A 57146-nucleotide genomic window follows, 5' to 3' on the forward strand; every position below is an offset into this window, starting at 1 on the left:
CGCGCTTCGGCACATGTTCTGGAGCTTTTCCAATGCCATGGCCTACAACCCCATCCCGTGGGCGGATGGCGCCGTTCTGCCCAATCTCGAAGCCGCACTCTCTTACCGAACGTTCATGTCGGAAGCCTATCCGCGAGTGGTCGACACCATTCGCCGGGTTATCGCGTCCGGCCTCATCTACCTGCCGTCCTCGGTCAGGGATTTCGGCAATGGCGAGATCGATCGCTACCTCGCGCAATATGTCCGCGGCTCCAACGACATGGGGCATATCGAGCGCATCAAGATCATGAAGCTGCTGTGGGACGCGACCGGCACCGAGTTCGGCGGGCGCCATGCGCTCTATGAACTCAACTATGCCGGCGCGCCTGAAGAAGTCCGCCTGCAGGTGCTGAAGGGCGCCGAGCGCGGCGGGCGTCTGAAAGAGATGGAAGCCCTCGTCGACACCTGTATGAGCGACTACGACCAGCATGGCTGGACCGGCGACACCTGGCTGCCGCCAATTGGCGCCGAGGCGCCGATCCGCAATGCGGCCGAGTGAGGCGATTGCCATGGAAACGGCTATCTCCAAGACCGAATTCCGCAACGCGATGGCGCGGGTCTGTGCGCCCGTCAATGTCGTCACCACCAATGGACCCGCCGGGCGCGGCGGGTTCACTGCAACGGCGATGTGCTCGGTGACCGACGACCCGCCGAGCCTGCTCGTCTGCATGAACCGGAACTCGACGCAATGCGGCCTGTTCATCGACAACCGGCGCTTCTGCGTTAACGTGCTCAGCCACGACCACACCGAGCTCGCCGGCCATTTCGCCGGCGCCACCAAGGACATGGCAACCCGCTATGCCGCCGCCGACTGGGTCGAGATGCAGTCGGGAAGTCTCGCTGTGAAGGATGCGATCGTCTCGCTCGATTGCGAACTGGCGGAAGCAAGATTGCTCGGCACCCACCACATCCTGATCGGCCGCGTCGTCGGCATAAGATCGCGTAGCGACGGCAACGCGCTCCTCTACTTCGATCGCAACTACGTGCACGTGCCAACACAGCTCGGCAGTTTCGGCGGGTAGAATACCGAAATACAAAAACGAAACGGGCCGGTGTTCAACTCCGGCCCGTTTCGTTTGGTGGCGATTATTCGCTGCCCTCAGAGCTGGATCCAGGCGGTCTTGAGGTCGGTGTATTTGTCGAGCGCGTGCAGTGACTTGTCGTGGCCATTGCCCGACTGCTTCACTCCGCCAAGCGGCACCGTATTGTCGGCGCCGCCATAGGTGTTGACGTGCACGACGCCGGCCCGAATAGAGCGCACAATGCGATGCGCCCGCGACAGGTTCGCGGTCCAGACGGCCGCCGCAAGCCCGTATTCGGTGCCATTGGCGATGCGGAGCGCGTCGGCTTCATCGTCGAAGGGGATGATCGAGAGGATCGGCCCAAAGACTTCTTCTCTGGCGAGCGTCATGCCCGGATCGACGTCAAAAATCGTCGGCCGCATGTAGAAGCCGCCCGTTTCCTCGAGGATACGCTTGCCGCCGGCCCTCAGCCGCGCGCCCTCGGCTATCGCTTGCTCGGCGAAACCGAGATTCTTCTTAAGCTGGATTTCGCTGGAGATCGCACCGGCCTCGGTTGTCAGCAGTAGCGGATCGCCGACCTTCATGTTTGCTGCGATCGCCGCAACCTTCTCGGTAAAGGCCTCGTGGATCGATCGCTCCACCAGCAGGCGCGAGCCGGCAACGCAGACCTGGCCGGAGTTGCGGAAGATACCATAGGCTGAGATTTTCGCCGCCTGATCGAGATCCGGGGCATCGGCAAAGACGATGTTGGGCGACTTGCCGCCTAGCTCCAAATAGACGCGCTTGAGGTTGGAGCGCGCCGAATATTCAAGCAGTCGCCGGCCGACGCCGCCCGAGCCGGTAAAGGCGAGCACGTCGATATCCGCATGGAGACCGATCGCCTCGCCGGTGACCGCCCCCCTGCCCGTCACGACATTCAACACGCCCTCAGGCAGGCCGGCTTCGGCGCAAAGTTCGGCGAGCCGCAGCAAGGTCAGTGACGCGCCCTCTGCAGGCTTCAGAATGACCGAATTGCCGGCCGCGAGCGCCGGCGCGATCTTCCAGGCGCCGATCATCAGCGGAAAGTTCCAGGGAACGATAGCGGCGACAACACCGACGGGTTCGCGAAGAACGAGCCCGAGCACGTTGTCAGCGGTCGGCGCGATCTCGCCGTAGACCTTGTCGATCGCCTCGCCGTAGTAGCGAAAGGTACCGGCGGCGCTGCCTGGCTCAGCCTTCAGCGCCATCGAAATTTCGGTGCCATTGTCACGTACGCCGAGAACGGCAAGTTCGAGAGCATTTTTCTCGATGAGTTCGGCTATGCGCAGAAGCACCTTCTTGCGCTCCGCCGGTGCAGCCCTCGACCATGTGCCCTTCTCAAAGGCCGCCCGGGCGGCACGCGCAGCGGCATCGACGTCGTCGACATCAGCATCGGCGATGGTCGTGAGGCGCGTGCCATCGATCGGGGAAATGACATCCAGCATCCTGCCGGACTGGGCGCCGCGCCAGTTGCCGCCGATGAAGAGCTTTTGCGGCGGCACCACATTGCGGCGCAACTGGTCGATTTTTTCCTGCATGTTTTCCGTTCCATGTGTCAGGCAGAAGAGCGGCCGATTGCTCGGCCGCCCCTATCGGATCAGATCTCCTGGCCGGCGCCAAGCCGGGCAAATTCGAGCGGACGGCCCGATTTGAGCATCGCCGCCAAGCCAAGCCCGATGACGCCAGCGATAACGACAAGTCCGGGCAGGAAGACCGCAAGCAGACCGGTGGCGCCGGCGAGGTCGCCGAAGTTGATCGCAATGGCGATGATCACTGCAATCAGGATGATGCCTGTGATGACCGGGATGATCTTGGTCACCAGCGCATTCGATTCCAATCCCGGATTGCGATTGAAGAAAGCGACGATGGCAAAGGCGGTAAACGCCATCAGCACCATCACGGCCAGCGTGCCGACATTGGTCAGCCAGGAAAACAGCGCCAGCACCGGATCCTGTCCGGTTGCCGCAAACAGCGCAACGACAAGCACAGCTGTAATCGTCTGGATGACCGAGCCGGCGTGCGGGCTATGGTAGACCGGATGGGTGACGCCGATCGAAGCCGGCAACAGGCGCTCGCGGCCAGCGACGTAGAGATAGCGGGCGACACCATTGTGAAACGCCAACACGCCGGCAAACAGGCTGGTGACGAAGAGTACATTCATGATCGGCGGCAGCCAGCCTCCGGCATAGCGCTCGGCGAGACCGAAGAGGAAGGTGGTCGGATCGGCAAGGCCCTGCAGTTCCGGCACCAGCTTGTCTGCACCGGCCGCATTCACCATCAGCCAGGATGTCAGCATGTAGAAAACGCCGATAATCAGCACGGAAATATAGGTCGCGCGCGGCACGGTCCTGTGCGGATCGCGGGCTTCCTCGCTGTAGATCGTCGTCGCCTCGAAGCCGATGAAGGCTGCAAAGCAGAACAGGATGCCGATCGACGGCGAGCCGGACATCAGGGCCGAAGGCGCGAAGGACGTCATCGTCAGGCCGCTGTCGCCGCCCTTGGCGATGATCGCAACGTCGATGACCAGCACGACGAGATATTCGAGAATGACGAGCACCGTCAGCACTTTCGCTGACAGGTCGACGCGGCGGTAGCCGAGAACGCCGACAATCGCGATGCCGATGAAGGTCCAGACCCACCAGGGCAGGTCGAGGCCGAGCCCGGCAAAGAGGCCGGCGGTCGCCGCGCCGAACAGGCCGAAGACGCCGATCTGCATCGCGTTATAGGCAAGGATCGCGATCATCGCGGCGGCACCGCCCATCAACCCGCCGAGCCCCTGCGCGGTATAGGCGTAGAAGGCGCCGGCGTTGCGGATATGCCGCGCCATGGCGACGTAGCCGATCGAAAACATCAGAAGGATCAGCGTGACCAGCAGAAACGTGCCGGGAATGCCGGCGCCGTTGCCGAGCAGCATTGCCAGCGGCACACCGCCGGCGACCGCCGTCAACGGCGCGGCGGCCGATACCACGAGAAATGTGACGGCACCGACTCCGAGCGCATTCCTGCGCAGCTGGTTGGCGCCGGTTGCGGGCGACGATTGATTGTCCATAGCTTCTTAGCTCCCCTTTTCTTGGCACTATTTGCCTTCGCCTCAGGTCCATCTCTCCAAAGGCATCCTCCGCGAAGCTGCTGCTGACCATGTTGCTTTTTGTTCTTGGCCGCGCGCAATAATCGGTTCAATATTCAAACCGTTGCTTCAAATATAGACTTGCAAATGCCACGGCGACCTGTCAAGTTATTTCGCATGTTAAGTATCTCGGCCGGATAAAAACGCGATACGGGCGACCAAACCGCCTGGGAATCAAGGGAACAGGCATCGGGATCACTGACGGCGGCGCTCAACGACGGAGGACTGGATGAGCACCATCGGTAAGGCACTGACCCTGTTGGACGCGATCTCGCGACTGGACAGGGAAGTGGGCTTGAGCGACATCGCCAGGCATTGCGTGCTCGACAAGGCGACGGCGCGACGCTTTCTCGTCGAGCTTGAAAAACACGGTTTCGTCGAACAGGATCCGGATACCAAGCGCTACCGCATCGGCGGCGCGCCGGTCCGGCTTGCCCGCATCCGGGAAGCACGGTTCCCCTTTCTCACGCTCGCCATTCCATTCGTAAAAGAGCTTGCCAGCACATCAGGCGAGACCGTGCATCTCTCGGAATTCGTCGCCGACCGGCTTTCGACCGTTCACGTGGAAGATTCGCCGCGCGCCCATCGGGTCATCGTCGACATCGGCAGCGCGTTGCCCTTCCATGCGACCGCATCCGGCCACGCCTTCCTCGCCTTCTGCCCGGCAAGGCAGATCGAAGATGCACTGTCCATGCCCCTTGAAGCCTTCACCGAGTACACGATCACGTCGAAAACAGAACTTCGCCGCCTGCTCGTAGAGACCGCCCACCGCGGCTATTCGATCAGCCAGCAGGGGCTCGAAAGCGGCGTCATCAGTGTCGCCGCCCCGATCCGTGCGCCGGACAGCGTGCCGATCGGCGCGATCGCCGTTGCAGCCCCGCAGGTGCGCGCCAATGCCGACACGATCGAGCAACTCGGACCGGCAACGGCGGCGATCGCGAAACGCATTTCGGAGAAATTCTTTGGGTTGGAGCAGGTGCCTGCCAATCCGCTGGCAAGGAGGGCCGGCTGATGAATGCGATGAACCGTCTACCCAACATCCTTGTCGTTGGGACGGGAGACACCAAATGCGAAGAGCTTCAATTCATGGCATCCGTCATTCGCGAGGCCGGTGGCCTGCCTGTGATGATCGACGTCAGCGTTCTCGGTGATCCGCCCTATGCGCCGGAATATTCCCGTCACGATATCGCCAAGGCGGCAGGCACGTCGATCGTAGCGATTGCCGCAAGCGGCGACGAAAACAGTGCGATGGAGTTGATGGCCAAGGGTGCGGCGGCCCTCACCCGCAGCCTCTACGATGCGGGCCAGGCCGATGGCGTCATCATTCTCGGCGGTTCGATGGGCACGGACCTGGCACTCGACGTCGCTGCAGCCCTGCCGCTCGGCGTGCCGAAGTTCGTCGTCTCGACGATCGCCTATTCGCACCTGCTGCCGCCGGAACGCATCGCGCCCGATCTGATGATGATCCTGTGGGCGGGCGGACTTTACGGCCTCAACGGCATTTGCCGGTCGGTGCTTTCGCAAGCCTGTGGCGCCGTCGTCGGGGCGGCGCGCTTCGGCACCAAACCGGACAAGGAGCGGCCGCTCATCGGCATGACCTCGCTCGGATCGAGCTGCCTCAAATACATGAAATACCTGAAGCCCGAACTTGAGCGCCGCGGCTATGACGTCGCAGTGTTTCATGCGACCGGCATGGGCGGCCGCGCCTTCGAGGCGATTGCCGCACAGAACGGCTTTACCGCCGTCTTCGACTTCTGCATCCAGGAAGTCAGCAACCATCATCACGGCACCGTCGTCACGTCAGGGCCAGATCGGCTGGAAAATGCCGGACGCGCCGGAATTCCGCAGCTTGTAGCACCGGGAGCAGTCGATATGGTCGACCTGCCCGCCTGGCAGGCATTGCCCGCAGCCTTAGCTGGCCGGCCCTATCATGCCCACAACCGGCTGCTGGGCTCGGTGACGACATCGCCAGAAGGCCGGCGCGAGATCGCCCGCATCATCGGCGGCAAGCTCGCCGTGACCAGCGCCGAAGTCGCCTTCATCCTGCCGCTCAAGGGCATCCAGGAATGGGACAAGCCGGTGGAACCGCTGCACGAACCTGAAGCGCTCGACGCCTTCATCGACGAGATGCGCCGCGCCGTCCCCTCCTCCGTCAGCCTTCATGAAATCGACAGCCACATCAACGCACCGGAGTTTTCGGCAAAGGCGCTCGCCATCTTCGACGACTGGATCGCCCGCGGCGTGATCCCGGGAGGCCGCCCGTGACGGATCGCGCTCTCATCCTCGACTTCGGCGGCGTCGTTACACGCACGCTGTTTGAAACCCACGATGTCACCGAGCGCGCGCTCGGCCTTGCCCCCGGCAGCCTGACCTGGCGGGGGCCGTTCGACACCGCCACCGATCCACTCTGGGTGTCGATGCAGAGGCGCGAGATCACCGAGCGCGACTATTGGACGGAGCGCACCCGCGAAGTCGGGCACCTCGTCGGTGAAGACTGGACGGATATGAAGACCTTCGTCCAGCGCGCGCGCGGCGCCGAGCCGGAACTGGTGCTGCGCCCGGAAGCGCGCGATGCGATCCTACAGGCCAAGGACGCCGGTATCAGGCTCGCCATTCTTTCCAACGAGCTCGATCTTTTCTACGGGGTCGAGTTTCGCAAGCGCTTCCCGCTGATCCAGCTTTTCGACGTCATCGTCGATGCCACCTACACCGGCATCCTGAAACCGGACCCGCGGGCCTACGAACTCGCACTTTCCGAGCTCGGCCTGCCGCGAGAGGCCTGCGTCTTCGTCGACGACCAGAAAAAGAACATTGAGGGCGCCGAGGCAGTGTCCCTGCCCAACGTGCACTTCGATGTCACCAGACCCGCCGAAAGCTACGCCAGAGCCCTCCGGATGCTCGGCATTTGAACTGACCAGGAGCAAGACATGCGCGAAACCAATTTCCTCATCGAGAACAACGCCCGCCACCTGTGGCATCCGATGGCACACCCCGCCGAAATGCACGCGACGCCGCCGCGCATCATCAATGCCGGCGAGGGCGTGGAGATCGTCGACATCCACGGCAAGAAGGTACTCGATGCGGTCGGCGGCTTGTGGAACGTCAATCTCGGTTATTCCTGCGAGCCGGTGAAGAAGGCGATCCGCGATCAGCTCGACGACCTGCCCTATTATTCGACCTTCCGCGGCACCACCAACTCGCCGCTGATCGAGCTTTCCTATGAACTTGCCGAATGGTTCAAGGAGGATGGCCTCAGCCGCTCGTTCTTCACCTCGGGCGGCTCGGACTCGGTCGAGACCTGCCTTCGCCTCGCCCGCCAGTACCACAAGCTCAACGGCCAGCCGGAGCGCACCAAATTCGTCGCGCTGAAGAAGGGCTACCACGGCACGCATTTCGGCGGCGCGTCGGTCAATGGCAACTCTAATTTCCGCCGCAACTACGAGCCGCTGCTGCCGGGCGTCTTCCACCTTCCCGCCCCCTATACCTACCGCAATCCGTTCGCGACGACGGACGGCGCCGAGATCGCCAGGGGCATTGCCCGCCTCTTCGAAGACGAGATCGCCTTCCAGGGGGCCGACACCATCGCCGCGCTGATCATGGAGCCGGTGCTCGGTGCCGGCGGCGTGATCGTGCCGCACGAAACCTTCATGCCGCTAATGCGCGAGATCTGCGATCGCCACGGCATCCTGCTGATTGCTGACGAGGTGATCACCGCCTTCGGCCGCACCGGCGCCTGGACCGGTTCGCGTCTTTGGGGTGTCAAGCCGGACCTGATGTCGACGGCCAAGGCCATCACCAACGGTTATTATCCCTTCGGCGCGGTGATGATCTCGGACAAGGTTGCCGAGGCTTTCGAGACCAACAGGACGGCTGCCGGTTCGATCGGCCATGGCTACACCTATTCCGGTCACCCGGTCGGTGCGGCTGCCGCCCTTGCAACCCTCAAGGAAACAAAACGCCTTGATGTGGCGGCCAATGCGGGCGCGCGCGGCGAGGAGTTGATGGCCGGCCTGCAAGCTCTGAAGGCCAACCACGACCTCATCGGCGATGTGCGCGGCAAGGGCCTGATGTGCGCGCTCGAACTGGTGTCGGACCAGGCAAAGAAATCGCCGGCTGCCAAGGACGTGGTGCAGAAGGTCCAGGACGCAGCCTATGAGGCTGGTGTCATGGTCCGCACCTCCGGCCCGAACGTGATCCTGTCGCCGCCACTCGTGATCACTGCCGAGGATGTCACGCGCATTCTTTCGGCGCTCGACGCCGGCCTGAGTGCTGCCGGGGGCAAATGACATGAGCGACACGGCAGCGCTGCTGGCACGCCGCGAACGGCTGCTCGGCAAGAACATGTCGCTGTTTTACAGCGACCCGGTCCATATCATCAGGGGAGAAGGCGTCTGGCTCTTTGACGCCGACGGCAGACGCTATCTCGACTGCTACAACAATGTGCCGCATGTCGGCCATTGCCATCCCCGCGTGGTCGAAGCGATCACCCGGCAGGCATCGACGCTGAACACCCACACGCGCTACCTGCACGAGGGTATCCTCGACTATGTCGAACGACTGACCGCGACGTTCGATCCTAGTCTAGACACAGCGATCCTGACCTGCACCGGCAGCGAGGCCAACGACATTGCCCTGCGCATGGCTCAGGCGGTGACCGGAAAAACCGGGGTCATCGCCACCGATCACACCTATCACGGCAACACTGCCTCCGTTTCGCAGCTTTCCACCCGGATGCCGCCGGTCGGCGGCTCCGGCGGCCATGTGCGCCACGTGCCGGCACCGGATAGCTACCGGCCACTCGGCGGCGTTTCCGGCGAAGCCTTTTCGATCGCGTTTGCGGCCGAAGTGGAAAAGGCGATCGCCGAGCTGCAGAAAAGCCCGTTTGGTTTTTCCGCGCTGATCATCGACCCGTTCTTCGCCAATGAGGGCTTCCCCGATCTAACTGAGGGCTTCCTCGACAGGACCGTTGCGGCCGTGCGGAAAGCCGGCGGCGTGGTGATTGCCGACGAGGTCCAGCCCGGTTTCGGCCGCACGGGCGGGCACATGTGGGGCCACCAGAAGGCCGGCATCACCCCCGACATCGTCACGCTAGGCAAGCCGATGGGCAACGGCCATCCGATCGGCGGCGTCGTTGCCGGCAGCGATGCGCTGAACGCGTTCCGCAAGGCGTTCCGCTACTTCAACACCTTCGGCGGCAATCCGGTGTCCTGCGCCGCGGCAATGGCCGTGCTCGACGTCATCGAGGATGAAAAGCTTGTAGATAATGCCCGCGAGGTCGGCGCCTATTCCAAGGCCGGCATCGACCGGCTCAGGCACAAGCACGCCATCATCGGCGACGTGCGCGGCAGCGGCTTGTTCTTCGGAGCGGAACTCGTGCTCGACCGGGGTAACAAGACGCCGGCCGCCGAACTCGCCACCAAGGTCATCAACGACATGCGCGAGCGTGGCGTGCTGATGGGCAAGCTCGGCATCCATCAATGCGCGACAAAGATCCGCCCGCCGATGCCGTTCTCCAAGGAGAACGCCGACCTGATGTTGTCGACCCTCGACGACGTGCTTTCAGGCTTGTGAACGCGCCATGGCCGAGCATCTGCCACAACATCTGCTGCTAGCACTCGAGGCCCGCGCACTGGAGGCCATAACCCACTGGGGACTTGCCGACGTGCGGCCCGAGCTGCTGAAATATCGGGAGAACGCCGTCTTCCGGGTCACCCTCGCCGACGGCGAGCCGGCTGCGCTCAGACTGCACCGACCGGGTTATCACGACGAGGCCGCGCTGCGCTCCGAACTGCAGTGGATGACAGCCTTGGGCGACGGCGGCCTTACGGTGCCGAGCGCGATTGCGACACCGGACGGCCGTCTTCTCGTGCATCTCGACCCGACCGATGATTTTGGCGCACAGCATGCCGATATCGTCAGCTGGCTGGACGGCTCGCCGTTCGGTGAAAGCGGCGTTCCGCTCGCGCATAGCGGTGAGAGGCAGATCGTCCTGTTTCATGCGCTTGGGGCCATGATGGCCGACATGCACAACCTTGCCGATCGCTGGTCGGCGCCATCAGGCTTCAAACGTCCTGCCTGGGACATCGCGGGCCTGCTTGGCGAAAGGCCGGTCTGGGGCCGCTTCTGGGATTGCGAGGGCCTGTCGGTCGAGCAGAGGTGTGGGCTCGGCATTCTGCGCGATCGGCTTCGGAGCATTCTGGAAAACGTGCCTGCGGGCGAGTTCGACTACGGCCTCGTCCATGCCGACCTCGTGCGCGAGAACGTGCTGGTTTGTGACGACGGCGTGGCGTTCATCGATTTCGACGACGCGGGCTTCGGCTTTCGCCTGTTCGATATCGCGACGGCGCTCCTGAAGAACCGCAATGAACCGGCCTACGAGGCGATCGAAAGGGCGTTGATCGAAGGATACAGAAGCAAGCGCCCATTGACGGATCCGGCACTTTCGGCGCTGCCGATCTTCATGGCGCTTCGTAGCCTCACCTATATCGGCTGGTTTGCCGCGCGCCCGGAACTTCCGGACGCGGAGGCGCGTGTGCGTCGTTACGCGGATGAGGCGTTGCTCTTGGCGCAAGCGCTACCGGTCCTCGCATGAGGAATGCAGATGCCTTATCAATCGCCGAGCGTTGCGAGCTCGTCCAGCATGTCGAGCAACACCTCAACACGTTCGCGGCCGTAACGCGCTTCGAGCTGGTCGTAGATCGCCCGGCTTTCCGGGCTGACATCGGCAATGACGCGCATGCCCGCGGGCGCGATCTCGAGCAGCACGCGACGACCGTCGTCGGCGTCCTTGTGCTTGGTGATCAGTCCGCGCTCCTCGAGCGAGCGGATGATACGCGTGAGGCTCGGCGCCAAAATGAAGGCCTTGTCGGCCATCTCGGACGCGTCGACCTTGCCGGATTCTGCGAGGATCCGGATGACGCGCCATTGCTGCTCGGTGATTTCGTGACGCGCCAGCATCGGTCGGAAATGCCCCATCACCGCTTCGCGCGCGCGCAGAAGCGCGATCGGCAGCGACCGACGCGTATTGTGGGGAAGAAGGGCGTCGGGCCCAAGCTCGATCGGGGTTTTCGCACGGCTCATGCGCGATCTATGGGCGATTTTTCACCTTTCTGCAATTGCCGGCGAGCTTCGGGCGACAGCGAAAGTCGCTTGACACGGAACGGCATATTGTTAACGTGTTAATTAATAAACAGAGAGACACGGGGGACAGGAAATGCCGCACTTCACGATCGAACATTCCGCCAATCTCGACGCGCGCGTCGACTTCGACCGCCTGTGCCGCACGATCCACAAGACCATCCTCGGCACCGGTCTCTTTGAAACCGGCGCCGTTCGCGTGCGCGCAATCCGCAGTGCCGACTACGCGATTGCCGATCTCTTGCCTGAGAACAGTTTCATCGACATGTCCTTCCGAATCGGCTGGGGCCGCTCGGACGCCGAAAAGCAGGCGACCGGGACGGCCATCTTCGATGCCGCCACACAAGAGCTCGCAAGCCTTTTCGACACACCTCATTTCGCCCTCAGCCTGGAGATCCGCGAAATCGACCCGGATCTCAGCTGGAAGAAGAACGCGATCCACCCGCGCCTTCGAAAGCAGGGCAACTGACCCCGGCAGAAGTCGGCAAGAGTTTCTGCGCCCGCACAACGGCAGCGCACCACGATTGGAGAATGACATGTCCAAACTCGACGAGAACTTCAAGAAGGCGGACGCCTATCTCGCCCGCTTCGGCACGCACGGCGTCTTGAACCACATCAATGGCGAAGCCGTGCCGGCGCTGGATGGCGACAGCTTCGAGACGATCTCGCCAGTCGATCTCAAGCCGCTTGCAACCGTCTCACGCGGCAAAGCAGCCGATATCGACCGCGCTGCCCGTGCCGCGAAGGAGGCCTTCCCAGCCTGGGCCGCCATGCCGGGCGAAACGCGCAAAAAACTTCTGCACAAGATCGCCGATGCCATCGTCGCGCGCGCCGAGGAGATTGCCTTCGTCGAATGCATGGACACGGGGCAGTCGCTCAAGTTCATGGCCAAGGCCGCTCTGCGTGGTGCGGAGAACTTTCGCTTCTTTGCCGATCGCGCACCGGAGGCCCGCGACGGCAAGGTGCTACGCGGTGACAACCAGATCAACATGACCACGCGCGTACCGATCGGCCCGGTCGGCATCATCACGCCCTGGAACACGCCGTTCATGCTGTCGACTTGGAAGATAGCGCCCGCGCTCGCGGCCGGCTGCACCATCGTCCACAAGCCGGCGGAGTTCTCGCCGCTGACGGCCCGCCTGCTCGTCGAGATCGCCGAGGAAGCCGGTCTACCCAAGGGTGTCTGGAACCTGGTCAACGGCTTTGGCGAGGACGCCGGCAAGGCGCTGACCGAGCACCCTGCCATCAAGGCCATCGGCTTCGTCGGCGAAAGCCGGACGGGATCGCTGATCATGAAACAGGGCGCCGACACGCTGAAGCGGGTGCATTTCGAGCTCGGCGGCAAGAACCCGGTCGTCGTCTTTGCCGACGCCGATCTGGAGCGCGCCGCTGACGCCGCGGTCTTCATGATCTATTCGCTGAACGGTGAACGCTGCACCTCCTCTTCTCGGCTGCTGGTGGAAGACAGCATCTACAACAGCTTTACCGCGCTGGTTGCCGAGAAGGCCAAGCGCATCAGGATCGGTCATCCGCTCGATCCGGAAACCGTAGTCGGGCCGCTGATCCACCCGGAGCATGAAAAGAAGGTGCTCGAATACATCGGCATCGGCCAGGAAGAAGGTGCGACGGTTGCTGCCGGCGGTGCAAAGTTCGACGGCCCCGGTGGCGGCTGCTACGTCCAGCCGACGCTCTTTACCGGCGCCAACAATTCCATGCGGATCGCGCAGGAGGAGATCTTCGGGCCGGTCCTGACCGCCATTGCCTTCAAGGACGAGGCGGAGGCGCTGGAGCTTGCCAACGACGTTCAATACGGCCTTACCGGCTACCTCTGGACCTCCGACATCACGCGCGCCTTCCGCTTCACCGATCATCTCGAGGCGGGGATGATTTGGGTCAATTCCGAAAATGTCCGTCATCTGCCGACGCCCTTTGGCGGCGTCAAAAGCTCCGGCATCGGCCGCGACGGCGGCGACTGGTCGTTCGACTTTTACATGGAAACCAAGAACATCGCGTTTGCCAGCTCGGCGCATGCGATCGCCAAGCTCGGCGGCTGAGCGCGAGACACGAACCGCGCCGCCCAAAACTGGAGGAGACAAGAATGCCCTTACCGAAGCCGAACCTTCACCCGCCTTTCAACATCGTGCGGCTGAGCCATGTCGAACTCGCCGTCACCGATCTCGCCAAATCGCGCGCCTTCTATGTCGATGTGCTGGGCCTGCAGGTGACCGACGAGACGGCCGACACGATCTATCTGCGCGCCATGGAAGAACGCGGCCATCACTGCATCGTGCTGAAGAAGGCAGCGACTGCCGAAGCCCGCGATCTCGGTTTCAAGGTCTTTGGTGACGAGGACCTCGACAAGGCGGCGCATTTCTTCAAGCAGAAGGGGTTGCCGGTCGAATGGATCGAGCGGCCCTATCAGTCGCGCACCTTCCGCACCCGCGATCCGCAGGGCATTCCCTTGGAATTCTATTCGAAGATGGACCGCCTGCCGCCGATCCATCAGAAATATGCGCTTTATCGCGGCGTAAAGCCGCTGCGCATCGACCATTTCAACTGCTTCTCGCCCAATGTCGACGACGCCGTCGCCTTCTATAACGAGATCGGTTTCCGGGTGACCGAGTATACGGCCGACGAGGAGACCGGCCGGCTCTGGGCGGCCTGGACCCACCGCAAGGGCGGCGTACACGACATCGCCTTTACCAATGGTCGCGGCCCGCGCCTGCATCATACCGCCTTCTGGGTGCCGACGCCGCTCAACATCATCGACCTGCTCGACCTGATGTCGACCTCCGGCTGGCTCGCCAATATCGAGCGCGGCCCCGGACGTCATGGCATTTCCAATGCCTTCTTCCTCTATGTCCGCGATCCCGACAACCACCGCATCGAGATCTATTGCTCGGACTACCAGACCGTTGATCCCGATCTCGAACCGATCAAATGGGATCTCAAGGACCCGCAGCGCCAAACGCTCTGGGGCGCGCCTGCGCCACGCTCCTGGTTCGAAGAGGGCAGCCAATTTGCAGACGCCGAGACGGTGGAACCGGCGTTGAAGGCGCAACCTATCATCGCCCCGTAAATCGAGGCATGAAAGGTGGATGCCGGCACAACAGGGCCGGCACCAATGGCGCAAGGGGAGGAACGTTATGGACGAGAAGACTTTCGGTGAGTGGTCGCAGAAAGCGGCGGAATGGGGATCGGCCTATCGGGCGTCGCTACGCGACAGGCCTGTTCGCGCCCAGACGGCACCGGGCGCGATCGCAGCCCAGATCCCGAGCAAGCCGCCCCAGACCGGCGAGGACATTGCGGCGATCTTCGAGGATTTCGAAAACATCATCCTGCCGGGCATGACCCATTGGCAGCACCCGCGCTTCTTCGCCTATTTCCCTGCCAACGCCGCCCCGGTTTCCGTCATCGCCGAATATCTGGTGACGGCGATGGCCGCCCAATGCATGCTGTGGCAGACCTCCCCCGCTGCCACGGAGCTCGAAACCAGGGTGATCGACTGGCTGCGCCAGGCGATCGGCCTGCCCGACGGCTTTTCCGGCGTGATCCAGGACTCGGCGTCCTCCGCCACGCTCTCCGCCGTACTCGTCATGCGCGAGCGCGCCTTGAACTGGAAAGGCAACAAGCAAGGACTGAGCGCACACGCGCCCTTGCGCATCTACTCCTCGGACCAAGTCCACACCTCGATCGACCGGGCCATCTGGGTGTCGGGCATCGGCGAGGAAAACCTCGTGCGCATACCGGCGGCCGGGCCGCTCCACGCAATGGACTGCCAAGCGCTCGAAGCGGCCATTATCAGGGATAAAGACGCAGGTTTCCTGCCGGCCGGCGTCATTGCCTGTACCGGCGGCACCAGCACCGGCGCCTGCGACGATATCGCCGAAGTCGTTCGCGTCGCCCACAAGCACGGCCTTTATGTCCATGTCGATGCGGCATGGGCCGGGTCGGCAATGATCTGCGAGGAATTCCGCTCGCTCTGGGCCGGTGTCGAAGAGGCGGATTCTGTCGTCTTCAACCCGCACAAATGGCTCGGCGCCCAGTTCGACTGCTCTGCCCATTTCATCCGCAATCCCGATGATCTCGTCCGCACGCTGGCGATCCAACCGGAATATCTGAAGACCCATGGCCGCGACGGCATCATCAACTATTCTGAATGGACGATCCCGCTCGGAAGGCGCTTCCGCGCCCTGAAGCTGTGGTTCCTGCTGCGCTTCCACGGGCTGGATGGTCTGAAGACGATGATCCGCAACCACGTCGCCTGGGCAAATCGCCTGGCCGCGCGCCTCGGCGCGAACGAAAACTTCGAAATCGTCACCGCGCCGCGCTTCTCGCTGTTCTCGTTCCGCCATCGCGGTGGCGCCGACAGCGACGCCCACAACATCGCGCTGGTCAATGCCATCAACGACGATGGCCGCATTTACCTGACCCAGACGCGGGTCGACGGCCGCGTCGCCATCCGCTTCCAGGCAGGCCAGTTCGACATGACCGAGGCGGACGCCGATGTCGCCTTCGATGTCATCACCGAGGTCGCTGCGGGCATGGCTAACCGGTGATCTGCGGGATCAAACATGTCTGCCCGTCGGCATCGCCCGACCAGGCCGGAGGATTGAAATGACGCTTGCGAAATTCGCCAGTTTTTACACGAGCGACGGTCAGGGATACGGCCTTGTCAGCGACCACGGCATCATCGATCTGTCCCGGCGTTATTGCTCGAAATGGCCGACGCTGCGCGAGGTCATTGCCGACGGCGCCCTGACAAGGCTTGCGGACGAAGCCGCCACCCTCGCCCCCGACGTGTCGCTCGCCGATATCCGCTTCGAAATCCCGATCCCCGCGCCGGAAAAGATCATCTGCGTCGGAGTCAATTTCCCCGATCGCAACGAAGAGTACCGGGATGGGCAGGCAGCACCTCCCAACCCGTCGTTGTTCATCCGTTTTCCGCGCTCCTTTACCGGGCACGGACAGCCGCTGATCCGCCCGCCTGAAAGCCCGCAGCTCGACTACGAGGGCGAGATCGTCATCGTCATCGGCAAGGGCGGCCGGCGCATCCCCGAAGGCTCGGCGCTCGACCATATAGCTGCGTTGTCGCTCTGCAACGAAGGCACGATCCGCGACTGGGTGCGCCACGCCAAGTTCAACGTCACGCAAGGCAAGAACTTCGACCGCACGGGTTCGATCGGGCCATGGCTGGTTCCCTTCACCAACGAGGCGCAGATCGCAGACATCAAGCTCGAAACCCGCGTCAATGGTTGGGTCCGCCAGCAGGACCGAACCAGCCGGATGATCTTCTCCTTCCGCAAGATCATCAACTACGTCTCGACCTTCACCACGCTGGTGCCCGGCGACGTGATCGTCACGGGAACGCCGACCGGTGCCGGCGCCCGCTTCGACCCGCCGATCTGGCTGAAACCCGGCGATGTCGTCGAGGTCGAGGCCGATGGCATCGGCCTGCTTCGCAACCCCATCGCCGACGAGGTGTGAGCCGTGTTGAACGCCAGCGAAATCGCCGATGCCGCAAGGACGCTCGATGCGGCGGAGGCGAGCCGTATCCAGACCGGCCTTCTCTCCCTGAAGCATCCCGACATGACCATGGACGACGCCTACGCCGTGCAATCGGCCTGGGTGAAGCAGAAGATCGCCCGCGGACGCAGGGTCATCGGCTGGAAGATCGGGCTGACGTCGAAGGCGATGCAATATGCGCTGAACATCGATATTCCCGATTCCGGCGTGTTGTTCGACGACATGATGTTCGAGGACGGCGCCACGATCCCCAGGGATCGTTTCATCCAGCCGCGCATCGAGGCCGAGATCGCTTTCGTCATGAAGGCGCCGCTCGCCGGCCCCAATGTCAGCGTCTTCGACGTCCTCAATGCTACCGACTACGTCACTCCAGCGCTCGAGATTCTCGACACACGCATCCTGCGTGTCGATCCGGAAACGAAGAAGGCCCGAACCATCGTCGACACCATTTCCGACAATGCCGCCAATGCCGGCATCGTCATCGGCGGCCGCGCCATGCGCCCGCAGGATGTCGACATGCGCTGGATGGGCGCCATCGTCTCGCGCAATGCCGCGGTTGAAGAAACCGGGCTTGGTGCAGGCGTCCTCAACCATCCGGCCCGCGGCATCGCTTGGCTTGCCAACCGGCTTGCCAGCTATGGCGACCGCATCGACGCCGGCCAGATTGTGCTTGCCGGCTCGTTCATCCGCCCCGTCGAGGCCCGGCACGGCGACACCATCGTCGCCGATTTCGGGCCGCAGGGAACCGTCAGCTGCTTCTTCGAATAGGGTGCGCCCATGCCTGCTCCACGCAATATGTTCAAGCTTGCCCTTTCCGAGGGCCGGCCGCAGATCGGCCTTTGGCTGGCCCTCGCCAATCCCTACACCGCCGAGATCTGCGGCGGTGCCGGTTTCGACTGGCTGCTGATCGACGGCGAACATGCCCCGAACGACGTGCCGCTGATGATGGCGCAGCTCCAGGCGCTCTCCAGTTCGACGAGCCATCCGATCATCCGCCCGCCGATCGGCGAGGCGTGGCTGATCAAGCAGCTTCTCGATCTCGGCGCGCAGACGCTGCTGGTGCCTATGGTCGAGACCGGCGAACAGGCCCGCGCGCTGGTCCGTGCCGTGCGGTATCCGCCCCACGGCATGCGCGGCGTCGGCGCAGCGCTTGCCCGCGCGTCGGCCTTCAACCGCATTGATGATTATCTCCCGACCGCCAATGCCGAGATCTGCCTGCTGTTGCAGGTGGAAAGCCGTGCGGGACTGGCGGCACTGGACGATATTGCGTCGACCGAAGGGGTCGATGGCGTCTTCATCGGTCCGGCGGATCTGGCGGCCGACATGGGCTTCCTTGGCCGGCCCGGGGCACCCGAGGTGCAGGAGGCGGTCGAGGCTGCACTCGCGCGCATACAGTCGCACGGCAAGGCTGCCGGCATCCTGACCTCGGACACCGCACTCGCCAAGCGCTACCTCGAACTGGGCGCGCTCTTCGTCGCTGTTGGGAACGATGTTAGCCTGCTCGTGGGAGCGACCAGCCGCCTGCGTGCGAACTTTGCCGAACAGCCGGTTGCGCCGCCCGCATCCGGCTATTGAGAGGCAACGCCACCGAGTGCATAGGGTCGCTTCGATTGCATTTGGTCGAGCGCCCGCGCCACGCCGGCCTGAAGATCGATGCGCGGCGCAAGGCCATAGGACGCCTGCAGCGCCGTATCGCCACAACGGAAGAACACGCCCTCGGGCTTGTCTGACCGGCCGCTTACTCTCGGCTCCCAGCCGATGCACCGGCTGACCAGTTGGGCGAGTTCAATGAAGGAGGTGGCGATGCCGGTGGAGATGTTGAGAGATGCGCCGTTCTGCAACCGGGTAAAGGTTCGCCAGACGAAATCGACGCAATCCGAGATATGGATGAAGTCGCGACATTGCCGGCCCGAGCCCCAGACGAAAACCTCTTCCGTGCCGCGCTCATCGAGGAGCCGTCTGCAGATCGCCGGGAATGGATAGCTCAGGTCCTGATCCTCGCCGTAGCCGCTGAACGGCCGGTAGGCGACCGCCCGCCCGCCATAATTCTCGACATAAAGCTTCATGAGGTATTCGCCGCTGAGCTTCGCCCAGCCGTAACTCAGATCCGGGACGCCGATCGTGTGCTCGAAGTCGATCATGTCTTCGCTCAGCTTGCGGTACCCTTCCGGGCGCTGGAGGCTCACGGGATAAGCGGCACTCGAGCTGAAATAGATGACGGATCCCGGACGCGTGCGCGCGGCCCAGCGCCACATATCGGTGTCCACCGCGAGATCCTCAGCAACCAGAAGCGTCTGGGTCTCCAGCATGACACGACCGCCGACCATCGCGGCGAGATGAAACACCATGTCGAAACGGTCGTCGGAGCGATCGAAGTAGCGGCGGCAATCCTCCTCGATGAGGGAGAAGCCGCCCCTCGGCGGGTTCGGCCAATCCTCAGGACGCATTGCCCCGGTTCCGCGCGCGAGCTTATCGACGCAAACGACCTCGACACCTTCCGACATCAGCTTGCCGCAGAGATGGCGTCCCACAAATCCGGCTCCGCCGGTCACCAATGCACGCGCCATCCTCTCTCCCTTTCAGATCCGGCTGGCCATCCCAAACTCTGGATGTCCAGGTCGCCCCACCGCCCCTGTCATCACATCACGGATCGAAAATTTGATCCGTCCGGCATAGATATCGACCATCCGCTGGTGCCATTCATCGCGCGAAGGCGCGATCCTCTTGCCATAGGCGAATGCACCCTCGCTCAAACGCCGAACGAGATCGTCGTTTTCCATCAGCACCATCTTCTCGGCGAGGGATCGGGCATTGCCGCTCTGAAAAACCAGCCCCGCCTGGTTCTCTTCGATTTCTCTGGCAATGAGCGCATTGCTGCTGGCGATCACCGGTATGCCCGACATCAGCGCCTCGGCGGCGACGAGACCGTAGGGTTCGGGCATCCGCGACGGCATGAAAAAATAGCGTGCCTTGGCCGCGACGGCGGTAACCTCGCCGTCATCAAGCCATCCCGGAACATGACAGTGAGGAAGTGTGTGTTGTATTTCCTGGAGCAACGGCCCTTGTCCAATCAAGGTCGCCGCCTTGCCCGTCACGTTGAGCGCCTCGGCCAGCGTACGGACGCCCTTTTCTACCGTCATGCGGCCAAGAAACATGGCGCGTTCGTTCTTCCAGGCTTCAACGGGAAACCGCGTGAGCGGCGTCGACGGCGTGCGCAACGTCAGGAAGTTTCGAAGCGAGCCCGTGCTCAGGTAAGGTTCCATGGCTTCATGCGCGAGAATGACACCGACGCGGCCCCAGAAGACCTCACCCGCGGCGCTCTGGGTCATCGAACGGCCGAAACGCCACAGCTTGTGAAGGTAGTTGCGCTTGTCGCAGGCGCTGGCCAAGCAACCGGCAGTCAGCGGTTTCTCCTCGCAGATATCGCCCTTCCCGAAATGAGCATACGCGCCGTTCGGACAGCTCAGAAAGAAATCATGCGCGGTAACGATGACCTTGGCGTCACTGCGCTCCAGCGCGTGAAAAATCGAAGGGGACAGGATCTGTGACCAACCGTGAACATGAACGACCGTGTCACTTCCGGACTTGAGCAATCGGCGCAAGGCACGGTAGGCGCGGCCGTTGAAATTCCTGTCGAACAGGTTTGCGAAGCGGACGCCGTCGCGCAAGGGGCGCTCGCCCAGCGCCTCCACCTGTACGCCCGGGAATCGCAAGCGAATGCCCGCACCGTCATCCCCGACCAGAACGGAACAGTCGAGCCCCGCCGCAACGCCTGCCTCAATGCATTGGAGCGCGACCTTGGTCGCACCGCCCAGGGCCTCCGACACGTCGTTGACAACGATAAGCCGCATGAACACTTGCCTCTCGGAGACTTTACTGGGCGACCTGGATCTCCCCCATTTGGCTGCCGCTTGCCGACGGTTTGCAAGATATCAATTTGCGGTAGACGCTGCGCGCGGATGGACGGAATAACGCCTTGCCAAATACCTCAAGGCGCGCACTGTCGGGCCGAAATGGCCGTTAAGCCTTTGCCTCCACCGACGGCAGGCAGGCTTTCGGCACAGCTTCGCTGTTGTTATTTTGCGAGAACGTAGACGCCGTAAAGCAGGATCAGCACGGCCGCAGCGACGGCTGCAATCAACCCCAGGCGCTTCTCGATGAAATGCCGGACGGCTTCGCCGTGCCGGCGAAGAACCGCCGCCAAAATGAAGAAGCGCGCGCCGCGCGTGATCACCGCCGACGCGATGAACATGCCAAGGCTGACATTGGCGGCACCAGAGAGGATGGTGACGACCTTCATCGGCGGCACGTGCGCAAGCCCCGATGTCACCAGCAGAAGCACGATTGCCTCCATGTCGACCGAAGCGCGCATCGATTCGAACGCATCGATCTTGCCGTAGAACTGCAGGATTGGACGGGCGATCGCGTCGAAGGCGTAGTGTCCGAGGAACCAGCCCGCGATGCCGCCGAGCACCGAGAACAGTGTGGCAATGAAGGCATAACGATAGGCCCTATGCGGTTTTGCCAGCACCATCGGCAGGAACAGGACGTCTGCCGGAACGACGAAGACGGAGCTTTCGACAAAGGCTACCAGCGCCAGCCACCATGCGGCGGACTTCCGGCCAGCGAGGTCCATCGTCCAATTGTACAAACTGCGAAGCATGGGAAATCCGGTCGTTCATCGGGGGCGTCCCGTGCGGGACCTTGGCGGGAAGCGTTCCGATCCCCGATGCCGGGGACAGAGGCTGAACACGCAACGATAATATCCAGTCGACTACCAAACAGGCGGACTTTTGTCTGCCTTGAAATCGCGCCAGAGCAACTTGAGCGACGGTCCTATTGGTCCGCCCCGCCAGCAAAGCTATCCGTAGCCTCGCGTCTTTCGGCCGGAGCCGATCCTGAGGCGCCAGCCATCGCCGCCAGGCTCAGTCATGGAACTTTTGTTGTTTCGTGATATTGAAAGCCAACTTCACGTAACTTATAAAGATACGATCTTGAGACGAAGAGGCCCGATATGACCCATGACGTAATCATCCTTGGCGGCAGCTACGCCGGCCTTTCCGCCGGCCTTCAACTCGCCCGCGCCCGCAGGAGCGTGCTGGTTATCGACACCGGAATGCGGCGGAACCGTTTCGCCGCGACATCGCACGGTTTCCTGACCCAGGATGGCAGCGCGCCGGCTGAAATCGCCGCCGAAGCCCGCTCGCAATTGATGGAATACCGGTCGGTCGAATGGCTGCAGACTGCCGCCATAAGTGCCGAACGTGTGCAGGATGGCTTCAAGGTCGCCCTGCAGCAGGGCCCCGATGTCACTGGCAAACGGCTTGTCCTCGCCACCGGCGTCACCGACGTCCTGCCGGATCTTGACGGGCTTGCCGAACGCTGGGGCAGGAGCGTCTTCCATTGCCCCTATTGCCATGGCTACGAACTCGACCAGGGTAGGATCGGCGTGCTCGCGACGTCGCCCCTTTCGATGCATCAGGCGCTGATGCTGCCGGACTGGGGTCCGACCACCTTCTTTCTCAACGGTGCATTCGAGCCCGACGCGGACCAGCTACAGCAGCTTGCATGGCGCAATGTCACGCTGGAGCACGGGCTTATCGACAGGATCGAGGGTGAACGGGTCGATGTCGTCATGAAGGACGGGCGGGTGTTGCCGATGGACGGCATATTCACCACCACCAGGACGGTGGTCTCGGCGCCATTTTCCGAACAGCTCGGCTGCACCTTGGACGACGGCCCGCTCGGACGCTACATCCGAACCGATGCGATGAAGGCAACGACGGTTCCGGGCGTCTTTGCCTGCGGAGATGCGGCAAGGCCGACGGGGTCGGTCGCGCTCGCCGTTGGAGACGGTGCCATGGCCGGAGCTGCAACCCACCGCTCGCTGATGTTCGACTGACAGCGACTGCAGCGGGTCCGGGCGTCACGCCGCTGGACAATGAAACGGCGGCCTCCCCCAAGGCGGCACTATCCATGCTATCAGATGCGAAACAGGGAAGATTGCCAATGCGCCAGGACGGACGGCTTTCACGGCTGCTGCATGTGTTGCTGCACATGGAAAAGCACGCAGCGCCGATGACATCCGAAACCATTGCCCGGATGCTCGGCACGAACTCCGTCGTCGTGCGCCGGACGATGGCCGGCCTTCGCGATGCCGGTTACGTGTCGTCCGAGAAGGGCCATGGCGGCGGTTGGACGTTGTCGCGGCCGCTTTCCGAGATCACCCTCCTCGACGTCTATCGAACCATCGGCAGTCCCGGCTTCTTCGCCATGGGTGTCGCAACCGACGAACCGCAATGCCTGGTCGAACAGGCTGTCAATTCGGCGCTGGAGCGAACACTCGATGAGGCAGAGACCCTGCTGCTCGCGCGATTGGGCGAGATCGCCATCTCCGATATCGCCGCCGATTTCGAGCGGCGCTATGGCGCTGTCACGGGCAACCGATTGTCCTCGTGCAAAGGTCATCCGACAGAGCCGAGTTGAAGACCTCGTCACTGATTGAACCGGACATCGTTTGTTTTTCCGGCTGATGACAGGTTCCCTCAATGAACGTGCGCGAGGATCGCCGCGCGTCGGAGCGTCGTGCGGAGTGAAGCGGTTTCATGCGGGTGCTATTGGTCGAGGACGAGGCAGAACTTGCGGGGGCGCTGAAGACAGCGCTTAGCCAACACCGCATGGTCGTCGATCATGCGCGTGACCTGGCGGAGGCGACCCTCGTTCTCAGCGATGCGGTCTATGACGTCGTCGTGCTCGATCGGCGGCTGCCGGATGGAGACGGGCTTTCGCTCATCCCGGCGATCAGATTGCGGGGCAACAGCGTGCCGGTGCTTGTGCTGACGGCGCTGGGCGAACTTGCGGATCGTGTCGCCGGACTTGATGGCGGCGCCGACGATTATATCGGCAAGCCCTTCGCATTCGAGGAGCTTCTGGCGCGCCTGCGGGCGCTGGCGCGGCGCCCTGTCGCCGTACAATCCGACGTCGTGGCGGTCGGCCGCCTGTCGTTCGACCTCGCCCATCTTGAAGCCAAAGTCGATGGCGTGCCCCTGAAAATGCCACGCCGTGAACTGCTGGTTCTCGAAACCCTGACGCGGCGCATGGGGCGGATGGTGCTGCGTGCGGCCCTCATGGAAGCCGTGTTCGGCCTTGACGACGAAATCCAGTCGAACGCCCTCGATACCCACATATCGCGTGTGCGGAGAAAGCTTCTCGACGCCAATGCAGGCGTCACGATCAATGGCATTCGCGGCGTCGGCTACCTCCTGCGGGAAGCGCAATGATCACCGGCACGCCGCACTCCTTCAAATGGCGGCTCGTCCGCTGGCTGGTGCTCTTCGAAACAGCCGCCATCAGCCTTGTAATCGCCATCGCGGTCGGTCTGCTCTGGGCGACTGGCTATCTTATCGACGGCTACGAGAACGGCAATATCGATGTGCTCACGGACGCGATCGTGCGCGATGGGCAGAACAACCTCGTGGTCCAGGAAACCCCAGAGCTGGCGCGGCTGCGGCGCGAAGTAGGCGAGATCTGGTTCATCGCTCGCGACCGCGCCGGACACAGGCTTTCCGAAGGCGCGGTGCCTCTGGCATTCGCCTTTGCCACGGCCGGTCTCGACCGGATGAACGACGGACGCTTCAGGCTCTCGCCCGACAAGGATTCGCGGCCGGAAGCCGTCGTCAAATGGGTCGATTCGCCCGCGGGGAATATCCAGATCTTCACCGGCACGGAGGGGCAACTCACGCTTCGCCGGCTGCTGCTCGGCACCTCTGGCGCGTTCCTGACCATTTTCGTGCCTATGCTGCTGTTGCTGGCACTCGCCACCATCATCGTCACGCCGATCGTCGTTCGCCGGATGCTGGCCGGTCTCTCGCATGCAGCAGCCCATGCAGCCCATATCGAGTTTGACCAGCAGGGCGTGCAGATGCCGATCAAGGGCGTTCCGGCCGAATTCCTGCCGCTGGTCGAAGCTTTCAACAATGCCCTTAAACGCCTCGACGAGGGATATGCCCGCCACAAGCGCTTTCTCGCCCAGGCGGCTCACGAGTTGCGCACCCCCATTGCAATCCTCAACACGCGGGTAGCAACGTTGCCGCCGAGCGACGGCAAGGCGCGGCTGATCGAGGACACCAATCGCCTGGCGACACTCGCCGGCCAGCTGCTCGACCTGCAGCGCCTCGGCAAACGAACGACCCCGTTTTGCCCGCTCGACCTCAGGGCACTCGCCGAACGCGTCATTGTCGATCTGGCGCCACTTGCCTTTGCCGCCGGATACGAAATGTCCTTCGATCCGGCAGACGAGCCGATGATCGTCCTTGGCGATCATTCGTCGCTCGAACGGGCTTTGACCAATCTCGTGCAGAATGCCATCGAGCATGGCGGTCGTCGCGGCAAGATCACTTTTCGCGTCATGGCGCCGGCGCGCGTCGAAATCTGCGACGAAGGTGACGGCGTCCCACTTGCAGAGCGCGAACGAATTTTCGAGCCGTTCAGCCGGCTTCATCCCGGCGGCAAGGGCGCCGGGCTGGGCTTGAGCTTGGTCAGGGAGATCGTGCACCTCCACGGTGGCCATGTCGCGATCGTCGACGCGACATCGGGCGGCGCATGTTTCAGGATCGACCTGCCGCCGGCATGACGCGCTACTGCATGTTTCCTTAAATCGTATCCGATTCAAGGATAAAAACATGCAGCAATTTAAAGTGCTACAGCGACCTTTGCGCGTCTGATAAGACGCGCGGCGCTGTAAAGAAGCGTGTTCTCTCTGCGCCATGCTCGCCGCTTCGACTTTTCGGAAAGGGGGTCGATCGTAAAGATTGTATTTAATCTTTTCCGGTAAGTTTCCGTTAGCAATTTCACATCAATGGGGTCCCGGCGGTACTGTTGTTCGCCGTCGACAATGTTTTGCGTACGGGTGCTCATGCGTTTTTCAGCTGTGCCAGCAATGTTCCTTGCCTGTCTGGTTTTGGCGGGCTGCACGTCCAGTTCGACGCTGGACACGATCGTGCCGCAGCAGCCCTCGCGCGAAACGACGAGTTCGGTCGTGCCGACGTCTCCCGTGCCTTCGGCCAATGTCGGCGTCGCAGCGGCTCAAGCCGCCCCGCCGCAGGAGGTGCTGGCCTGGGCCGGAGCAGTTCCGGAACCGGAAGCCTTCCGACCGCAGGCTAAGACGGCGGCAACGCCCATGCCGCTGGAGCGGCCCGTTGCCGTGATCGCCCCGGCAACACCCGCGGTCCTGACGACACCGGGGACACGCACGCAGATCTACAGCCATCGCTTCCGCGATGCCAAGCCGATTAATTTCGGCCGCGCATCCCCGCGCAAGATGGCCGTTCATGGTGTCGACGTGTCGCGCTGGCAGGGCGAGATCGACTGGCCCAAGCTGCGCGCGCAGGGTGCCAACTTCGCCTATATCAAGGCGACCGATGGCGGCGACCACCTCGATCCGATGTTCAAGAAGAACTGGCGCAAGGCAAAAGAAGCCGGGCTGAAGCGCGGCGCCTACCACTTCTTCTATTGGTGCCGCACGGCCGGCGAGCAGGCCGACTGGTTCATCCGCAATGTTCCAAGAGAAGCCGGCGCTCTGCCGCCTGTCATCGACGTCGAATACAACGGTGAGTCCAGCTGCAAGCGACGCCTGTCGCGCGCCCGTGTGCTTGAAAAGATGCAAGTCTTCATGGACAAGCTCGAGGCGCATTACGGCCAGCGACCGATCATCTACACCGCCCCGGATTTCTATCAGGACAACCTGACCGGCGAACTGCTCGACTACCCGTTCTGGCTGCGCTCGGTGGCAGCTCATCCCTCCAAGAGATATCCAGGCCGCAAGTGGATCTTCTGGCAGTATTCGGGCTCGGGCCTGTCGCACGGCGTCGAAGGCAAGATCGACCTTAATGTGTTCCACGGCAACGAGAACGAATGGCAGAACTGGCTCGCCAGGCGGGCAAGCTAGGTTTTGCGACAGACCAGGCGCCTGACGTGTGCCTGGCTGGCCTGATCTCTATTTCACAGCTGCGTTGCCCCTGAGCCGAAGCCTGCTGTGGTGCCGTCCCTATGCACTTGGGCCGCCGCATTGCGCGCGGGAGCAGCCGCGCGCTCCGGGCCCAGTTTCAAATCCTGAGTGATTACAACCTGCCTTGTTGGAGTGGACGGCTCCCAACGGCATCGAATGTGCCAGAATGAGTTCGTTGAAATCTCAATCGAGGGAGACCGTCCGTGGAACAGATTATCCGAATTGGTATGGATACGTCAAAGAGCGTTTTCCAATTGCATGGTGTGAATGCGAGCGAGCAGCCGGTGCTTCGCAAGAAGCTCTCACGCAGGGAAATGGTGAAGTTCTTCGCGAAGACGCCGACGACCACTATTGCGCTTGAGGCCTGCGGCGGTTCGCATCACTGGGCGAGATTGTTAAGCTCGTTCGGTCACGAGGTGAAGCTGATCGCGCCGCAACTGGCAAAGCCCTACGTCAAACGTGGCAAGAACGATGCGGCAGATGCAGAAGCATTGTGCGAGGCGATGAGCCGCCCGACCATGCGCTTCGTGCCGGTAAAGACCGCCGATCAGCAGGCAGCCTTGATGCTGGTCGGAGTGAGGGAAAGGTTGATCCGCAATCGCACCCAACTTTCCAATGCTATCCGCGGTTTTGCCATGGAGTTCGGCATCGTCGCGGCCAAGGGTATGTGCCGGATCGAACCGCTGTTGCAGCGCATCGCCAGTGACGAGGCTCTGCCGGAATTGGCACGTGAGCTCTTCGCCATGCAAGGTGAGGAACATCGTGATCTTCTTGCCGAGATCAAAACCGTCGATGAGAAGCTGATGACCTTGCATCGTGCTGATGAATGCAGCAAACGCTTGGCGGAAATCCCCGGTGTTGGACCGATTGGCGCATCGCTTCTGATGATGAAGACCCCGGATCCGACGATGTTTAAATCGGGGCGTGATTTTGCCGCCTGGATCGGTCTGACGCCCAGAGATCATTCGACCGCCGGCAAAGTCAGGCTTGGTGTGATCACCCGCGCTGGCGACGAGATGCTACGAAGCGTCCTGGTGGTTGGTGCCACCGCCCTTCTTCAGCAGGTTCGGATAGGTCGAAGTAAACACGCCTCCCGATGGCTCCTTGAACTCCTCCAACGCAAGAAGCCGAAGCTGGTTGCGGTGGCGCTGGCGAACAAGATCGCCCGTGTCGCCTGGAAGCTTATGGTCAGCGGCGAAGCGTGCCGAAGATCACAAGATGTCCCGCAGGCTGCGGGGCTGGCGGCATGACAGATTGGCCATCACGGTGAGCACACAATGAACGCTACCGTGCTGAGCTGATGCTGTGAACTTGCAAGAGAAAAGCAGATGGTGCGATCGATCGATCCAAGACGCGTGAAACTCCGTTATATCCAGTGGCCATTTAAGGTCGTTGCCTTGTTGGGAACTCGCGTCGCGGAAACCATCTTGGCCAGTGGTCATGTGCGACCGCATTCAAAGGCCGCACATATGGAAGCAAGCGATCCGATCGAAAATATCTGCAGAAATGACTTGCAAGCGGGAGCCGTCCACATATGCATAAAGGCAGCTCCCCAAAAGAAAAAGCCTGCCGCGGGAGGAGGTGCGGCAGGCTTTCAAAGGGATTGAATGGCAACCGGGAGGAGGAGTGTCGCCATTCCGGCAAGCGCTCGTTGGGAGGAGGAGAAAGCGCTTGCACACTCGAAGTCCTGCGGGAGGAGATGCATCGCTTCGATGAGTTGACTATACAAGAATGCACGCGATTTCGTAGATCTGACTTCGCAGACCAGCCATGCGCGGAGCGCCGGTCAGGCACTCCGAGGGCACCATGCAGGTTCTACAGCGCCGCGCGTCTTATGAGACGTGCAAAGGTCACTGTAGCACTTTGAATTGCTGCATGTTTCTAAATAGGATTTAGGGAAACATGCAGTGGTCTTGACTGAAGAGACCATAGAAATGCCGGCGCACGGTTACCCCTTCGCGTGGGCGCGCCCACCAAGTCGGCAAAAAACGATAATATTCCAAATGGTTAGTTGAATATTAGCGACAGCGCCTGCAAGCGTCACGCCCATGTCACGGGAACGGTCCCACAAACCGTGTTATAAAATCCCGTCATCGCGTGTCTCGGACATCCCTCCGCCATCGGTTGTGGATGCGAGAAGCATTGAAAGCCCATGCAAATCGGAAAGGATCGGCGGACTATGCCCCGCTACATGTACCATATCCATGCGGCCGGCGTGACGAGCCGCGATCAGGCCGGCAAACAGCACCCCAATGACGGCCGTGCGGTCGCTTACGGACAACTCATCGTCGACGAACTCGCCGAGGAATACGAATATCGGGGCGCGATCGTCGACGTCCTATCCCCGAGCGGGCGCCTGATCGCGCGTCTGGTTTCGAGCCGGGCGTTCCCGCCGTGGCTGCAATCCACACCACCCGAGCAGCGCGCGCTTCACTGATCCGCGTTCGGAAGTCTGTGCGGAGGCCGTCGCAATGGCCTCCGCTTGGACAATGCCAGTGAACGGGTTGGTTGAGGAAACATGCTTGGTATCGGCCATCGTCCGCTGGAACCGCTCCATAGGGTAGAAGCCGCGCGCTACGGCTCTCGCTGCGCGAATGAGCTAGCGCCGTCTCGCGCGTGACACAAGCACGTTGCGGATCGAAAAGCTGGAATGAATGCGCAACACGCCCGGGAGCTTCGCAAGGATTTCCTTGTGGATGCGCTCGAAGTCGCCGGCATTTTCGACCTCCACCCGCAACAGATAATCGGACCCGCCGGTCATGAGGTAACATTCCTGGATTTCCGGGTGTTTCCGCACCGCCGCCTCGAAGCGATTGAGGTGCTCCTCCGTCTGGCGTTCGAGCGTGATGTTGATGATCACCGCAATGGCGTTGTCGCCATCGGCGTTTCCGACCAGCGCCGTATAACCGCGGATCACGCCGCCCTGCTCCAGCAGATTGATGCGCCTCAAGCAGGCCGAAGGTGACAGCCCCACCTCGGCGGCGAGCTTTGTGTTGCTCATGCGCGCATTGAGACGCAGCAGACGAATGATGTTGCGATCGATCGCATCCAAACCGGACATGCAGATTCTTTCATTTTCCCGCCGATAATTCTTAAGATCAGCGAATACTCGAATATTCAAGCGCTACTTCGCATGATCGTGCTCGATTATTTCACTATGTTCGAGCGCAACTTCTGCCGGGTTTGGGGGCTGGTAACAGCGAGCATTTTGCGCGTACCTCAGCCCGTTTGACGATCGATCTGTGATCCTGAGGATGCGATGAAGATTACCATATTGGGCGCCGGTGTGATCGGCGTCACCTCCGCATATTATCTTGCCAAGGCGGGTCACGAGGTGACCGTCCTCGATCGGCAGTCCGGCCCTGCTCTGGAAACGAGCTTTGCCAATGCCGGCGAAATTTCTCCCGGCTATGCCTCGCCGTGGGCGGCACCCGGCATCCCGCAGAAGGCACTCAAGTGGCTGTTCATGAAGCACGCGCCCTTGATCATCCGCCCGATGGTGGACGCTGCCACCTGGCGCTGGATGACGGCAATGCTGCGCAACTGCACCTCGGCGCGTTACGCCGTCAACAAGGGGCGGATGGTCCGCCTTGCCGAATACAGCCGTGATTGCCTGATTGCGCTACGCGGGGAAACGGGCATTGCCTACGATCACCGCACGCAGGGCACCCTGCAGCTCTTCCGGACCGCCAAGCAACTCGACGGCATCGGCAAGGATATCGAAGTGCTGAAGGCCGATGGCGTGCCCTTCGAAGTGCTCGACCCGGCCGGCTGCGTGGCCGCTGAACCAGGCCTGCAACCGGTCCGCGACAAGATCGTCGGCGGCCTTCGGCTGCCGAATGACGAAACCGGCGACTGCTTCAAGTTCACCAACGAACTGCAGAGACGCGCCGAGGCTCTCGGCGTGCAGTTCCGCTTCGGCGTCGATATCCGCCGGCTTCGACAGGAGGGCAACCGCATCGTCGCCGTCGAGACGGCAGAGGGCGAGATCCGTTCCGACATCTTCGTCGCCGCCCTCGGCAGCTATACGCCGGCGCTCCTAAAGCCGCTCGGCCTTCGCCTGCCCGTCTATCCCGTGAAGGGCTACTCCATCACCGTTCCGATCGTCGACGAGACGCGGGCGCCGGTATCGACGATCATGGATGAGACCTACAAGATCGCCATCACCCGGCTTGGCGATCGAATTCGCGTCGGCGGCATGGCGGAGATCGCCGGCTTCAGCAGTGCCCTTCCCCAGACACGTCGCGCGACGCTCGAACATTCGGTCGAAGACCTGTTCGGCGGCGCTGGCAACCAGAGGCAAGCAACCTTCTGGTCCGGCTTGCGGCCGATGACGCCGGATGGAACCCCGGTGGTCGGTGCAACGCGCTTCGCCAACCTGTTCCTCAACTCCGGGCACGGCACGCTCGGCTGGACCATGGCCTGCGGCTCGGGCCGCGTGCTGAGCGATCTGATCAGCGGCACCAAGCCCGAGATCGAAACGGCGGACCTGGCGATCAGCCGATACCACTGATGGGCATTCGTATCGCTTCGATGCCGAGCGTAAACGTCAGAACATACTGGTGATCCGCCGGGCCGTCACGAGTCCGCCTCGCCGGAGATCTGGCGTTGAACGCGCAAGCGGCATCCCCTTGCCCGTGCGTTGCAGGAACTGTCGATAAGCCGGATGCTCGATGAGAAGCCGTCGGCCAAGGCCTGACAAAAAGTCGACATCGTCGGGCTTCAACGTCAGGCGGTTGTGCAGCCGCATGATGCGTTTTGCCGTTGGCGGATCGGCGGTATCGGCGAGCGCCAGGCGAACGATGCCGACATCGAGATCGCGACAGCCTTTGCCGGAACGCTGAGTGGCGCAGCGCCATCTGATGACCTGATCACGCCAGACGGGCAATCGATTTTGCAGGGCATCGAAGCTCTGGAAGTTCGGAATGTTGATCATCGCATCGATCGCGGCCACGATCGCATCGGGGGCTTTCGGGCTCTTTGCATTGATGGAAAGATCACCTCCAACCCGCGTCGAGGCATCGACGACGATGACCAGCAGGTGCCGGAGCCGTCGCGCGCGGGCGGCAGGAAGCGGTTCCGGCGCTGGCCGGCCCATCAGATGCAGCAGGCTCTGTGTTCCGATGCCATCGACCAGGCCGCCGTCGTATAATTTGAGATAGTTCAGATCCGGCGCCGTCTCGTAGCGGCCGAGCGCATTCCAATATTCGCGCTCGACAAGCGACGTCGCGCCACGAGCAGACGACTGTGCTCGCGGGCTTCCGCCATCGCCTGGCAAACAGCTTTTGCTGAAGTTCTGCAGGGTGACCGGCGCAAACACCACCGGGACAGCGGCGGACGCCGCCACGGCATAGGCCAGCGGATAGTCATTGTAGTTGCTGCAGATTGCGGCAAAGGATGGACGATCGAAAATGAACGGGTTGCGATTGTAGAGGTCGGTGGCGTGGATCACCAGCCGAGGACGGTCAGGACGGCTCATGTCGCCAAGTGTCGCGCCCCGGAAGAGCTTGCGATCGAGCCAGGACGGGAACCCCGAGAGGTCGTTCATGCCACCCTGATAACCGCGCAGCAGATTTTGCGGCGTGAAGGCCGTGTGCAGCGAGGCTTCCACATCCTGACCGAGAAAATTCCGGCGAAAATCGTCAAGACCGGTCCGCCCGCGAAGCGCGAAATGGGAGGCAAGGACCGCACCGCCCGAAACCCCAGCAACGACTGCGACGTCATCGGCGAGCATTCGGTTCTTACCACCGGGCGAAGGCTGATCAGCCAGGGCGGACAGTACGCCATAGCCGAAGGCGGCAGATCTGGCACCACCGCCAGAAAAGGCAATGATGATGCCGACGTCGCCAAAGTTTTGCGCGTCCCGGAACTGGATGCTCCCGGTGGTGAAGACAAGTGGCTTGTTGGTCGGGCGCGTATCAGGCGCCATGCAGCCGGACAAGATCATGGCGCCGACAAGGACGCCTCTCCTCAGGACGCGGCCGGCGGTGATCCATAACCGCCGCAAATCGCGAACATCTGACCGCACGAGATGCCACCTGTCCCATCGTTCTCCGCAGTTCATCGCCATCTCGCTCCGTCCGCGGGCTGATCCAGCCGGGCCGACATTGATGTCGGCGCCGACCGTTCGAACACCTTACGGATCTAGATTGAGACAGCATGGCATGCCGCGGCGGGCGAAGCGAAAGCGGCGGCTCCGGCTCCCTCCGACAACGGTTTCTGGAAGATGGGATGCCTCCTCCGGCACCGTGGCCAAGCGGTTCTATCACTGAGGTCAACATGACTCTGGCCGCGACAGATGCCTTTATACCCGCCCGTCGTACCGATTATCCTCGGCGCCGCCGCGTTCGTGGCAATAACCGCAGGCAGTCCCGCACCAAGGCGTACAGTGCTCTTTCATTGGAAAGCAACCGCTCGGCATCGACTTTGCGCGCCACCAATCGCGGTGGCCTTCGGGGTCAATGGGACTTCGCCCTCGTCGGCTCGGATCGTTTCCGCCCGCCATCGAGATTCAAGCTGAGCTGCACGCCGCGGCTCAGCTTCGGCAAAGGTGCCGTGAGGTCGATACGGCCAAAAATCTGCTTGCGGCGCTCACTGTCGCGCTCCCGCTTCAGGCGAGAATCGGCGACGGCGGCCAGTGCGCGATTGATGATGTCAGTGCGGGTCATCGTTCATCTCCACATCTGTTCTCTTTTTGTTCTATTTTTAGCAGAATGTCAAGTGACCAGATCCCAGGTTGAGAACAGCGGCAACGCGGGCCGGTCGGCGCGACAGCAGCACGTGAGCGGCGGGTCACCCCGGCAGCCGCTAAAGCGCGTCGCGATCTCCAGGATTCTCTTGTTGCGCTTTAAGCTCTGGTTCTGCGCATGCCGTTATCGCAAAACCGCTGCGCACTGCGCGACATGCTTTAGAACGTGATCTTCACCGAACTGGCGCTGCGGTTGGCCGGCCCGTGAAACACCGCCTCAATGTTGTTGCCATCGGGATCGAGCAGGAAGGCGGCGTAGTAACCTGGGTGATAGGGGCGTTCGCCGGGTGGCCCATTGTCCTTACCGCCGTTTTCAACGCCGGCCTTGTGAAAGGCGTCGACCATGGTGCGGTCCCGGGCCTGGAACGCGAGATGATGGCGCCCGGTCAGCTTTCCTTGGGCCGCTTCGCTATCGGCGGTCGACACGAAAAGCTCGTCGGCCCAGAAGTAGTCTTTGCCCTCGCCTCCCATCGGCACATCGAGAGCTTGAAACACGGCTTCGTAAAACCTCCGGCTGGCGCCGAGATCCTTGATCACGAGTTGAATATGGTCGATCAGCCGACCGCGGTGCAATTCCATCCGGAAATCCTCCGTTCGCAATCGGCAGAAATTTAGGTCCGACCTGAGGTCCGTCAATGGTGGCGGAGCATCGGCACCTTGGCCGCCTCAGGTCTCCGGGGCCGAAGACAGGATTTGGACGATGTGATTATAAGGGCTTGAAATAGCCGCAATCGCTCGCCATATGGGGCATAACGAATTGATCGTTGAGCATAGACAGTCTCGGTGAGACGGATGTGTTCCGGTCAGAGTTTGCGCTAAACCGCTGACCACGGATGTACTGGCAGGGTAAAGCAGCGAACGGGAAAAGGTCGGCATTGCCGGCCTTTTTTGTTTTGGGATCCCTCGGTCTCATCAAAATCCGAACAGATCGGTTGCGCTCGACTGCCTTTGTCTGGCAGAAGACCCGGGAACGCGATCGCCATCAGTTTTAGGGTGGGGTCGGGCGGGCGATTGACGTCTACCTCGCTGCCACGAGACCACGTGGCCGTTCACGAATTTTCCGCGGCATGAGCCGTCGGAATGGCGGCGCCGCTGACATGCGAAAGAGCCATGATCTCATTCAGACCTATGCTTGAGAGCGAGTATGCTGGATATCTCGCCTATTTCATCCCCGACTATGCCACGGAGATCGCCGCCAACTACGGGCTCCCCGACGCAGACGCCCTCGCCCAGGCAACCGGTGAAATCGCCGAGGACCTGCCGCAAGGCGTCGGCACGCCAGGCAACGTCCTGCTGTGTCTGATCGACAGCGAAAGCGCCGAGCATGTCGGCTATCTCTGGTATCGACCGGACGCGAAGGGCCGCTCAGCCTTCATCAGCGATTTCCATATTCTGCCCACCCACCAGGGAAAAGGCCTTGGAAAGCTCGCGATCGAAGCACTTGAGGCCGAGCTCTTGGCAAACGGGTTCGACCAGATCAAATTGCGCGTCGCCGAAGACAACAGCCGCGCCCGGCATGTCTATGAGGCAACAGGGTTTCGGGTCACCGGCACCAATATGAGCAAGACGCTCAAGCCGCGCTAGAACTCAACGCATACTCAGATATGGCATCGGCGGTTGCCCCCGGTTACGATCCCATGCGGAACTTAAGCCGGCCGTCGTCGTTGGTACCTTGCTGCTGCATGTTTCCTTAAATCCTATTCGATTTAAGGATAAAAACAGGCAGCCATTCAAAGTGCTACAGCGACCTTTGCGCGTCTAATAAGACGCGCAAAGGTCGCTGTAGAACAAACGAGGTGCAAAAAATGGCAAATGACATTCAGCGATCCGTCGAAGACCAGATTTCCGAGCTGCGGGCACAGGTTGCCGATCTGACACGATCGATCTCCGCACGCGCTGGCGAGGCTGCAGGCAGTGCCGCCGATCTGGCGGAGGACGCAAGAGGACGGGTGAGCTCGGCCGCACGTGTTGTGCGTGCACAGGGACAAAGCGTTGTCGAAGCGGCAAAGGACAACCCGGGCACCGCGACGACGGTCGTCAGTACGGCGGGACTGATCGGCTTTGCCATCGGAGTCCTTGTCGGCGTGTCCTTCCAAAGCAACGCGCGGTGGCGATAGCAGGCAGAGCCTGAGGTTGACCCTTCCGTCAACCGCAGGGTCAGGCGCTACTCTATTGCATCGGCATGTTCACCAACAGGGTGCCGGCCACCCCGAGCCCAATCAGGATGAAATGGGTGATCTGCATGGTCTCCTGACGGACATAGTAGGCAAACCAGGCACCGCCGAGCAGCATGATCAGGCTGAGAGCGATGAAGGCTGCGAGAGCGAGGTTCGCCCATATCATCGCGGCGGCACCGTCCGATAGTCCGAAGAATGTGCCGATAAGCATGATGGCGGCCGCCGCCAAAAGCATCATGGTTGCCACCTCCATCACCAGAACGAAGCTGAAGACCATACGATGCCACACAGCGTTCGTTACACGGCGCGACAACAGCGGTGTACGGATGGGCGGTTCCTGATCGAAGAGCTGCATGCCCATCAGCATACCAACCGCAAAGACGCCATTGCGAAATGCGACGACGTTGTTGAGGACGATAACGGCAAGCCAGAGCGCGAGCCCGGAGAGCAGTACGGCTTTGATCAGAAGAAGCGAGGTTGGTTGAGTCATTTCGATATCACCATGGGTTGGGCCTGCACGCTCAAGCGCGATACCTTGATGACGATCGGCAGTGGCCGCCCGTGACACCCGAATGACGCTTTTTTCGCTCAGCGTCGCTTTTTCCATGCGGACGGAGGCTGTCCACAGCTTGAGCAATAAGTTGGGGATCAACCGGCAGCCCGCGATGTGCCCGCTCCCGACGCGTCTGGACGCCTTATTGAGGCCACGAAAGCAGTGGCACCATTCCTGTCGGCGGGCCTAAGACCCATTGCCTTGCGCGGGATCGAACGAGGGCCTGCGCAAGGCATGATCGGCAAGGCGCCTGTCGCCAGTATCTATCAGAGCGAGTGATGTCAGAGGCCGCCTATTACGGCTATGGCGCTTGCCTGCGCAATTCGGCGATTAGCGGCGTCGTTGAGTCAGCGCCATGCCTGCCAGGATCAGAACCACGCCAAGGGCGCTTGCAAGGAAGGTTGCGGATGTTCCCCGCAACAGATCGAGCGCCACGCCCGAGACCATCTGCCCGCCGATCACCAGCAGGGCGGTATTGACGGCACCGATGCGCGCGATGAGCCAGCTGCCGGCGGCAACGAAGACCACACCGATCGAACCACCGAGATAGGCGTGCCAAGGCGCGTCCGCAGCGCCCGCCGGGATCAGCCCGCCGACCGACAGCCCAAGAATGCTCAACGCGACGAAGCCGACGACATGGTTCCAGAACGATGCGATCAGCGGTGACGTCGAGAGACTGAGCCGGCCATTGACCTGCCGGCTGACACCAACAAGCACACCGGCGAGACAGGCGAGAAGGATCGGCAAGGTCATGCGCTGCCTCTGCCGAACAGGATGATAAGGGCGCTGCCGGCAACGATCAGTGCCATGGCTGCCAGATCGCGGCGATCCGGGCGGCGCATCGGCAGGCCGAACAGCCCCCAGCGATCCGCAGCGATGCTGAATACCACCTGGCCCGCCAGCCCCAAGGCAAGAGTCCCGGATAGTGCAAGCGGTGAGTTCACGGCAAAAGAGGTCAACATGACGGTCACGCCGCCGGAAATCCCGCCAAGATAGGCCCAGAGCGGCGCATGCGGTTTCGTCCCGGCATTCCGGTTGCGCCAGGGATAAAGCATGGCGAGCATCACAAGCGCCGCCACAGTCCCCGTGCCATGCGCCGCCCAGGACGAGAACAACGCGTTGCCGTAGCGTCCCAGTTCGCCGTTGAAGTGAACCATGAGGGTCAAGAGCCCGCCGGTACCAAAGGCGGCCAGGAGATGCAGCGGATTGAGTGGGTGCCCGGAGGGACTGGTCATGAAGGGGTGCTCGCAACAGAATCGGTCATGCGACAATCATCACCTGCCGATTGCCTTTCCTCCAGAGACTTCGATGACAGACTGACAGCTTTCACTCGGTTTCGCCCAACAACCCGACTGGCTGCAGTTTCGCCTTGCGATGTTCTGCGCGGGGCCGCCCGGCGGCGTCTACGGCGTGGGCGCCACAGGCGGCATCACCTATATGAGGACGATACACCACCGGCTGCAATACGAACTGCACGATCACGCCCGCTTTCCAGGCGTGATCCCGGGCAGCCGAAACATTCAGCGCCCGGGGATCCAGGTGATGAAACGGACGAGTTTGTCCGTCAGCCCCTTGTACGGCGGCGAGATCAAATCGCTCGGCGCCGGATCGTATTTTCTGAGCACCGACATCGACTTGGAAAAGGTCAGGAAGCCTTCCCTGCCGTGGTAGTGGCCCATGCCGCTCGCCCCGACACCGCCGAAAGGCATGTCGTTGCAGGCAAACTGGTAGAGCGTATCGTTGACGCAAACGCCACCGGCAACGATGCGGGCGAGGATCGCTTCGATCTCGGCCGCATCTGCGCTGAAGCAATAAAGCGCCAGCGGCCGATCGCGACCGAGCACATAGCCGATCGCCTCGGCCGGGGTGCGATAGCCGATGACCGGCAGGATCGGCCCGAAGATCTCCTCGCGCATAACCGCGCTGTCTTGGTCCGGATCGAGCACTACGGTGGGCTCGAGCATTCGCACCCGCGACGGTGGCATCTGTTTCATGTCCAGCAGCGAAACCAGTTCGTATCCGCGCGCGCGCGCATCGTTTACCAGAGTGGCGAGGCGGTCATGCTGGGCTTCGTTGATGATCGACGTGTAGTCCTCATAACCGTTGCCGGCACCGTAGCGCTCGCCCATCTGCTGCTTCAGCAGGGTGACGAAAGCATCGCGTTTGCTCTCATGAACAAGGACATAGTCCGGCGCGATGCAGGTTTGGCCGGCATTGAAGAACTTGCCGGTGGCGATGCGGTTCGCAGCACGCGGCAAATCCGCCGTCTCCCCGACGATGGCGGGTGATTTGCCGCCGAGCTCCAGCGTGACCGGGGTCAAATTTTGAGCGGCAGCCGCCATCACCTTACGGCCAACGGCGGTGGAGCCGGTGAAGAACAGATGGTCGAACGGCAGGGCGGAAAAGGCCGCCGAGAGATCAGCACCGCCGAGCACCACCGTCGCGCGCGTGTCTGGGAAAACATCGGCGATGAGCGTGCGCAAAAACTCCGACGTGCGCGGCGTATGTTCGGACGGCTTGAGAAGCACATGATTGCCGGCACCGATCGCCGCGACCAGAGGCGCGAGCGCCAGATTGACCGGGTAGTTCCACGGCGAAATGATCCCGACGACACCAAGCGGAACGAACCGAATTTCTGCCTTTGCCGGCCAGAGCTTCCATCCGGCCGCCCGGCGTTCGGGCTTCATCCAGGCCTTGAGCCTGGCCAGCGTGTGATCGATCTCCGAAAGAACCACGCTGCCTTCGCCGAGCAGCGTCTCGTGAACTGAGCGATGGCCGAAATCGGCGCTGACCGCCTTCGACATCTCATCCAGGCGCTCGCGGAAAAGACGGCGCAGACGCTTCAGATCGTCCCGGCGCTGCTCGTAGGACGGACGCTGTTCGAGCCAGGCGGCACGCAGCCGCTCGAAGCTGGGCTGCAGCTGAAACGGATGGTTATCTTGCATGCGCATTGCCTTTAGTCGAGCGCGCGAACAGCCATTGCGCCGTGTAGTAGGTACCCAGCACCCAGACGGCATTATAGGGAATGTTCCAGCGGAACCGCCCATAGGCAAGCAGCGTGTCGCTGACCATGAAGAACAGGCCGCCGAGGGCTGCCGACCGCGCGGCGGATTTCTGCGGCGCTCCAACCGCCAGCTGTCGATCACGGGAAATTGCCTGTGCGGCCATTGCTGCCAGCGCCAGCGCATAGATGACAACGGGAAGGCGCATACCGGGCGGCAAGGACGACCACAATCCGGTAATGACGATCAAACCGATCCCTGCGAAGATCGCGAATATCCCCTTGTCGGCGGCAAAGCGGCTATCGCGGGTCAGCGCCCAGATATAGGCGCAGTGGGTCAGGAGAAAGCAGACGAGGCCGGCGAGGAAATAGTCGCCCGGCAACATCAGAAAGAAGTCGCCTGCCGCCGCAAAGGCGAGCCCGGCGACAATCGCCAGCCCATAGGCCCGCGATGGCGGGCCGATGTTGCGTAGAACAGCAATGAGCAAAAGTATCGTTGCCGTCGGCTTGGTGACGTAATGCAACCACCGCCAGCCGGATTGATCGCCGCCGGCCAAGAGACTGCCGATGATGGCGAGAACCGCGCAAACGGCAAACAGCGCATAGATCGATGCGTTGTTTCGCGCGCTCAAAGTACTGCTCTGCCTCATGCCCGTCCCTCGTTATCAGCGAGACTGGCTCGCCCTTATTGCCCAACAACGACCGGCATCGCCGATCCGCAACCGTTTATTCGAGGGACTGTAGTCAAGCCCCGGATATTGTCCATAGCTGAACAAATATGGAGGCGCTGTTCCTTGCGCGTAAGGCTGAGTGGAATCCATTTCTAGTGCCGCCCGGCATCCGTCTGCATCGGAGAAGCAATTGGTTGGCGATCAGCGGTGTTCGCTACCGGCGAATGCTTTCTATAATTATCACTACATATTTCTGCGGTCAGGGTTGCGGGAGATATTTTTGCTATTTATATAAACTTCACTACAGAAAGGAGTGCTCATGGCGACCAGGGGACGGCCACGTGGTTTCGACCGCGATCTTGCGCTTCAAAAAATCACGGAGGTGTTTTGGGCGAAGGGTTACGAGGCCGCCCAGCTCAACGACCTGACGGCGGCAATCGGCATCACGCCGCCGAGCTTCTACCCCGCGTTCGGGTCGAAGGAAGCCGCGTTTCGCGAGGCGGTCAGCCTCTATGCCGCGACAGCAGGATCGGGCCCGATGCGCGCACTCGATGAGGGTGAAACGGCGCGACAGGCGATACGCGCGATGCTTCTCGCCAGTATCGAGGTCGCGCTTAGGGCACCGCAATCGAACGGCTGCCTGTTGATTCTCGGCGTGATGAATTGCCAGCCAGAAACCGGGCCACTCTACGACCTGCTCAAAGGCATAAGGAAAGAAACGGTGGAGCGCGTACACGCAAGGCTGGAGCGCGGCGTGGCCGACGGCGACCTCCCGCAAACCACCGACATACCGACACTGGCGACCTATTACGGTGCCATGATGCAAGCCATTTCCATGCAGGCCCGCGATGGCGCGACCCGACAGGAGCTCGAAGCCCTCGTCGGTCCATCCCTCGCCGCACTGCAGGGAATACCGGCTGCCGATCAAGAAGTCTCAACACCTTGAGAAAGAATATGATGCAGCCCATCGGAACGACCGTCAACGCTGTGCCCACCCGGACCGGAAAGGTCGTGATACCGGCCGAACTCCAGTCGGATGTGGATCAGTTTCATTACGCGCCCGCGCGCCGTGCCGGTGATTTCGTCTACCTGTCCGGCATTGTTGCCGCAAACGGCGACACCGAACCGATGGACGCCGAAGGATTTCGTCGCGAACTGCGCCGTGTCTTCACGTTGATCGAGCAATTGCTGGCTGCGTGCGAGGCGCGCCTCGATGACGTCGTCGAACTCCAGATGTTTCATGTGTTCGGAAGTGACCGCCTGGCATTGGACACGGCGGGGCAACTGGCCGCGATCGCCGCGGTGCGGGACGAGTTCTTTGCTATCCCCTACCCCGCCGCGGTCGAGCTTGCCGTGGCCGACCTCAATCCGGACGGTGGGCTGGTCGAGATCAAGGCGACGGCATTCGCACCGCTTGGTTGACGTGTTTTCCGCCCGATCAATAATATCGGGGCCTGTCGAGCGCACCGACGCTTTCATTCGTTTGCCGGCCAGCGGCGCGCGCAGCCCAGGCGACCGTGTCGGCAATGCCGCCGAAGGGGTAGAGATGCAGCATGACCGTGCCGAGATCGCGGCCCGCCATGCCGCCTGCAAGCCGGCTCATGAAACGATCCGGCCCCACCTTGTTGACGAGGTTGGCCAGCGAGAACCCGTATTTCCCGACGATCGCCGCGGACGAAGCCACACCGAATTGCGCCGCAAACCGCAGCAATCGCTTCACATCCGCAGGTCCAGGCACGCCGATGCGGATCGGCGCATCGATGCCACGCGCCCTGACCTGCGCGATCCAGTCGACGACCGCATCCGCATCGAAGCCGAATTGGGTGGTGATCTCGACGCTGCAGCCGCGGGCCTTCAGAAGCTCGGTCTTCTGGCCAAGGGCCTCCCACAGGCGCGCCTGGTCAATCTTCGGATGGCCTTCCGGGTAGCCGGCGATCCCGACGTTGACGATGCCATGGTCCGCGACGATGCCGCCGGCAATTAGATCGAGCGAGTCCTTATAGGGACCGGTTGGCGACGACGGATCGCCACCCACGAACATGAACCGGGCAGGACGCGCTGCGCTGATCAGGCCCGTGAGCAATTCGTCCCGATCCTGCACCGATCTCAGCCGCCGGGACGAAATGATGGGGACAGGCTCGAAGCCCCATTGCCGGATACGCGCGGCCGCCTCGATGCGTTGCGCGTGGCTCTCGTTGCCGAGGTAGGCGATATTGATTGGCGTGCCGGCAGGAATCTCGGATTTCGCAGCTTCGATTTGCCAGATATCCTTGCCGGTAATCTCCAGTGAATAGTCACGAAACAGAGCAGAACCGTGTTGTATGAGCGCGGTCATGAAGATCCTTTGCCGGTGCGACGGGCTTGGGTCGCCTCGAGTCAACGGCGCGAGCTGTCGGGCTCGGGCATGCCTCAATCTAAGGCTTGGTCGAGTTGGAAGCGGGCACGGTTTTCTGCGGCGGCCGAGCCACCATGCCTCCGCGCATGCGGCATTGATCTAGCCGATCGAAATTGCCGCGTCGACGCGCCAAGCGTCGCAGGCCCTCAACGCATCCAGTCCGAGGAAAATATGGGACGCAAGCGCCGACCTGCCGAATGGCTCCGGGGCTCGAAGCGCGGCGCTCAGCGACAGTGTCCGGACCGAACGAGCAGCGTCAGAAATAGAAAGCGCCCGCTCGTTTCCGAGCGGGCGCTTCATGAAATCTTTGATGGTCTCAGGCGCGGTTAGCGGCCGAAGGCATTGCGGGCAATGCTCGGGATGTCGGCGCGGTCGATGCCGAGGTCGCGCAGTTCGCGCGTGGACATGCGGCCCAGTTCGGAGACCGTCTGCCGGTACTTGAGCCAGTTGTTGAAAGAGCGTGCTACGTTCATGATGATCCCCTTTCCGTGGGCTTTCGAAGCCTAGCTGCCAGTCCTTGGCGCTTCGTTCACTTCGATGAGGGATATATAGTCGATCACCCCCGCAGATAGCAGCGCTAAGACTTCACTCCACCCCTGCAAGCCGCGCATGGATCGTTGTGCCCCAGGGAACTGCGGCGGCCGGCAGATGGATCGGCGGGAACAGCCAATGGGAGCGACTGCCCTGAAGGACGGATATGCCCAACCCCGGTCAAGTTGGACTGACCGGGGCCGAGCTACTTCGGACTTGGCGGAATAACGGACGCTTTAAACTCAGCGCATCATCGCCCCGACATTGCCGCCGTCGACCGTGAGCACCGCGCCTGTGCTGGTGCGCGCCTTGGCGAGGTGGACGAAGGCGGCCGCGACGTCCCGTGCCGTTACCTCACGTCGAACCAGGTTGCCGCGCATGTAGCTTTCCGGCGAAATACTCCGCGCCTGGCTGCGCTCCTCGATCATTTGGTCGGTCATCAGGCCGGTGCGAATGCGGTCGGCGTTGACCGCGTTCGAGGTAATGCCGTCGGCGCCATGTTCGACGGCATATTGGCGCATCAATGCCATCAGCGCCGCCTTCGACGTTCCGTAAGGGCCGAAGTCGGGGCCGGGATTGACCGCCTGCTTCGAGACATTGAAGACCAGTGCACCGCCAGTTCTCTGGGCTTTCATGATCCGGACCGCGCTGCGGGCAATATAGTGGTGCCCCCAGAAGTTCAGCGCGAAAGCCTTCTGGAAGACCTCCTCCGAAACATCGAGCAGGGCGCCCTGGAAGGCCGCACCGGCGTTCGAGATGACGATATCGATGCCACCGAAATGCCGGGCCACATCGGCGAGCGCCGCGTCGACCGCCTCGGGCTTCGTCACATCGCAGACGAGGCCGACACCACCAAGCCTTGCCACTTCCTTCTGCAAGGCATCCTCGGCAAGGTCCAAGAGCGCGATCTCGGCGCCTTCGGCGTGCAGAGCCTCGGCAATCGCCAGCCCGAGGCCACCCGCACCACCGGTGATCACCGCGACCTGCCGGCTCAGCGGCTTCTCCGCCTGCTTCGTCAGCTTAACCTGCTCGAGCGACCAGTACTCGATGTCGAATAGGTCCTCTTCCGACAATGCCTCGAAGCTCTCGATGCCTTCGGCATTGCGGATCACGGCAATCGTCGCCTCGGCAACGTCGGCGCCGACACGGGCGGCCTTCTTTGTCGGGCCGGCGGCAAACAGGCCGACACCGGCAACATAGAAGACACGCGGCATCGGATCGAGCATGCGCTTGATCCCACCGACGCGCGCATTGTTGCGCTCGAAATAGGCGCGATACTCGTCCTTGTAGGTGGCGACGGCTGCGCGCACCTTGTCGGCCCAGCCGGCCATGTCGCCGGCAACGGGGGCGGGCAGCGCCACGCCAAAGCGCTTGATGTGGATGACGTGCTCAGGGGTCGCATTGCCGCGGTGAACCAGATCGGCAACATTCTCGGCATTGCAGAAATCGAGGACATCAGGGCCGGAGCGATGTTCCAGCACGAAGCGGCGCGGGCAGCCCTCGATGCCGCTGTCTATCGCGATGGCGCCGCGCAGAACCGGGGCGATCTGAGCTGCCGTGGCAAGCGGGGCCGCCGGCTGGACGACCATGAACGGACGCGGGTTGCCGCGGGCGATGCGGCGCTCGGCCTTGTCGATGGTGGCGATCATCTTCTCATAGGATTCACGCGGATCTTCCGACCAGGTGAAAATGCCATGCTTCAGCAGGATCATGCCGTCGGCGCCCGGATTGGCGCGGAACGCCTCGTCGCAGGCCTTGGCGAGATCGAAGCCCGGCATCACGTAGGGAACGATGATGGAATCGGGGAACAGTTCGCGCACCAGATCCTCGCCATGCGGCTGATTGGTCAGCGACACGATCGCATTGGCATGGGTGTGGTCGATATGCCGAAACGGCAGGTTGGCGTGCAGGATCGCTTCCACCGAAGGGTTCGGCGCTGCAGGATCAAGCAGCAGCCGGCGCTGCAGCATCACCATGTCGTCGTCGCTGAGCGTCGGGAATTTGACCATGGCCTGAAGCGGCTCCAGCCTGACGGCAGGCAGGCCCGCCGGTTCGATCGTGCCCATGTCCCAGCCGCTGCCTTTCACGCACAGAACGGCAACCTCGGAACCGTCCATCTCGGTAAACGTGGTCTTGACGGAGGTGTTGCCGCCGCCATGCAGTACTAGTTCGGAATCCGAACCCAGAAGCCGTGTCGTGTAGGTGCGGATCGCTAGGTCCCGGTTGACGCCGGCGTTGACGTAGGTGTCGACGACACGGGCGAATTCGGTTTCTGACCATCTGGATTTCATAAAAGGCTCCTGTCTTCCCGCGCTTGGCAGCGTTTTCCATGGGGTTTGAAAATCAAGTCCTGTCGTCAGCAGCCCTTGCTCGGCCTGCGCGCCGAACGGACGACCGTTCCCCGCACGCCGTGAGGACAAAACGGCGACGCTATCCGTCGGTTGGCTGCAGGCGGCAACCTGCGTCTGCGCCATCACGCCAAGGCTGCATGGCCTCGGGATTGCGGTCGACGTCGAGAGCGAGCTGCAGCCGATTTGTGGGGGCGGGAAAGACACCAAGCCGCGCTTTGCCGATTGGTTCGTTTCCAACCCACTGGCACGCGCCTATAGTCGAGCATTCCATCTCGGCGTCTCCCAAAACCTTCGTCGAGACAATTGCCACCATGCTGTGTCATGTGTCAACACGCATGGCAAATTTGTTTGACGGCGGACACTTTTTCCGCTTCAGGAGAAGCCATGACAATCCAGGGGAGCAGACGATGATGGATACGGCGCGGGGAAACCGGGCAGTCGGCGAAGGCATAGTCTTGCCTGCGGAGTTCGACGACGGCGTCGTCTGGGCTGCCTGGCTCTATTATGTCGACCAGCTCACCCAGAGCGAAATCGCCAAGATGCTCGGTGTATCCAGGGCAACGATCGTCAACTACCTGCAGGAAGCGCGCGAGCGTGGCCTGGTCAACATTCGCCTGAACACGGAAGTCGGCTCCCGGACTGGTATCGCACGGCGTCTGAAGGACAAGTTCAGCCTGGAGGGTGCGCTGGTCATTCCCGCCCTCGACAACAGCGACCTGGTGCAACGGCTTGGCGAGGCCGGTGCTCGCCTGCTTGCCGATATGGTTCAGCCAGGCGACACGATCGGCGTCGCCTGGGGCCGGACGGTGCTGGCCGTGGCCGACAGCATCTCGCTTCCCGAGCCGGTAGAGGGATTGACGGTGGTGCAGGTCTCCGGAAGCTCGATCGCCAATCCGGATTTCGCGCCTGAATTCTGCACATCCTTGATGTCGCGCCGCATCCACGCCCGCTGCATCAACCTGCTTGCGCCGGCCCTGCTGTCGACACCCGCCTTGAAGCAGGCGCTTCTGGCCGAACAGGTGCTGGTCAAGCAGTTCGAGCTCATTCATTCCTCCAACATCATCCTCTTCGGTGTCGGCGACATCGGCCCCGAGACGCTGATCCGCTCGGCCAATATCACCGGGCAGGAAGACATCGACGCCTACCAGGCCGGAGGAGCGGTCGGGGTGCTGATCTGCCGCTTCATCGACGCGGAAGGCCGGCCGGTGCGCGGTGATCTCGACAACCGCATGGTCGGCATCGAACTCAACGAGTTAAGCCAGGTGCCGCGGCGCCTGTGCGTTGCCGGGGGCGCCAGCAAGCTGACGGCCATCAGGGCGACGTTGAAGGGCGGCTACGCAACCCATCTTGTCACTGACATCGCGACGGCAGAGATGCTGCTGCAATAGCCGTCCTGCTGCCCGATACAGGATCGGGCAGCAGCCACGACTGGCGTCAGTTGGCCTTCACGCGGGCATTGTTCATGAAGTCCCAGGTCGCCTCGAAAGAGGTGATCCCGGCGTCAGAGCCGAGACCCGTCGCCACGAGCGCGGCGGATGCCTGGGCGAACTTCAAGGCGGTTTCCGTCTCCATGCGATGATGAAGCCCGGCAATGAAGCCGGCATTGAAGGCGTCGCCGCAGCCGGTGGTGTCAACCACGTCGATCTCGAATGCCGGGAGGCGCAGGCTCTTACCGTCGGCATCGAGGAAGCAGACGCCGTCGCCGCCGAGCGTAAAGATGCAGTGCTTGACGCCGAGATCGGCAAAGAAACGGCCGGCATCCTCGGCGGTCTTCTGGCCGGAAATCAGCATCGCCTCCTCCACTGAAGGCATGAAATAGTCGATAAAGGGGAAAAGCGGCCGGATCAGCGACAGCGTGTTGTCGTTCGCGCCCAGGAGGTCGAAGGTCGTGGTTCTGCCGAAGCGCTTGGCTTCCTCGAGCAAAACGCGGCTGGGTTCGCCGTCGAGGCGATCGAGCAGCCCAGTGCCGCCGAGATGGACGATCGGCGGCGCCAGCACCCGCTCGCGCGCATCCGCGGGGATCTCGAAATGTCCGGAGGCGCCGCGTACGTGCAAAGCTGGCCGTTCGCCATTGCGGCGGATGTTGAGAATGCTCGCGGATGTCGGCACGCCGGCAATGCGCTGCATCTCCGACCGGTCGACACCGAAGCGGTCGAGCGTGGCGAGCACGAAGTCCGCCTTCTCATCGTCACCGACCGCACCGACCGCGAGGCAGTTCAGCCCGAGTTTGGCAAGGTCGACGACCGTACCGCCGGCAGTGCCCGCAACGGTCAAGCGGATCTCGTCGATGAATTCGACGTTGCCGCCGGACGGGATCCGGTCCACCGGTCGGCCGAGAATATCTAGAATGTAAAGTCCGATTACAGATACGTCGTGCGCCATGCACTCAACCTTCCCTACTGAATTGGTGACCGCGGATAGCAGTCCTTGACCCGCTGGACGACGGCCGAAGCCCGTTAGTCTTTTGCACGAAGCGAGAAGACGGTGCCGGCAAGAACGATGAAGACGCCGATAATGGCGAGCTGCCACGTGCTCGGAATGCCGACGAGAATGAGGACGTTGCTGACAAGCGTGATCAGCACCACGCCGAGCAACGTGCCGATCACGCTACCCGAACCGCCGGTGATGCGCGCACCGCCGAGAACGACCGCGGCGATGATCTCAAGCTCGGTTCCGGCAAGGTCGAACGGATTGGCAAGCCGGTTGCTCGCCACATGCATGATCCCGGCAATACCGGCCAGCAGGCCCGCATAGGCAAAGACGAAGATATGCACGGTGCGCAGATTGAAGCCGAGGCGTTCGGCGATGCCGGGATTGCCGCCGACCGCATAAACCGCCCGGCCCATCAAAGTACGCTCTAGGATCCACCAGGTCACCGCGGCCGCAACAGCGAGCACAAGCACGAAGGCCGGCAGCACCGAGATGGAGCCGTTGGCGCTTTGATGGGTGAAAAGCGCGAGTTTGCCGAACGCCTCCATCGAGCCCGGAATGTTCATGAACAGGGCAGTGCCGACAAAGGTCAGCAGGAAGCTGCGAATGACGTATTGCGTTCCGATCGTCACAATCAGCGACGGCGCGCGCAGCGCGTGGACGAGCACGCCGTTGAGCGCTCCGAAGCAGGCGCCGCCGGCGGCAGCGACCAGCAAAATCACCGGCATCGGCAACCCCGGCAGCAGGTTCGTGACCAGCATCGTCACCGTATACATGACGAAGGCGGCAATGGCGGTGAAGGAAACGTCGATGCCGCCGGACGCCAGCACCACCAGGACCCCGAGCGCGAACAGCCCGCGCACGACGGAAGCGCGCAGGATGTCGAACAGGTTCGACACCTGCCAGAAGTCCGTATTGATCGAGCCGACCACCAGGCAGACGAGCACGATCAGCGCAAAGGTCACGACCGGCGGATGACGCAGCAGCCAGCGCCAGGCGGAGCCAAGCGAAACCTTGTCGTTGCCAGCTGGGGTGGCCCCATTGAATGTCGTATCGGTCATTGCGGGGTCCTCACGGTCGTCTCTTCTACAAGGGCGCGGTAAAGCGCCTCTTCCTCCAGCGCCTCGGCCTGAAAGGTTTCCACCACTTCGCCTTTGCGCATCACCATGATCCGGTCGCAGTTCTGCAGAAGTTCGAGCAGGTCGTCGCTGATGATGATGACGCCCATGCCTTCGTCCGCGAGACGCTGGATGATCCGGTAGATCGTGTCCTTGGATCCGACATCGACGCCGACGGTCGGCCCGTGCAGGACCAGAAGCTTCGGATTGATGGTCAGCCAGCGGCCGATAAGCACGCGCTGCTGGTTGCCGCCCGACAGCGACTGCACCGGGTTGGCGACATCCGGCGTGACCACCTGCAGGTCTTCGACCGAGCGCTTCGCCAGCGCGCGGCTGCGGCGGCCGTCCAGGATGCCGAAGGCGCCGCGCAGGCGATCGAGCACCGGCACGACAATGTTCTCTTCGATCGGCTTCTCGAGAAAGAGACCTTCCGAAAGGCGATCCTCGGGGACGTAGCCGATGCCGGCATCAATGGCGTCGGCGGGCTTGCGGGGCGTCACATCCTTTCCATTGAGGCGGATGCGTCCGGTATCGGCTGGAGCGACGCCGGCAATCGCCCGGGCCAGCTCGTTGCGGCCGGAATCCAGAAGCCCGGTGATACCGACGATCTCGCCGCGGCGCATGGAGAAGGAAACATTGGCGAAGGTATCCTTCAGCGACAGCGCGTCGACGACAAGCAGATCCTCGCCGAACTTCGGCGCCGAACGATAGCGCGCCTCGTCCAGCACCTTGCCCGTCATCCAGAAGCCGAGTTCGGCCTTGGTGTGATCGGCGATGTCGCATTCGGCGACCTTCTGGCCGTCGCGCATGATGACGGCGCGCCCGCCGATCGACTTGCACTCGTCGAGCTTGTGGGTGACGAACAGCACTGCGACGCCCTTGGCGCGCAGTCGGTTGACTATGCAGATGAGATTATCGACTTCGTGCTTCGTCAGTGCCGTCGTCGGCTCGTCCATGATGACGAGGCGCGCATCGGAAGCAATGGCGCGCGCAATGGCAATGAGCTGACGCGTGGCCATCGGCAGCTCGTCCGTGCGGGTCGAAAGAAAGGCGCGGGTCGTCGGCAGGTTCACGGCCGCGAGCGCCCGTTCCGCCGTCTGGCGCATTCGTCCGAGATCAAGCCGCTGGGCAAGCTTGCCGGAGGCTGCGACCAGTTGCTGCGTCAGGCCGACATTTTCGGCGACGGACAGGTTGGGCAGCAGAGAAAAGTCCTGATAGACGGTCTCGATCCCGGCCGCGAGCGCGGCAACCGGTGTGAGATGGCCCACGGGCTTGCCATCGATCAGCAGTTCGCCGGCATCGGCCGGCTGCGCGCCGGAAATGATCTTGATGAGCGTACTCTTGCCGCAGCCATTCTCGCCCATGAGATGGTAGATCTGTCCGGGCTCGATCGAAAAGCTGACCCCCTTCAGCGCGCGAACGCCGCCGAAGCGTTTCTGGACATCGCGAATTTCCAGATAGGGAATTGCGGCTTTCGAGGTTTCGCCGCCGGGATGCGGCGCGCCGGCTTCGTGCTTGAGCTGCATGGCACTGTCCTGACCAAAAAGAACGGGCCTGCTGCACGTTTCCTTGGATCGCCATAGATCCAGGAGACGATTGCAGCAGGTCTAAAGCGTTACAGTGTCTCTGGCGCATCACATTCGACGCGCGACGCTGTAGCGGCACTCGACGCGCAACGCCGGGCCCATTGTCGGGCCCGGCATCGCCATCATCTCGACCCAATCAGAACGGGTACTTGGCGTAGTTCGACTTGTCGACGTCGACCCATGCCTGGCCGACCACGATCACGCCGTCGCCGGCACCCTTCTTGACGGTGACCTTTTCGTAGCCGGCAACGCCGAGGTCCATGCCGTCCTTCAGTTCCTCGTCCTTCAGCACCATGTCGGCGACCTTGTTCATGACGTAGCCGGCATCCTTCGGATCCCAGAAGCTGATGCCGTCGACAGCGCCCGATTCGAGGTAGGAGCCGGTGTCCTTGGGCAGGCCGATGCCGAATACGCAGGTCTTGTCCTGCAGGCCGGCTTCCTCGACGGCACGGCCGATGCCGATGACGTCGATGGCCGAACCGCCCTGGAAGCCCTTGATGTCGGGGTACTTGCGCAGGATTTCGCGCGCCTTTTCATAGGCGCGGTTGGCATCGTTGAAGGATTCGTTCTTCTCGGAGACCAGTTCCATCTCGGGGTATTTCTGGGCGTTTTCCGAACCGCCATCGGCCCACTGCACATGGGTCAGGCTGCCGAGCGAGCCGACGAAGGAGGTCCACTTGCCGGACTTGCCCATGCATTCGGCGATCTTCTCGTTGAAGCGCGCGCCAAAGACCTTGTTGTCGAAGGCTTCGATGTCGACGAGCGTGTTCTTCATATTATCGGCTTCATGGGTGATGACCTTGATGCCGCGCTGGGCGGCGCGCTTCAACACGCCTTCAAGGGCGGAAGCATCCATCGGCACGACGGCGATTGCGGCGACCTTCTTGGCAACCAGGTCTTCGATCAGCCGGCCCTGCTGGGCTGCGTCGGCCTTGCCCGGTCCGACCTGGCTGGTGGATACGCCGGGATTTTCCTTGCCATAGGCATCGACGCCTTCGTTCATGCGAGTAAACCAGTTTTCGCCCGTGACCTTCACCACCGTGACGATGCTGGGGTTTTCCTCGGCAATGGCGGCCGTGGTTGCAGTCATTGCTCCAAGCGCGACGGCGCAGGCAGCGAATTTACGAATGGCAAGCATGCATTCCTCCCAAAGAACCTTCGAATTTTGACAGATCGACCGGCGTGCGAAGGCATCTCGCCGGCCCTGGAACTTGGATCAGCCGCGCAATGCCTTGAACCAGGCCTTGGCGTCGAAGCCGGATGTCGCGAGAAAGACGAGCAGAAGCACGCCCCAGGCGAGGTCGCGGAAGAAGTTGGAAATGTCAATGAAGTTGAACAGGCTCGACAGGATCTGCAGCGACGTCGCCGACAGGACGACACAGATCACCCGGCCATAGCCGCCCTCAGGGCGAACGCCCGCCATGACGGCGATGAGAATGGCGATCAGCACGTAGGAATTGCCGTAGTCCCACTTCACGCTCGATGTGCGCGCGGCGATCACGATGCCGGCGACCGACGCAAGCACGCCGCAGGCGGTATAGGTCAAAAACAGGATGCGCTTTTCCGCAATGCCGGCATAGCGCGCGGCCTTGGCATTGTTGCCGAGCAGCAGGAGCCTGAGGCCGAACGGGCTGTAGCGCAGCACGCCGCCGAGGATGAGAGCAATCAGTAAGAAGAGCGCAAAGCACAGCGGCACACCCAGAACCGGTGTGTTACCGAAGGCGTCGAGCGGCTCGATGAAGCCGAGGCCCAGCGCCGAACCGTTGGTGAAAGCGATCGCAAGGCCGGTAAAGAACAGCTGCGTGCCAAGCGTCGCGATGATCGGCGTCAAGCCGGCGCTCGAAATCAGAAACCCATTCAGCATTCCGCCAACTAGGCCGACGAGCAGTGCTATGCCGGCAAAGCTCCAGCTGAACAGCAGCGGCGCGTCATCGGGCGAAACCGTGTCGCGCAGCAGAAGATAGGCGACGACGCCCGACAGGTTCGCAAGCGCGATCCCGGACAGATCGATACCGCCATTGCCGGAGATCATCGCCAGCATAACGCCCAGCGCAAGAAGGCCGAGTTCGGGCACTTGGCCCGCCATGGATTGCAGGTTGTAGATGTCGAGGAAACTGGCACCGACCAACACGCCGCCCGCTACCAGCACAGCAACGTTGACGACGGCCAAAAATGCCAACTGGCGATCAACCCGAAATTCCAAAGCGCGCCCTCCGTCATTGTCGTTCGCAGGCAAGCGCAATCACGGCTCCCAGCGTGCTCCTAGGCACGCTCCGTGAGCGCGCACCCGGACCTCTTTCGAGTTCGGATGCCGCGACGGCCGACCTGATGAGGCCGGCGATGACATTTGCCAAAGACTGTTGTGTATTGTCAACACCAATCTATCGCGGCCGGCTTATTTATCTGAAAAGTTTGGCGTTTCCCCCAGCGGAGAACACTCCCCATGCCGCAATTTTCGGCGCGCATTCCGCGCATCAGGAGAAAATGAACGACGTCGAGAGCTAACGACGTCAAGGGCTCGTGACTTATGAAGCTGCCAGCGCCACGTGCGATCCACTCTGCAGCGGCCCTGCGTCGTCGCGGTGATAAGAAAAAACCCGAGTTCGAGGAGATGCACCCTTGTCGACGGCTCTGTCGTGATGGAGAAATCCTGTTTGCAGAGTGCAGGCTCTGGTCGTGCAGCACGATAATTATGTCGTAGACAGGCTCTAATCGCAGCGCCGCAAATCCTAAAATCCGGCTTCAGTTTCAATCAGGGTCGCAATCAATGGCAGAGTTTCCTCAAAAGGCGAAGGTCGTAATCATCGGGCTGGGTGGCATCGTTGGTGCCTCGATCGCGCATCACCTGATCGAGCGCGGTTGGGACGACATCGTTGGCATCGACAAGTCCGGCATCCCGACCGATATCGGCTCGACGGCGCACGCGTCCGACTTCTGCTACACGACCAGCCACGATTATCTTTCGGTTTGGACGACGCAGTATTCGATCGACTTCTTCGAGAAGATGGGTCACTACGCCCGCATTGGCGGCCTGGAAGTCGCGCGTACCGGCGACGATGTCTGGATGGAAGAGATCAAGCGCAAGCTTTCCTCCGCCAAGGCCTTCGGCACCCGCGCCCACTATGTCTCGCCCGCGGAAATCAAGAAGATGTTCCCGCTGATCGAGGAAGATCAGGTCATGGGCGGCATGTTCGACCCGGATGCCGGCCTCGTCATCCCGCGCTCGCAGACAGTTGCTGGCAAACTGGTCGATGCGGCCGAGAAATCCGGAAAGCTCCAGATCTTCGGCAACACGCCGGCAAGGTCGCTCATCGTCGAGAACGGCCGCATCAAGGGCGTCGTCACCCATCGCGGCACGATCATGGCCGACCATGTCGTCGTCTGCGCCGGCATCTGGGGCCGCCTGATCGCCGAAATGGTCGGCGAGGATCTGCCGGTGATGCCGGTCGACCATCCGCTCACCTTCTTCGGCCCGTATAACGAATTCGAAGGCACCGGCAAGGAAATCGGCTTCCCGCTCCTGCGCGACCAGGGCAACTCCGCCTATATGCGCGACACCGGCGATCCGAAGACCACCGAAGGTGGCCAGATCGAGTGGGGCTATTACGAGACCACCAACCCGCGCCTCTGCCATCCGCGCAACATTCTCGAAAAGCACGAGGCACGCCTGTCGCCCTCGCAGCGCGACCTCGATATGGAGCAGATCATCGAGCCGCTCGAGCGCGCCATGGAACTGACGCCGATCCTCGGCGAACTCGGCTACAATGAAGGCCATTCCTTCAACGGCCTGCTGCAGGTCTCGGCCGCCGGCGGCCCCTCCTGCGGCGAGAGCCAGAAGGTGCGCGGCCTCTGGTACTGCGTCGCCATCTGGGTGAAGGACGGTCCCGGCTACGGCAAGCTGATCGCCGACTGGATGACGGACGGGCGCACTGAGATCGACCACGCCTCGATCGACTATTCTCGCTTCTACCCGCACCAGCTGGAGGAGAAGTTCATCGAGGGCCGCTGCTTCGAGGCGGCGCAGAAGATCTACTATCCGGCCGTGCACACGCGCGAGCCCTATGCCAGCGGCCGCAACGTCAAGCGCTCGCCCTTCTACGAGCGCGAGAAAGAGCTCGGCGGCTACTTCATGGAACTCGGTGGCTGGGAGCGCGCCCATGGCTACGCCGCCAACGAGCACCTCCTAGAAAAATACGGCAACCGCGTTCCAGTGCGCCAGAACGAGTGGGACAGCCGCCATTTCTGGCGCGTGTCCAACGCCGAACATCTGGCGATGAGCGAGGATTGCGGTATCGTCAACCTCTCGCACTTTCATATGGTTGACATCGAAGGCCCTGACCACGTCGAGTTGCTGGAGTGGCTTTGCGCCGCCAAGATCGGCGGCGACGGCAATATCGGCAAGGGCATCTACACCCATTTCCTCGATGACGAAGGAATGGTACGGGCCGACTTCACCGTCTTCCGCATGGCCGATCGCTGCCGTCTCGTGAACGGCGCCGATGCCGGCCCGCGCGACTTCCAGTACATGCGCCGCGTCGCCGAAGATCGCGGCATTGACGTCACCATCACCGACGTTTCGGAGAAGTTCATCACCATCGGCATTTGGGGCTCCAACGCCCGCGAAACGCTGAAGAAGGTGGTTGCCGATCCGGCCGGCCTCGATCTCGAGAACTTTGCTTTCGCTGCGATCAAACCGATCGAAATCGCCGGCAGGAAGGTCACCGCCTTCCGCATCTCCTATGTCGGCGAGCAGGGCTGGGAGTTGCACATGAAATATGAGGACGGCCTCGCCGTCTGGGACGCACTGCGCTCAACCGGCGTCATGGCCTTCGGCGTCGAAACCTATGCAAACTCGCGCCGTCTGGAAAAGAGCCTGCGCCTGCAGAATGCCGATCTTCTCACACAGTACAACCTCATCGAGGCCGATCTGGCTCGTCCGAAGGTGAAGGACGTGGACTTCCGCGGCAAGGCGAAACATCTTGAATACAAGGCACGTGAGCACCAGCCGGCCATGCTCTGCACGCTCATCCTCACGGAGAATACCGATAGAAACGGCGTGAAGCGCTACCCGGTCGGCAGCCTGCCGGTCATGGACCCGGAAACCGGCGCGGTGCTGGTCGACGAACTCGGCCGCCGCTCCTATACCACCTCCATCGCCTACGGCCCGACGATCGGCAAGAACATCGCGCTTGCCTATTTGCCTTGGTCCCACTGCCAGGTCGGCCGCAAGCTGAACGTCGAATACTTCGCCGAGACCTACCCCGTCGAAGTCGCCGGCGTCGGCTACAAGCCACTCTACGACCCGGAGAACCTGAAGCCGCGGAGCTGAGATTTTACAACCCCTCGGCCCACCCGCGGTGGACGTCCCGTCACGCGCCTGCTTGCTTCAAGCGGGCGCGTTCGTTTTTGGCGTTCGTTCATTATGCCTGCGCCCCTGGAATTTGTCTGTTGTTCGGATACCGGAGCCGCCAGTGTGCGAAGGACATGACGTTGGTGAACTTTGAGCCGGCGCGCTTTGCCATCAGCCTTTGTGCGGGCGGCGGCAACGTCATCGGCAGGCGAGATCGTCGGGTTCTGGACGATGCTGATGGTGCAGCCGTCCTGCTTCAAAATGTCGTAGACACTCCTCCAGCCGGCGCCATCGGCGGACCCACGCTACGAAATGCCAGCCGAGGAGCGATGGTACACCTCAATTCGGAGCGTCCATCCTGATCGGGTAGTCAATCGATAGACGATGGGTTGTGCAAAGTTTGAGTTGACCGTTTCCGATGGCGAGGCGACACTTGCAACCTGCAGCAAGACAGGAGGAAAATGATGGCCGAGCCAGATCCCTGGCGCCACATGGCAAGCGCGCCGAAAAACGGCAGTCGGATCCTCGTTACGATCCGCCCGTCCGAACAGGGGGCGGCAGAAGTTGACCTCGCATATTGGTCGAATGGCGATCAGTTCGGTGCAGAAGGCTGGCGCGCCTCTGATTCCTCGCCCGGCCGCATCATCGAATACGCCGAGCCCGAATTGAAGTGCTGGATGCCGATGCCCTCGGCCAATCTCAATCGCACCTCAATGCCCTCACCCTGGGAAGGCGAAGACGAGCGAGAGCTCGACGGATCAGGGATTTAAGAACTCGCGCCGCCATGTTGCGCTTCCTCGTACACGACGGGGTCAAAAGGACTTTTGAGACGTGTGCTTGCAGCCTGTGGAACGCCTAATCTCAATCCGACGTAAAGGTCGCCTTGGGTAGAATTGAACCACTGCCCCTTGGCCCGTCTGTTACGAATGTCTGTCGTAGCATTAGACCGCCGGAACCAGTGGCTATCCTAGCCAGAAACGCCGCACCGTTGCGCATAGGCCTCCATCTCGGGCTTCAGCCCGGCAAAAGCCGAGAGCACGTGCATCTTGAGTTGCAGCGCTGCTGGCCCAGGCGGCATCAGTTTTGATTGCACGAAGCCAAGCGCGCGCGGCACGCCGCTCGGCAGGATGGGTAACGCGGTGATGTTGTCGGTTTCCCGCCGAGCGAAGACCACGCCGAAGGGCAGCACGGCGAGGCTGTCAGAATGGGCGAGATGGGCGAGAATGCCGGCGAGCGAGGCGCCGGAGAAATTGATGCGCACATGCTCGGCGCCCAGATTGACTAGCGCAGTTCTGAGATCGGCGCTCAGCGGACTTCCGGCAGGTGGCTCGATCCAGGGATACCGCAGCAGGTCGGCAGG

Annotated in this window: 54 protein-coding genes (2 of these 54 running past the window's edge); 30 read left to right on the plus strand and 24 right to left on the minus strand. The window is 62.0% G+C overall.

All coding sequences use genetic code 11. From position 1 onward, the window contains the following. Both C6558_RS20585 and C6558_RS20590 read left to right on the plus strand, forming a co-directional pair. Positions 1-538 carry the 3' portion of a 4-hydroxyphenylacetate 3-hydroxylase N-terminal domain-containing protein gene (locus C6558_RS20585; RefSeq protein ID WP_057225025.1) on the plus strand. It extends 1025 nt beyond the left edge of the window, so 538 of the gene's 1563 nt are visible here — the last part of the coding sequence; its start codon lies off the left edge, out of view; its stop codon occupies positions 536-538. Between the two features lie 10 nt (positions 539-548). Further along, positions 549-1061, plus strand: coding sequence for a flavin reductase (locus C6558_RS20590; RefSeq protein WP_057225027.1), 513 nt, complete (start codon positions 549-551; stop codon positions 1059-1061). A gap of 77 nt (positions 1062-1138) precedes the next feature. Here C6558_RS20590 and C6558_RS20595 read toward each other — a convergent pair whose 3' ends face one another. Together C6558_RS20595 and C6558_RS20600 are read right to left on the minus strand one after the other, a co-directional pair. Next, positions 1139-2617, minus strand: coding sequence for an aldehyde dehydrogenase (locus tag C6558_RS20595; protein WP_057225029.1), 1479 nt, complete (start codon positions 2615-2617; stop codon positions 1139-1141). Between the two features lie 59 nt (positions 2618-2676). Further along, a complete protein-coding gene (locus C6558_RS20600; RefSeq protein ID WP_057225031.1) occupies positions 2677-4128 on the minus strand; it encodes an APC family permease in 1452 nt (483 codons plus the stop codon). Positions 4129-4435: 307 nt separating this feature from the next. Between C6558_RS20600 and C6558_RS20605 the strand changes: the two genes are divergently transcribed. The 6 genes from C6558_RS20605 to C6558_RS20630 are packed head-to-tail and all read left to right on the plus strand — an operon-like array spanning position 4436 to position 10798. Beyond that, a complete protein-coding gene (locus tag C6558_RS20605; protein WP_057225033.1) occupies positions 4436-5218 on the plus strand; it encodes an IclR family transcriptional regulator in 783 nt (260 codons plus the stop codon). Next, positions 5218-6471: a Tm-1-like ATP-binding domain-containing protein gene (locus tag C6558_RS20610; protein ID WP_084815032.1), complete on the plus strand. Its 1254-nt coding sequence runs from the start codon at positions 5218-5220 to the stop codon at positions 6469-6471. The genes C6558_RS20605 and C6558_RS20610 overlap by 1 nt, the downstream gene beginning before the upstream one ends. Beyond that, the gene (locus tag C6558_RS20615; RefSeq protein ID WP_057220701.1) at positions 6468-7115 is read left to right on the plus strand and encodes an HAD family hydrolase; all 648 of its coding nucleotides are present in this window, start codon (positions 6468-6470) and stop codon (positions 7113-7115) included. The genes C6558_RS20610 and C6558_RS20615 overlap by 4 nt, the downstream gene beginning before the upstream one ends. 18 nt (positions 7116-7133) lie before the next feature. Continuing rightward, positions 7134-8492, plus strand: a complete 1359-nt coding sequence (locus C6558_RS20620) for an aspartate aminotransferase family protein (protein ID WP_057225038.1) — start codon at positions 7134-7136, stop codon at positions 8490-8492. Position 8493: 1 nt separating this feature from the next. Then, positions 8494-9777, plus strand: a complete 1284-nt coding sequence (locus C6558_RS20625; protein ID WP_107027649.1) for an aspartate aminotransferase family protein — start codon at positions 8494-8496, stop codon at positions 9775-9777. Between the two features lie 7 nt (positions 9778-9784). Then, positions 9785-10798: a phosphotransferase enzyme family protein gene (locus C6558_RS20630; RefSeq protein ID WP_084815033.1), complete on the plus strand. Its 1014-nt coding sequence runs from the start codon at positions 9785-9787 to the stop codon at positions 10796-10798. Between the two features lie 17 nt (positions 10799-10815). On the opposite strand, the gene hpaR is transcribed toward C6558_RS20630, so the two are convergent. Then, positions 10816-11286, minus strand: coding sequence for a homoprotocatechuate degradation operon regulator HpaR (hpaR, locus tag C6558_RS20635; RefSeq protein WP_057225044.1), 471 nt, complete (start codon positions 11284-11286; stop codon positions 10816-10818). 133 nt (positions 11287-11419) lie between these two features. Here hpaR and C6558_RS20640 point away from each other — a divergent pair, with 133 nt between their 5' ends. From C6558_RS20640 to hpaI, 7 genes are all read left to right on the plus strand, one after another. Continuing rightward, on the plus strand, positions 11420-11812 hold the full coding sequence (locus tag C6558_RS20640) for a 5-carboxymethyl-2-hydroxymuconate Delta-isomerase (protein ID WP_057225045.1): 393 nt from the start codon (positions 11420-11422) through the stop codon (positions 11810-11812). 67 nt (positions 11813-11879) lie between these two features. Continuing rightward, positions 11880-13397 (plus strand): 5-carboxymethyl-2-hydroxymuconate semialdehyde dehydrogenase, encoded by a 1518-nt coding sequence (gene hpaE, locus C6558_RS20645; RefSeq protein WP_057225047.1) that lies wholly within the window; start codon positions 11880-11882, stop codon positions 13395-13397. 44 nt (positions 13398-13441) lie between these two features. After that, a complete protein-coding gene (gene hpaD / locus C6558_RS20650) occupies positions 13442-14422 on the plus strand; it encodes a 3,4-dihydroxyphenylacetate 2,3-dioxygenase (protein ID WP_084815034.1) in 981 nt (326 codons plus the stop codon). A 67-nt stretch (positions 14423-14489) separates the two neighbouring features. Further along, entirely contained in the window at positions 14490-15902 is a 1413-nt protein-coding gene (locus tag C6558_RS20655; RefSeq protein ID WP_084815035.1) for a pyridoxal-dependent decarboxylase, read from the plus strand. Between the two features lie 58 nt (positions 15903-15960). Beyond that, positions 15961-16830 carry a fumarylacetoacetate hydrolase family protein gene (locus C6558_RS20660; protein ID WP_084815036.1) on the plus strand — a complete coding sequence of 290 codons (870 nt, stop codon included), beginning with the start codon at positions 15961-15963 and terminating at the stop codon, positions 16828-16830. A gap of 3 nt (positions 16831-16833) precedes the next feature. Next, a complete protein-coding gene (gene hpaH / locus C6558_RS20665) occupies positions 16834-17637 on the plus strand; it encodes a 2-oxo-hept-4-ene-1,7-dioate hydratase (RefSeq protein WP_057214618.1) in 804 nt (267 codons plus the stop codon). A 9-nt stretch (positions 17638-17646) separates the two neighbouring features. Next, positions 17647-18444, plus strand: a complete 798-nt coding sequence (hpaI, locus tag C6558_RS20670; RefSeq protein WP_084815037.1) for a 4-hydroxy-2-oxoheptanedioate aldolase — start codon at positions 17647-17649, stop codon at positions 18442-18444. Here the strand turns inward: hpaI and C6558_RS20675 are convergent. The 3 genes from C6558_RS20675 to C6558_RS20685 form a co-directional block, all read right to left on the minus strand. Then, positions 18438-19436: an NAD(P)-dependent oxidoreductase gene (locus C6558_RS20675; RefSeq protein WP_057207374.1), complete on the minus strand. Its 999-nt coding sequence runs from the start codon at positions 19434-19436 to the stop codon at positions 18438-18440. The two genes, hpaI and C6558_RS20675, sit on opposite strands and share 7 nt — an antisense overlap. Positions 19437-19448: 12 nt before the next feature. Beyond that, the gene (locus tag C6558_RS20680; protein WP_063991849.1) at positions 19449-20720 is read right to left on the minus strand and encodes a glycosyltransferase; all 1272 of its coding nucleotides are present in this window, start codon (positions 20718-20720) and stop codon (positions 19449-19451) included. A 224-nt stretch (positions 20721-20944) separates the two neighbouring features. Continuing rightward, positions 20945-21532 (minus strand): YqaA family protein, encoded by a 588-nt coding sequence (locus tag C6558_RS20685; protein WP_057207375.1) that lies wholly within the window; start codon positions 21530-21532, stop codon positions 20945-20947. A 351-nt stretch (positions 21533-21883) separates the two neighbouring features. On the opposite strand from C6558_RS20685, the gene C6558_RS20690 reads away from it, so the two are divergent. The 7 genes from C6558_RS20690 (at position 21884) to C6558_RS20720 (ending at position 29312) form a co-directional block, all read left to right on the plus strand. Next, entirely contained in the window at positions 21884-22771 is an 888-nt protein-coding gene (locus tag C6558_RS20690; protein WP_057225056.1) for an NAD(P)/FAD-dependent oxidoreductase, read from the plus strand. A gap of 107 nt (positions 22772-22878) precedes the next feature. Then, positions 22879-23355 carry an Rrf2 family transcriptional regulator gene (locus C6558_RS20695; protein ID WP_025428268.1) on the plus strand — a complete coding sequence of 159 codons (477 nt, stop codon included), beginning with the start codon at positions 22879-22881 and terminating at the stop codon, positions 23353-23355. Positions 23356-23474: 119 nt separating this feature from the next. Beyond that, positions 23475-24149 carry a response regulator transcription factor gene (locus C6558_RS20700; RefSeq protein ID WP_057225058.1) on the plus strand — a complete coding sequence of 225 codons (675 nt, stop codon included), beginning with the start codon at positions 23475-23477 and terminating at the stop codon, positions 24147-24149. Further along, on the plus strand, positions 24146-25501 hold the full coding sequence (locus tag C6558_RS20705) for a HAMP domain-containing sensor histidine kinase (protein ID WP_057225059.1): 1356 nt from the start codon (positions 24146-24148) through the stop codon (positions 25499-25501). The genes C6558_RS20700 and C6558_RS20705 overlap by 4 nt, the downstream gene beginning before the upstream one ends. A gap of 282 nt (positions 25502-25783) precedes the next feature. After that, positions 25784-26815: a GH25 family lysozyme gene (locus tag C6558_RS20710; protein WP_057214642.1), complete on the plus strand. Its 1032-nt coding sequence runs from the start codon at positions 25784-25786 to the stop codon at positions 26813-26815. Between the two features lie 263 nt (positions 26816-27078). Then, a complete protein-coding gene (locus C6558_RS20715; protein ID WP_084815039.1) occupies positions 27079-28125 on the plus strand; it encodes an IS110 family transposase in 1047 nt (348 codons plus the stop codon). Positions 28126-29054: 929 nt separating this feature from the next. Then, positions 29055-29312, plus strand: coding sequence for a hypothetical protein (locus C6558_RS20720; RefSeq protein WP_128090487.1), 258 nt, complete (start codon positions 29055-29057; stop codon positions 29310-29312). Between the two features lie 162 nt (positions 29313-29474). On the opposite strand, the gene C6558_RS20725 is transcribed toward C6558_RS20720, so the two are convergent. Beyond that, positions 29475-29936, minus strand: coding sequence for an Lrp/AsnC family transcriptional regulator (locus tag C6558_RS20725; RefSeq protein WP_025428262.1), 462 nt, complete (start codon positions 29934-29936; stop codon positions 29475-29477). A gap of 198 nt (positions 29937-30134) precedes the next feature. On the opposite strand from C6558_RS20725, the gene C6558_RS20730 reads away from it, so the two are divergent. Next, positions 30135-31388 carry a D-amino acid dehydrogenase gene (locus C6558_RS20730; RefSeq protein ID WP_057214645.1) on the plus strand — a complete coding sequence of 418 codons (1254 nt, stop codon included), beginning with the start codon at positions 30135-30137 and terminating at the stop codon, positions 31386-31388. 36 nt (positions 31389-31424) lie between these two features. Here the strand turns inward: C6558_RS20730 and C6558_RS20735 are convergent, their stop codons facing one another. From C6558_RS20735 to C6558_RS20745, 3 genes are all read right to left on the minus strand, one after another. Next, positions 31425-32903 carry a patatin-like phospholipase family protein gene (locus C6558_RS20735; protein WP_158071722.1) on the minus strand — a complete coding sequence of 493 codons (1479 nt, stop codon included), beginning with the start codon at positions 32901-32903 and terminating at the stop codon, positions 31425-31427. 430 nt (positions 32904-33333) lie between these two features. Beyond that, complete coding sequence (locus C6558_RS20740) at positions 33334-33543, minus strand: hypothetical protein (protein ID WP_025428259.1); 210 nt, start codon at positions 33541-33543, stop codon at positions 33334-33336. Positions 33544-33782: 239 nt separating this feature from the next. Further along, a complete protein-coding gene (locus C6558_RS20745; RefSeq protein ID WP_025428258.1) occupies positions 33783-34202 on the minus strand; it encodes a VOC family protein in 420 nt (139 codons plus the stop codon). A gap of 531 nt (positions 34203-34733) precedes the next feature. On the opposite strand from C6558_RS20745, the gene C6558_RS20750 reads away from it, so the two are divergent. Next, positions 34734-35207, plus strand: coding sequence for an N-acetyltransferase (locus C6558_RS20750; protein WP_057214676.1), 474 nt, complete (start codon positions 34734-34736; stop codon positions 35205-35207). A 221-nt stretch (positions 35208-35428) separates the two neighbouring features. After that, on the plus strand, positions 35429-35740 hold the full coding sequence (locus tag C6558_RS20755) for a hypothetical protein (RefSeq protein ID WP_057207381.1): 312 nt from the start codon (positions 35429-35431) through the stop codon (positions 35738-35740). Positions 35741-35792: 52 nt separating this feature from the next. Here C6558_RS20755 and C6558_RS20760 read toward each other — a convergent pair whose 3' ends face one another. The 5 genes from C6558_RS20760 to C6558_RS20780 form a co-directional block, all read right to left on the minus strand. Continuing rightward, positions 35793-36290: a DUF2165 family protein gene (locus C6558_RS20760; RefSeq protein WP_063963267.1), complete on the minus strand. Its 498-nt coding sequence runs from the start codon at positions 36288-36290 to the stop codon at positions 35793-35795. Positions 36291-36683: 393 nt separating this feature from the next. Further along, complete coding sequence (locus C6558_RS20765) at positions 36684-37106, minus strand: DMT family transporter (RefSeq protein ID WP_038577720.1); 423 nt, start codon at positions 37104-37106, stop codon at positions 36684-36686. Then, positions 37103-37588 (minus strand): DMT family transporter, encoded by a 486-nt coding sequence (locus C6558_RS20770; RefSeq protein ID WP_057207383.1) that lies wholly within the window; start codon positions 37586-37588, stop codon positions 37103-37105. Before C6558_RS20770 ends, C6558_RS20765 begins: the two co-directional genes overlap by 4 nt. Before the next feature lie 285 nt (positions 37589-37873). Continuing rightward, positions 37874-39304: a coniferyl aldehyde dehydrogenase gene (locus C6558_RS20775; RefSeq protein WP_371412280.1), complete on the minus strand. Its 1431-nt coding sequence runs from the start codon at positions 39302-39304 to the stop codon at positions 37874-37876. After that, entirely contained in the window at positions 39288-40004 is a 717-nt protein-coding gene (locus tag C6558_RS20780; RefSeq protein WP_057225067.1) for a lysoplasmalogenase, read from the minus strand. Before C6558_RS20780 ends, C6558_RS20775 begins: the two co-directional genes overlap by 17 nt. 340 nt (positions 40005-40344) lie before the next feature. Here C6558_RS20780 and C6558_RS20785 point away from each other — a divergent pair, with 340 nt between their 5' ends. Both C6558_RS20785 and C6558_RS20790 read left to right on the plus strand, forming a co-directional pair. Next, positions 40345-40971 carry a TetR/AcrR family transcriptional regulator gene (locus C6558_RS20785; RefSeq protein WP_057225068.1) on the plus strand — a complete coding sequence of 209 codons (627 nt, stop codon included), beginning with the start codon at positions 40345-40347 and terminating at the stop codon, positions 40969-40971. Between the two features lie 8 nt (positions 40972-40979). Then, positions 40980-41447: a Rid family hydrolase gene (locus tag C6558_RS20790; RefSeq protein ID WP_107027651.1), complete on the plus strand. Its 468-nt coding sequence runs from the start codon at positions 40980-40982 to the stop codon at positions 41445-41447. 16 nt (positions 41448-41463) lie between these two features. Here C6558_RS20790 and C6558_RS20795 read toward each other — a convergent pair whose 3' ends face one another. From C6558_RS20795 to C6558_RS20810, 3 genes are all read right to left on the minus strand, one after another. Continuing rightward, a complete protein-coding gene (locus tag C6558_RS20795; RefSeq protein WP_063991850.1) occupies positions 41464-42360 on the minus strand; it encodes a methylenetetrahydrofolate reductase in 897 nt (298 codons plus the stop codon). Between the two features lie 386 nt (positions 42361-42746). After that, the gene (locus tag C6558_RS20805; protein WP_067698903.1) at positions 42747-42893 is read right to left on the minus strand and encodes a DUF1127 domain-containing protein; all 147 of its coding nucleotides are present in this window, start codon (positions 42891-42893) and stop codon (positions 42747-42749) included. A 300-nt stretch (positions 42894-43193) separates the two neighbouring features. After that, a complete protein-coding gene (locus C6558_RS20810) occupies positions 43194-45242 on the minus strand; it encodes a bifunctional aldolase/short-chain dehydrogenase (RefSeq protein WP_107027652.1) in 2049 nt (682 codons plus the stop codon). Between the two features lie 467 nt (positions 45243-45709). Between C6558_RS20810 and C6558_RS20815 the strand changes: the two genes are divergently transcribed. Further along, positions 45710-46690 (plus strand): sugar-binding transcriptional regulator, encoded by a 981-nt coding sequence (locus tag C6558_RS20815; RefSeq protein ID WP_225906433.1) that lies wholly within the window; start codon positions 45710-45712, stop codon positions 46688-46690. Between the two features lie 46 nt (positions 46691-46736). Here C6558_RS20815 and C6558_RS20820 read toward each other — a convergent pair whose 3' ends face one another. From C6558_RS20820 to C6558_RS20840, 5 genes are all read right to left on the minus strand, one after another. Continuing rightward, a complete protein-coding gene (locus C6558_RS20820) occupies positions 46737-47684 on the minus strand; it encodes a carbohydrate kinase family protein (RefSeq protein ID WP_025428246.1) in 948 nt (315 codons plus the stop codon). Between the two features lie 74 nt (positions 47685-47758). After that, positions 47759-48793 carry an ABC transporter permease gene (locus C6558_RS20825; RefSeq protein ID WP_057225078.1) on the minus strand — a complete coding sequence of 345 codons (1035 nt, stop codon included), beginning with the start codon at positions 48791-48793 and terminating at the stop codon, positions 47759-47761. Next, complete coding sequence (locus tag C6558_RS20830; protein WP_082571838.1) at positions 48790-50376, minus strand: sugar ABC transporter ATP-binding protein; 1587 nt, start codon at positions 50374-50376, stop codon at positions 48790-48792. The genes C6558_RS20825 and C6558_RS20830 overlap by 4 nt, the downstream gene beginning before the upstream one ends. 196 nt (positions 50377-50572) lie before the next feature. Further along, positions 50573-51574 carry a substrate-binding domain-containing protein gene (locus C6558_RS20835; protein ID WP_057225080.1) on the minus strand — a complete coding sequence of 334 codons (1002 nt, stop codon included), beginning with the start codon at positions 51572-51574 and terminating at the stop codon, positions 50573-50575. A 78-nt stretch (positions 51575-51652) separates the two neighbouring features. After that, complete coding sequence (locus tag C6558_RS20840; RefSeq protein WP_084815041.1) at positions 51653-52639, minus strand: ABC transporter permease; 987 nt, start codon at positions 52637-52639, stop codon at positions 51653-51655. 564 nt (positions 52640-53203) lie between these two features. Here C6558_RS20840 and C6558_RS20845 point away from each other — a divergent pair. Both C6558_RS20845 and C6558_RS20855 read left to right on the plus strand, forming a co-directional pair. After that, on the plus strand, positions 53204-55765 hold the full coding sequence (locus C6558_RS20845) for an FAD-dependent oxidoreductase (RefSeq protein ID WP_084815042.1): 2562 nt from the start codon (positions 53204-53206) through the stop codon (positions 55763-55765). Positions 55766-56250: 485 nt separating this feature from the next. Beyond that, a complete protein-coding gene (locus C6558_RS20855) occupies positions 56251-56556 on the plus strand; it encodes a hypothetical protein (RefSeq protein WP_025428240.1) in 306 nt (101 codons plus the stop codon). A gap of 197 nt (positions 56557-56753) precedes the next feature. On the opposite strand, the gene C6558_RS20860 is transcribed toward C6558_RS20855, so the two are convergent. Continuing rightward, positions 56754-57146, minus strand: partial view of a LysR family transcriptional regulator gene (locus C6558_RS20860; RefSeq protein WP_084815043.1) — the end only. It continues 558 nt past the right edge of the window; 393 of the gene's 951 nt are visible here — the last part of the coding sequence; its start codon lies beyond the right edge, outside the window; its stop codon occupies positions 56754-56756.

Origin of the sequence: Ensifer sp. NM-2 (assembly GCF_003024455.1) — a bacterium.
GTDB lineage: Bacteria > Pseudomonadota > Alphaproteobacteria > Rhizobiales > Rhizobiaceae > Ensifer > Ensifer canadensis.

Coding starts and splice junctions, on each gene's coding strand:
- C6558_RS20590 (WP_057225027.1), top strand. CDS start 549: ATGGAAACGGCTATCTCCAAGACCGAATTCCGCAACGCGATGGCGCGG.
- C6558_RS20595 (WP_057225029.1), bottom strand. CDS start 2,617: ATGCAGGAAAAAATCGACCAGTTGCGCCGCAATGTGGTGCCGCCGCAA.
- C6558_RS20600 (WP_057225031.1), bottom strand. CDS start 4,128: ATGGACAATCAATCGTCGCCCGCAACCGGCGCCAACCAGCTGCGCAGG.
- C6558_RS20605 (WP_057225033.1), top strand. CDS start 4,436: ATGAGCACCATCGGTAAGGCACTGACCCTGTTGGACGCGATCTCGCGA.
- C6558_RS20610 (WP_084815032.1), top strand. CDS start 5,218: ATGAATGCGATGAACCGTCTACCCAACATCCTTGTCGTTGGGACGGGA.
- C6558_RS20620 (WP_057225038.1), top strand. CDS start 7,134: ATGCGCGAAACCAATTTCCTCATCGAGAACAACGCCCGCCACCTGTGG.
- C6558_RS20625 (WP_107027649.1), top strand. CDS start 8,494: ATGAGCGACACGGCAGCGCTGCTGGCACGCCGCGAACGGCTGCTCGGC.
- C6558_RS20630 (WP_084815033.1), top strand. CDS start 9,785: ATGGCCGAGCATCTGCCACAACATCTGCTGCTAGCACTCGAGGCCCGC.
- hpaR (WP_057225044.1), bottom strand. CDS start 11,286: ATGAGCCGTGCGAAAACCCCGATCGAGCTTGGGCCCGACGCCCTTCTT.
- C6558_RS20640 (WP_057225045.1), top strand. CDS start 11,420: ATGCCGCACTTCACGATCGAACATTCCGCCAATCTCGACGCGCGCGTC.
- hpaE (WP_057225047.1), top strand. CDS start 11,880: ATGTCCAAACTCGACGAGAACTTCAAGAAGGCGGACGCCTATCTCGCC.
- hpaD (WP_084815034.1), top strand. CDS start 13,442: ATGCCCTTACCGAAGCCGAACCTTCACCCGCCTTTCAACATCGTGCGG.
- C6558_RS20655 (WP_084815035.1), top strand. CDS start 14,490: ATGGACGAGAAGACTTTCGGTGAGTGGTCGCAGAAAGCGGCGGAATGG.
- C6558_RS20660 (WP_084815036.1), top strand. CDS start 15,961: ATGACGCTTGCGAAATTCGCCAGTTTTTACACGAGCGACGGTCAGGGA.
- hpaI (WP_084815037.1), top strand. CDS start 17,647: ATGCCTGCTCCACGCAATATGTTCAAGCTTGCCCTTTCCGAGGGCCGG.
- C6558_RS20675 (WP_057207374.1), bottom strand. CDS start 19,436: ATGGCGCGTGCATTGGTGACCGGCGGAGCCGGATTTGTGGGACGCCAT.
- C6558_RS20680 (WP_063991849.1), bottom strand. CDS start 20,720: ATGCGGCTTATCGTTGTCAACGACGTGTCGGAGGCCCTGGGCGGTGCG.
- C6558_RS20685 (WP_057207375.1), bottom strand. CDS start 21,532: ATGCTTCGCAGTTTGTACAATTGGACGATGGACCTCGCTGGCCGGAAG.
- C6558_RS20690 (WP_057225056.1), top strand. CDS start 21,884: ATGACCCATGACGTAATCATCCTTGGCGGCAGCTACGCCGGCCTTTCC.
- C6558_RS20695 (WP_025428268.1), top strand. CDS start 22,879: ATGCGCCAGGACGGACGGCTTTCACGGCTGCTGCATGTGTTGCTGCAC.
- C6558_RS20700 (WP_057225058.1), top strand. CDS start 23,475: ATGCGGGTGCTATTGGTCGAGGACGAGGCAGAACTTGCGGGGGCGCTG.
- C6558_RS20705 (WP_057225059.1), top strand. CDS start 24,146: ATGATCACCGGCACGCCGCACTCCTTCAAATGGCGGCTCGTCCGCTGG.
- C6558_RS20710 (WP_057214642.1), top strand. CDS start 25,784: ATGCGTTTTTCAGCTGTGCCAGCAATGTTCCTTGCCTGTCTGGTTTTG.
- C6558_RS20720 (WP_128090487.1), top strand. CDS start 29,055: ATGCCCCGCTACATGTACCATATCCATGCGGCCGGCGTGACGAGCCGC.
- C6558_RS20725 (WP_025428262.1), bottom strand. CDS start 29,936: ATGTCCGGTTTGGATGCGATCGATCGCAACATCATTCGTCTGCTGCGT.
- C6558_RS20730 (WP_057214645.1), top strand. CDS start 30,135: ATGAAGATTACCATATTGGGCGCCGGTGTGATCGGCGTCACCTCCGCA.
- C6558_RS20740 (WP_025428259.1), bottom strand. CDS start 33,543: ATGACCCGCACTGACATCATCAATCGCGCACTGGCCGCCGTCGCCGAT.
- C6558_RS20745 (WP_025428258.1), bottom strand. CDS start 34,202: ATGGAATTGCACCGCGGTCGGCTGATCGACCATATTCAACTCGTGATC.
- C6558_RS20750 (WP_057214676.1), top strand. CDS start 34,734: ATGATCTCATTCAGACCTATGCTTGAGAGCGAGTATGCTGGATATCTC.
- C6558_RS20755 (WP_057207381.1), top strand. CDS start 35,429: ATGGCAAATGACATTCAGCGATCCGTCGAAGACCAGATTTCCGAGCTG.
- C6558_RS20760 (WP_063963267.1), bottom strand. CDS start 36,290: ATGACTCAACCAACCTCGCTTCTTCTGATCAAAGCCGTACTGCTCTCC.
- C6558_RS20765 (WP_038577720.1), bottom strand. CDS start 37,106: ATGACCTTGCCGATCCTTCTCGCCTGTCTCGCCGGTGTGCTTGTTGGT.
- C6558_RS20770 (WP_057207383.1), bottom strand. CDS start 37,588: ATGACCAGTCCCTCCGGGCACCCACTCAATCCGCTGCATCTCCTGGCC.
- C6558_RS20775 (WP_371412280.1), bottom strand. CDS start 39,304: ATGCGCATGCAAGATAACCATCCGTTTCAGCTGCAGCCCAGCTTCGAG.
- C6558_RS20780 (WP_057225067.1), bottom strand. CDS start 40,004: ATGAGGCAGAGCAGTACTTTGAGCGCGCGAAACAACGCATCGATCTAT.
- C6558_RS20785 (WP_057225068.1), top strand. CDS start 40,345: ATGGCGACCAGGGGACGGCCACGTGGTTTCGACCGCGATCTTGCGCTT.
- C6558_RS20790 (WP_107027651.1), top strand. CDS start 40,980: ATGATGCAGCCCATCGGAACGACCGTCAACGCTGTGCCCACCCGGACC.
- C6558_RS20795 (WP_063991850.1), bottom strand. CDS start 42,360: ATGACCGCGCTCATACAACACGGTTCTGCTCTGTTTCGTGACTATTCA.
- C6558_RS20805 (WP_067698903.1), bottom strand. CDS start 42,893: ATGAACGTAGCACGCTCTTTCAACAACTGGCTCAAGTACCGGCAGACG.
- C6558_RS20810 (WP_107027652.1), bottom strand. CDS start 45,242: ATGAAATCCAGATGGTCAGAAACCGAATTCGCCCGTGTCGTCGACACC.
- C6558_RS20815 (WP_225906433.1), top strand. CDS start 45,710: ATGATGGATACGGCGCGGGGAAACCGGGCAGTCGGCGAAGGCATAGTC.
- C6558_RS20820 (WP_025428246.1), bottom strand. CDS start 47,684: ATGGCGCACGACGTATCTGTAATCGGACTTTACATTCTAGATATTCTC.
- C6558_RS20825 (WP_057225078.1), bottom strand. CDS start 48,793: ATGACCGATACGACATTCAATGGGGCCACCCCAGCTGGCAACGACAAG.
- C6558_RS20830 (WP_082571838.1), bottom strand. CDS start 50,376: ATGCAGCTCAAGCACGAAGCCGGCGCGCCGCATCCCGGCGGCGAAACC.
- C6558_RS20835 (WP_057225080.1), bottom strand. CDS start 51,574: ATGCTTGCCATTCGTAAATTCGCTGCCTGCGCCGTCGCGCTTGGAGCA.
- C6558_RS20845 (WP_084815042.1), top strand. CDS start 53,204: ATGGCAGAGTTTCCTCAAAAGGCGAAGGTCGTAATCATCGGGCTGGGT.
- C6558_RS20855 (WP_025428240.1), top strand. CDS start 56,251: ATGGCCGAGCCAGATCCCTGGCGCCACATGGCAAGCGCGCCGAAAAAC.